We start from the raw sequence: 57,671 nt of genomic DNA, 5'->3' as shown, positions 1-57,671 counted from the left end.
CTGACAGGCACCGATCACGTCGATGGTCAGGAGACTACTGAGCAATGACGGATATTTCACCCCACCTGATCGTCGCCCCTATCATCCTGCCGCTTATCGCGGCGGCGCTTGTCACCATGATCGAGCAACGCCCGCTGCGCGTTGCCATCAGCATCTTCACCATGGCGGCCTTGCTGCTGATCTCGGTGACCCTGCTGATGTCTGTGGCCTCGCCCTTGTCCGCCGACACCATCGTCTATCGGGTCGGCAACTGGGCCGCGCCCTTTGGCATTGTGCTGGTGCTCGATCACCTGTCGGCCATGATGGTCGCTCTGACCAGCATACTGGCGCTGGCGACCCTTATCTTCTCGCTAGCCCGCTGGGATCGCGCCGGCCCGCGTTTTCACGCCCTGTTCCTGCTGCTGCTCATGGGCCTGAACGGCGCCTTCCTGACCGGCGACCTGTTCAACCTGTTTGTCTTTTTCGAAGTGATGCTGGCCGCTTCCTATGGCCTGGTTCTGCACGGATCAGGCACGGCGCGCGTCAAGGCAGGCCTGCACTATATCGCCATCAACCTCGGGGCATCGATCCTGTTCCTGATCGGCGTCAGCGTGATCTACGGCATTACCGGCACACTCAACATGGCCGACCTGTCCGAGCGCATCCAGAACGTCTCTCAGGAACAGCGCGTCCTGTTCGACGCCGGCTTCGCCGTTCTGGGGATCGCCTTCCTGATCAAGGCCGGTGTCTGGCCGCTCGGCTTCTGGCTGCCGCCAACCTATTCGGCCACAAGCGCCCCCGCCGCCGCCATGTTCACCATCATGACCAAGGTCGGGGTCTATGCCACCTTGCGCCTTATGTCTCTGGTGTTCGGCATAGATGACAATACCGTCATGGGCATAGCCAGCCCGCTCCTTTTGATTGGCGGCTCGCTGACCATCCTGATGAGCATGGCCGGTATGCTGGCGGCGCGAACCTTTTCCCGTATTGCCGGTTTCTCGATCCTGACCTCCTCCGGCACCGTGCTGGCCGTGGTGGGCATCGGCGGTGAACGCGCCCTGTCCGGTGCGCTCTATTACATGATCAGCTCGACCTTTGCCGTCGCCGCCTTCTTCCTGCTCATTGAACTTATGAACCGCGCGCGCGGCACAACTTCCGAAGCCCTCGGCGCGCCGATGTTTGATGACGAGTACCGCGACCCCTATGATGATGGCCCCCCCACCGATGAGGTCGGGCGGATTACCCCCGTCACCGTTGCCCTGATCCATGGTGGGTTTGTCTTCTGTGCGCTCCTGCTGACGGGCCTGCCGCCCTTGTCTGGCTTTATCGGTAAGTTTGCCATCATGTCCGGTCTGGCCGACTATGCCCACCTCTCGGGCTGGGTGCTGATTGCGCTCCTGATCGTCTCAAGCTTTGCCGCCATTATCGCCTTCCTGCGCATCGGCGTCGAAACGATCTGGGGATCTGCCGAAACAATCGTGCCTCAGGTAAAAAGCGTTGAATTCGCCGCCATTGCCGGCCTTCTGGCCATGTGCGTGATTACCACCACCCATGGCGCGGCGGTGCTTGACTATACCGACCGGACGGTTGCCGCCCTGCAACGCCCCGGGGACTATGTCTCGAACGTCCTGTTGCCAAATCCGCCCCCTTTACCGACCCTTGAGATCCCACCTCAGGAGGTGGCCCCATGACCGCTATCACGAACCGGGTACTGAAACTTGTCCTGCCCTATCCGGGCCTGACGCTGGCGCTTATTCTGTTCTGGGTGCTGCTGCATAATTCCGTGTCCCCTCTGACCCTGACCGGTGCCGTGATCATAGGCTTGCTGGCCCCGTGGACGCTGGTGCCCCTTAAGGTGCCCCGTATACGCATCAAAAGCTTTACCGCCTGCGTAAAACTGACCGGCATAGTAATCTACGACATTATTCGTTCCAACTTTGCCGTAGCCGCCATAATCCTGAGCGGCAAACGCCGTGAGCGCAGTTCCGGTTTCGTCACTATCCCGCTCGACCTGACCCATTCCCACGCGCTGGCGGTGCTGGCCATTATCATCACCAGCACCCCCGGCACCTTGTGGGCGCAGCACGATGTCGACACGCGCCGCCTGCTTCTGCATGTCTTCGATCTGGTCGATAAGACCGAGTGGATCGATCTGGTCAAGCGACGCTACGAACCTATTCTGAAGGAGATATTCGAATGAGCGTGCTTATACTCGGCTGCGCGCTGATTGCCGCGCAGGTGATGCTCAGCGTGGCCATCGTCCTCGCTGCCTGGCGCGTTGTGCACGGCCCGCGCGCTCAGGATCGCGTGCTGGGCCTCGATACGCTCTATGTGACCGCCCTTCTGCTGATCGTAACTTTCGGTATACGTACCGGCAGCAATTTCTATTTCGAAGCGGCACTGGTCATTGCGCTTCTGGGCTTTACCGCCACGGTCGCCATGGCCAAGTTCCTGATGCGTGGTGAGGTAATCGAATGATACAGGCCCCCGAACTGCCGCTCTGGGCAGCCATAGTCGTCAGCCTGCTAATCCTCAGCGGCGCTTCGCTCACCCTGATCGGGGTGATCGGCCTGACGCGCCTTAAAACCTTTTATGAACGCGTCCATGCCCCAACGCTTGGAGCCACTCTGGGTGGTGTCCTGATCTGTGCGGGGTCCATGCTGTGCTTTGCCGTGCTGCAAACCCGTGTCATTGCGCACGAAATCCTGCTGGTAGGCTTCGTGCTGATCACAACACCGGTGACGCTCATTCTCCTCGTGCGGGCCGCGCTCTACCGCGACCGCGCCGAAGACAACCCTCATGTGCCGCCGATGGAATAAACAGCCCCTTTATAGCTTCGCCAGCCGCCCGCCATCCACAACCATGCCCGTTCCGCTGACAAAGGCCGCGTCGTCACTGAGCAGAAAGGCCACCGCTGCGGCAATATCCTCAGGGCGTCCTATATCCGCAGGCTCAAGCACCTCAGCGCCTGATTTTATATTAGGGCTTTCACGCAGAAGCGGCGTATCCACAGCACCGGGCAGGACACAGTTGGCACGTATGCCCTTGGGCTTGCCCTCAATTGAGGCCGTACGCGCCAGAGACGAAAGCGCCGCTTTCGCCGCCGCATAAGGCCCCACCAGCGGTGACGTCTGCTGCGTATGAATACTGCTGACATAGACCAGCGCCCCACCCCGCGTCATGCTGGCAAACGCCTTTTGCGTCAGGTTGGCGGCAGCATAGAAATTTATGCTCATCAGCCGATGCCAGTCGTCACCACTTAAGGCCTCAAGCGCCTTATAGATCATGATACCCGCCACATTGACCAGCCCGTCAACATAGCCAAACCGCGTCAATGCCCGATCATAGGCCGCCTTCAGCGCCGCCTCGTCAGACACATCACACGGCAGGGCCAGCGCCCCCAACCGCTCAGCCACGGCCTCAAGCGCCACGGCATTATGATCAACAAGCGCCAGTTGCGCGCCCTCAGCCGCCAATCGCTCGGATACCGCCAGACCGATACCGCTGGCGGCACCGGTGATCAGGATCGTTTTGCCACCAAACCGCATTACCACTCCCTCACATAGCCGTCCGGCCCGCGCCACACCGGATTGCGCCAGGGCGGGCAGTCACGGCTGAGACGGCGGACTTTTTCCTCATCGACATCGATCCCCAGTCCCGCACCGGTCGGGGCATCCACCATGCCGTCCTTCACATCAAAGACTTCGGGGTTGGTGATGTAACTCAGAAGGTCATGCCCGCCGGTATTGTAATGAATCCCCAGCGACATTTCCTGAATGACGAAATTCGGCGTCGAGACACCTACCTGCAAACAGGCCGCCAGCGCCACCGGCCCCAGCGGGCAGTGCGGGGCAATGGCGACATCATAGGCTTCGGCCATCGAGGCTATGCGTCGCACCTCTGAAATGCCCCCGGCGTGGCTAAGGTCAGGTTGCAGAATATCCACCGACGCCGACTGCAGGAACGGCTTCACATCCCAGCGGCTATAGAGACGTTCGCCGAGCGCAATCGGGATGGTGGTCAGCTTCGATAACTGCTCTATGCCCTCAGGGTGCTCGCTCAGCAGCGGCTCCTCAATGAACAGCGGCCGGAGCGGCTCCAGCGCGCGGGCCAGTTGCTTGGCCATAGGCTTATGGACACGCCCGTGGAAATCAAGCCCCGCATCCATGCCCTCGGCCTTGACCGCCTCAAGACGCCTTAAGGTGTCCTCAAGCGCTCTGGGCGAATCAAGCCAGCCCATATCTTCGGTGCCGTTCATCTTGACGCAGGAGAACCCCTGCGCTTTACGCACACGGGCGGCCTCGACGACATCCGAAGGCCGGTCGCCGCCAATCCACGCATAGACCGGCAAACGGTTGCGCACCTGCCCGCCCAGCAATTGCCAGACCGGTACATTCAATACCCGCCCCTTCAGGTCCCATAAGGCCTGATCAAGCCCCGACAGGGCTGACATCAGCACCGGCCCACCACGATAAAACCCGAGCCGGTAAGCGGTCTGCCAGATGTTTTCAATATGATCCGGATCAGCGCCGATAAAGCGGTCACGCAATGACGCAAACGCCCCCTCTACCGCTTCGGTGTGCCCCTCAAGCGACGCCTCGCCCCAGCCAACCTGCCCGGTTTCGGTTTCGACCCGCACAAAAAGCCAGCGCGGCGGCACGGGGAAGGTTTCAATCTTGGTAATGGGGGACAACAATGACATCGGACCGCCTGCAATGAGGAAGAAGTGAGTGTGATCTGCTAATGACCTGTGTCAGGCCAATTGTCACATAAATATATCAGGACGGCGCAGGTAACTGGCTTTTCACCAGATCAAGCGCCCCCTCCAGCAGGCTGAACATAACCCGCCGTGCGACGTCCGGCTGACCGGACACTATGGCCTGCGCCACCGCCTCATGATCGGCGGCACTGGCCCGCTTCACGCCCTTGACCTGATTGGTGTAGCGAATACTGATCGTCAGGGCCGTAGCGATCATGACCCGCGTCTGCCTGAGAAAGCGGTTGCCGCTGGCTTCAATAACCGCCAGATGAAAAGCAATATCCGCCGCCAGATCATCGTCCGCGCCACGTTCTGCCGCATACATACGCGCCACCGCCTCACTGATGGCGGCCTTGTGCGCCTCAGTCGCCTGCGCCGCCGCCAAAGCCGCCGCCGCCGGTTCGACCGCCAGCCGCATTTCCGTAAATTCCACGAGCAGATGCGGCGAAAAGCGCCGCTCCATCAGCCAGCCCAGAACGTCCGGATCAAACAGATTCCACGCATCATCCGGCGCCACTCGAATACCCTGACGCGGGCGCGAGGTAATCAACCCCTTGGCGGACAGCATCTTGACCGCTTCGCGCACGATGGTACGGGCGGCGGAAAACTGTTCCGCCAGCTCCTTTTCCGTCGGAAAGGCCCGCCCGTCATAGTGTCCGGTCACAATAGCAGCCCCCAGAACCTGAACAATGGTTCGGGTGGCATTGCCGCCAATGGCCTGAGGGGTACGCAGATAAGGGTTCATCTCTCTCTATCTTAGGGTCAGATCATATTCCGGCACCAGCCTGAGATCCTTGATCCGTGCCACCTGCCCGTCTTCGAACTGCGGCTTGACCGAAGGATCGAGATAGACGGTGGAATCTTCACGCAAAGGCATGATGGTCACGGTCAGAGGCTGATCAAGTTTATCGGCATAACGCTTAAGCCCGATCCGCCAGGTGCGGCCAATGAAATATTCATCATCCAGCATTTCCGGCCCGGAAAACAGACGCGCCACATCGCCTTCATAGGCCACGTCCATATAGACGTCCGACACCCCTTTAAGCGCATCCTGCGGCACCTTGATCTTCCAGGCCCCTGCGGCCGCAAAGCTTTCAGGCACCGGCGCGACCGGCGTATTGCGCGGCCCGTGCAGCTTAAGCGGCGGAGCCTTGCCCACCGGACGCAAGACCGACACCTCCGGCTCAAGACTGACCTCTGCCGCCCGCGCACTATAGGTCGCAAAGACACCCTGTGCCTTGCCACGCTTGAGCGCCAGACTTGAGGTCACCTGCGCCCCCAGCGCCGGATAGGCCGCGAACGCAAAATCAGGGCTGGTCTGACGCAGGCTCAGGCCGCCCTCGGGGCTGCCAAAGGCATGGGCGTCACTGAGGATCAGACGTGTCTGACTCTGATTATTCGGGCCCTCCATCTCGATCACCGCCAGACGATCCGCCTGCGCCGCCTCAAGATAAAGGAAGCGGCTGCGCTTGCCCGAGGCATCACTCAGGGTGACAATCTCCCCCGAACGTGGCGTGACAATCTTTTGCCCGTCCACCGTCTTTTGCGTACCCCCACGCACCGTGATCGCGCGGTCAAAGACAAACTCCGGCGCAATCTTCGCCGTGCCGCTGAAGACAAACAGCTCCCCTTCGCTGTCACGTATCTGCGTCACGGGCTGCGCGGTCGCCCACTTGAGATCAATCCCCGCCAGATCAAAATGCACCGGCCAGATAAAGGCATCGCCCTTTTCCACCGTCACACCCTTTGACGGCAGGGTCAGGGTCTTGCCAGCCAGCACCACATTAAACCGGGTATCGGCATGGGCCGGCGTCTCATATTCACGCACGTGGTTATTGACGAAGACAAAGCCCGACTGCCCATCGCCACGGAAGGCCCAGCGCAGGGTCTCAAGGTCAGCCGTATCTTTCGGCAACTGATCCGGCGCATAGACCGTCATCGGGGCCAGACGATCGCCAAAGGCTTGCAGGAAATAGTGCACCGGACGAATGCGGTTCAACACCGGATGGGCATGGCCATATTGCGCCAGAGGGGCCTGAAAATCATAGCCGAAATAGGGCACATCATTCGGGCTGCCGGTGGCTATGCTTTCATGACGATAGGGCGTTCCGGCCGGATTCTGCCCGCCCTGAAACATGTAATAGCCCATCAGATTTACACCCGAACCGACCTTGGTGACCAGCATGTCGGCAATATCATCCGGCGCAATCAGCGGACGGCGGCGATACATCTGCGGCACACCCCCACCATATTCAGCCCCGAAAAACGGCGTGATATCGGCGTCACGCGCCCCGTCATCCTGCGTCGAGGTACGCCCCTGCGCCCCCAGCCCCTGCTCATTCCGCACCCCGAACTGGAACACGAAACTCGATTTCGGCGGCATCATTACCCCTGAAGCCGACCACGGCTCATCGACATAGGAACCAAATACCGGAATCACTTCACCGCGCGGAAACACGGCGTTGTCCCAACCGGTCACCGTATAGAGCGGCAGGTCAAAACCATGTGCGATCATCATGTCTTTCAGCCGACCGATATGCTCACGCCCCTGAAGCGGGCCGGTGCGGTTATATTCGTTCTCGATCTGGATACCGATGATAGGGCCGCCGTCTTTCCACAAAAGCCCTTCGGCCTGTTTGAAGACCTCGCCAAAATAGCGATCGACATAGCTGAGATAGGTCGGGTCATTGCCACGCGTCGGCACCGCATGCACCACCCAGTCAGGCACACCGCCAAAGCGCACCTCGGCATGGGCCCACGGCCCCGGCCGCAAATAGACATAAAGGTCATGTTTCTGCGCCAGTTGAATAAAGCGCCTCAGGTCACGATTGCCGCTCCAGTTAAAGCTGTCCGGCTGCTCCTGATGGTGCTGCCAGATGACATAGGTGGCGATGACATTGACACCCGCCGCCTTCATCTTAAGGAGTTGTTCTTCCCAATAGGCCTCAGGGAAACGCGTATAGTGAAACTCACCCATGACCGGCAAAACCGGCTGATTGTTGAGCATCAGATAACGGTTATTGACACTCAGCACCCGCCCGTCCGGCGCGGTATTTGACCCCAAATTCAGCAGGCCTTCACGCGGCGCTTCGGGTGGTGTCGCCGCATCAACACGATAGGTTTCCGCCAGTGACGGTGACGCCATCAACAACAGAGCGGCCATGGAAACGGCATAGCGGTTAGGTTTGAACAGGCTCATTAAATCTGCCTTTCGGTTTCAGCGCAGGTTAAGCTGGGTTTCAATTTCCTCGAGCGACTTCCCCTTGGTTTCCGGCACATATTTGCGGATCAGGATAAAGCCAATGAAACAGAACGCGCCATAGCACCAGAAGGTGCCTGCGGCCCCGAGCGCCTTGTTCATCAGAGGGAAGGTAAAGGTGACGATAAAGCAGGCAATCCACAAAGCCGAGACCGATATGGACATGGCCGCCCCGCGCACCCGTGTCGGAAAGATTTCCGACAAAAGCACCCAGGTGACCGGCGCCAGCGACATGGCGTAGAGCGCAATCACCGCCAGAGTGAGCCCCAGTACCGCCACACCGGTAACCCCCATAAAGAAGGCCGCCCCCAGACACAGGTGAATAAGCGCCATACCCCCGGCGCCCCACAGCATCAGGGCACGCCTGCCAACACGGTCAACAAACAAGGTCGCCACCAGCGTAAACACCAGATTGATCGCGCCGGTAATGACAATATTGAACATCACCCCGCTCAGGTCATAGCCCGCCCCGCGATAGATTTCTTCGGCATAGTTGAAGATGACATTGGTGCCGCTCCATTGCTGCAACACCGCCAGCCCCATGCCCATCAGCAGCACCATAAACATCGCCGGTCGCAACAGATCACGCCAGGCCCCTTTGGTACTGGCTTCGCTGTGCAGCCCCTTGGCAACATCCGAAATCTGGGCGTCGGCATAGTCTGAGCCGCCGATGCGTGACAAAATGGTTCTGGCTTTTTCCGTGGCCCCGGCCTTGATGAGCCAGCGCGGGCTTTCCGGCACAAAGAACGCACAGATCAGAAACACAATCGAAGGCGCGGCCACAGCGGTAAACATCCAGCGCCAGCCATATTGCCCGACCCATGTTTCCCGCAAGGCCTCCATCGAGGTCGCGTCTGTCCCCGAACCGGTATTGGCAATCATCCAGTTGACGATCTGCGCCCCCAGAATCCCGATGACCAGCGTCAGCTGATTGAGCACCACCAGACGCCCGCGCCACTTCGGCGGGCTGATCTCGGCAATATAGGTCGGCGACACATTCGACGCGATGCCGATCGCCACGCCGCCCAAGATGCGCCAGACGATAAACATATCGAAAGACGTGGCCCAACCCGTCAGGAACGCCGTTGAGGCAAACAGAAACGCCGCGAGAATCAGCAGCTTTTTCCGGCCGATCCGGTCAGAGACAAAACCGGCGAACACAGAACCGGCCAGACACCCCAAAAGTGCGCAACTGTTGGCCCAGCCCACAAGCGCTTCGGACGTCAGGCCGAAATAGGCCTCGTAAAACGGCTTGGCCCCGCCAACCACCACCCAGTCATAACCAAACAGCAAGCCCCCAAGGGCCGCCACAAAGGAGATGATGACAATATAACCGAGATTGAATTTGTGATCTGGCGCACCCGCGCTCCCTCCGGTGCCTGCCGGAGCCGTAAGCGTAACCATACCTGCCTCTTTTTATTGTTACCCGCCATTGGGAACGGCGGCAGGTATTTATCAGGACATGTCCGCGACAGGTCAAGCCATTTATAATATATATATTATCTAATGCATCACAGATAGGTCATTTCATCAGGAAAAACGCGGCAGGCACGGTGATTTCAATCTGCTGACCGGTAATATCAGCAGGCGATCTGGGCAGAGGCTGTGCCGCCCCCGCGCATAATGCCACACAGATGCGAAAAGCGATTGCCCAGAATATCGGAACCGCTAATATCACCCGATCACAGTATTATGCGGCGCTCATGCTTGTCCCGACACCCAATGCAGCCTCTTTCGAAACCTTTGTTTTGAAAACCACAGAGGCCCGCTCATCCGAAGCCCTGTTTGACCTGCTCACCGGCAGCATGCAGAGCTTCGGCTATGACCGGCTGATTTTCTCGGTGGCGCGTGATTCGGACCTCCCCGAAGACCTGAACCGCATTGGCCTGCTCCATCATTACCCCGAAGACTGGCAAAGATATTATGTCGAAAAGGGCTTCGACAGAATTGACCCTGTCCTGAAAGCCGCCGCCACCCACGACCTGCCCTTTTACTGGTCAGATGTGGAACGCACGGCGCGCATATCGGGTCAGCAGACCAAATTCATGCGCATGGGTGAGGATGCCGGTTTAAATCACGGCGTCGGCATTCCCCTGCACGGCCCGAAATCCCAGATAGCCGGCATCGCTCTGGCCACCTCCCACAGATCCGACGAATGCTGTAAGAATCTCGACCTTCTGTTTGCCTACTGCAACCAGTTTTACATGGCCTATAAGCGTCTGAACGCCAAAGCCAATGGCCGTCTCAACGTGACCCTGACGGTGAAAGAAATCGAGATTCTGACCCGCGTCGCGACCGGTGCGACGGACGATGATATTGCCGACCAGCTCCTGATCAGCCGCAATACGGTCAACACCCATATGCGGCATATCTTCGAGAAGCTGGAAGTCAATAACCGCGTCACCGCCTCAATCAAAGGCATTATGCTGGGCCTGATCCGACCTTAATTAAGCTGCTGACGCTTTTCAACAAAGCCTTCCAGCTTGCGCTCCAGCTCACTGCGCTTTTCTTCGACATATTCATCAAGACAGGCCGCAAGCGCGACATGGATATGTCTCGCCATATGATCAAGTCCCGACTGTTCACACTGCTTCTTTAGAAATTCCAGCGCATCCAGAACGCGTGTTGCGCCTTCACCAAACGAAATTTTTTCCACCGACATAAGCCCCGGCCTCCCACATTAAACGCGCCCCTCCTGTACGGACAGGGCCTCGTGATAATGTCAGGCACGCGCATTCATACCATCATGAAGATGAGTGATGCCGGTGATTTTTTTGACCGGTTTGACCAGATTTCGGAGAATTAAACGGCGCTATCCTGCGCCGGATCGTCCGCCAGCGTGCGAATAAGGCTGAGAATCCCGCGACGCTTGCGCCCGTTACGAATGGCGGTAAAGGTCCGCGCCAGCTCAATGCCTTCGGAGGTATAGAGAAAATTGATAACATTCTCTTCCGAAGACGATACCGAAAAGTTCTCGGTCTGCTCTTCGGGAAATTCAAAGAAATCCTGAATCGAGGTTTGCAGCACCCTGGATATTTCAAACAACTTCGAGGCACTGATGCGGTTCACACCGCTTTCATATTTCTGCACCTGCTGAAAGGTAACCCCCACCGCTTCAGCCAGTTCGGTCTGAGACAGGCCCATTTCCTTGCGACGCCCGCGCACGCGTGCGCCGACGATGACATCAACCTTATGGGGCACCTTGTCACGTAACATGAACTCTACTCTCAAATGGATAATACAATAATCTGCCTACACGCCTAGCATGAACCCACAGATATTAGCAAGCTAGGCGCGTACCAATATGCGCGATTCAGGCGGCTCTTTGTCTGCCTTTTTCAAAATAGTCAATAAAGCACTCCTCATAGCGGGTCAGTGCCGACAGGCCGGTTTTACCGCGCGCCTGCGCCAGCTGGTGCGCACTTACCGGTATAGCGGCGGCCTGTATTTTTGCATGGGCGCCTATGGCCTGTGACGGGCCTAACCTCTCAAGACTTATGCCCGAACGTTCAAATACCGACCGCAGGATCAGTGTGGGCATAAGACCGATGATTTTGGATATATTATTCGTCAATCCGAACTCGAGATAGGCGAGACTTATCTGACGGCAGATGGTCTGCCGTTGCGTGGCGGGCAGATGCCGGTTGATGCAAAACCGTGTCCCCTCCCAGATATCTGACGCCCCCAAAAGCGAATGATCGACCACCAGTTCCGGCCAGTGATCGGCCAGCATACAGCCCTTGTCCGTAGGTGTCAGACGGCTGCACCCTAGCGCTTCCTTACCGTCCTCAGAATAGACCAGATAGACCGAAGCCAGGGTATCATATTCGTCGAACTCCATACCATGTAAGGTTTTTACATTGTAATTCTGGCGTTCGATAAACTCCTGATGCCTCAGCCTGAATTGCGAGAGATAAAGCTCGGCGTGGCGGGTGATATTCTGATGGGAAATGACGGTGATCATGAATGGCCTCCTGTGCAGGCCCGATCAGAGCGTGTAATGCCGCCGTCCAACATCACGCGAATGCGTGAGCGCCTATATTTTTATCAGCCCCATAATAATGGCCTTCACAACCGCCGATACGCGGTTATTGACCTCCAGCTTCTGATAGACATGCCGCAGATGCGTATCCACCGTGTGCACACTGATCCCTAGAATTTGCCCGATATCATCGTCACTGCGGCCCGCCGCCACCCATTGCAGCACTTCGGTTTCCTTTTTCGACAAGGATACCAGCGCGTCTGTTGCCACCGGCTCCGCTCCCTTAAGACGCTTGAAGCTCATGAAGAACTGGTTGCAATAGGCGCTGATGAGATCAAGATCAGACCGCACCGCATCGACCCGCTCACCTGAGGCCATGGCAATTCCGGCAATCTGCGCCTTATCGCCTGACATCGGAATGCCAATGCCGTGCCGTAATCCGGCCTCCTCGCCTAAGCGAAAAAAACGGATCTGACGTTCCGACAACTTGTGCGAGCGCTCAAGCGTCCGCCAGCGGAAGGCATGACTATAGGTGCCCGCCGCCTTAAGCACCGGATCAAGCCGCTCGAACCCTTTCTCGTTATAGTATTTCTGCCAGTCTTCGGGGTAGTTATGCATCAGGCCGATACGGTTATCCGCCTCCGGCAAGGCCTCGTCACGCGGCACCGAAAATATGATGCGCGTATAGCCAAACTGTCCCATTACGCCGGTAAACTCTTCAAACAACGCCCCTGGCGTCGTCAGCTTACTGGTCTTTTCAACAAAATCTTCAAACCGGTATCCTTCAGATTTGAACAGCATTTTTTACCTCATGGCTGAATAGTCACAAAAGGCCCAACCCGCCCCATCAGCGCGCCGCGGCCACGCCCAGCTTAAGGTTAATTTTCTCCTTTAAGGAGAGTAAAAGGATCACGTATACGCGTGATGTTTGTATTTTTTGCGGCCTTTACGATCGGGTTTATCTGACAATCCTCAGGGGAACCCGTATGGACTATCATCGCGACCAGACCATCAACGGTCTGCTAAAACCCGCCGACCTCAAACGCCTGAGCCGCCGCATCCCTGTCACCTGGCTCAAAGACGCCGCCCTTGACTGGGGCGTGATTGCCCTCACCTTCGGACTATTGGGCTGGGCCCAAAGCCTGTGGCTCATACTTCCGGCCATACTGGTGATTGGCAACCGTCAGCACGCGCTGGCCCTGCTCGGCCATGACGGCACACACTTCACCATCACCTACAATAAACGCCTGAATGATCTTCTGAATGATCTGCTGGCGTGGATGCCCCTCGGCCTGACCGGTGACGGCTACCGCAACCTGCATATACTGCATCACCGCGACCTTGGCACGATGCATGATCCGGAAATTGTCTATAAGGGCCTGCGCGCTGATCAGTGGGACCTGCCGGCAAAACTCAAGGATGTCCTCACCCTTGCCGCCCGTGACCTGATCGGCGGCGGCGTCATTGATTACAAGATCATCTTTGACTATTCACGCCCGACCCGTAACCGCACCTACGCGGCGCTGGCCCTGTGGCATCTGACGTTCAATGCCGTGCTTCTGACCTTTGGTCTGTGGTGGGTGTCGGTCATCTGGTATGTCTCGCTACTCACAAGCTTTATTATGTTCTTCCGCCTGAGAATGTGGATCGAACATCAGGGCACCGACACGACCCAGCGCCTGCATCTGAACGGGTGGCAAGGCCCCCTGCTCGCCCCGCACCTGTCATGGCACCATTGGGAGCACCATTTCTGGCCCTCCATTCCCTATGCGCGTCTGCCGCACCTCAGGGCGCTGATACCGTCTGTGCCGGTCAAAACGCTGGGCCAGCTGATCCGGCAATTTGAAACCATGCCTGAAGTAAAATCAGGCACGGCGCTAAAACAACCAAACACCCCCGCCACGCCCGACATAGCCGACGCCGCCTGACCACTTTTCACTCCTCCCCATTTCAATGGGGAGGGGGACCGCCGCGATTTATCGCGGGGGTGGTGGGGTATCTTGCTTACCTGAGACAAAACGCAACCGCGTCACGTCCCTTATTCAATGACATAATGAATAGGCTTAAAGGCATAGTTATTCGACTGCAGCGCCGAACAGGCCGTCAGCGCCACAATCAGATCCATATCCGCCTCAAACAGAATATGGTCACCAGCACGGCTTTTGGGTGGATCGACCCTAAGTTCGCCGGTCTCCCCATTGACCTGCACATTCATGAAGATATTGAACGCCACCGGAATCTGGTCAGGCGCGATACCATAGGGCTTCAGCGCCTGCGCCAGATTGCCGAAGCAGCCATGATGCGGATGTTCGTCGCCATAGATGATGCGGAACGTATCTGCCGAACAGGGCGTCAGCAGAAAATCATGCCGCCCGACCGTATCTTCGATAATCCGCAACATGATCCGGCTGCGGTTGGAATAGAGCGGATCACCCGTACTGAGAAACAGCTTTGACGCATAATCAAGCGTCCGGCCGGAGGAAATCACCTCCTGAACATCGTCGGCATTGAAGGCCAGCATGTCCGATACCTGCTCGCCCTGCGGGTCGATGACCCTGAGGCGCTGCCCCTTCTTAAGGCGAAACGCAGCGCCGGTGCGCGGTGAAATTTCCTGTACCATGTGCCCTCAGTGGTAATATGTGCGTCGCCTGACCTTAGAAGTACAGCCATAGTCAAAGAATATAAAACCCCGCGCATTTAATAATAAATCCGCAAATAAGCCATAGGGCGACATTTTCGTTTATTATACGTTTGTAAACAAGCACGTGCCTTCACCACCATTACTTAGAATCAATTGGCTAATATCTGCCCCCTGTAAAGGAGGTCACATGTCAGCCCTTCCCGACTTTGCGTCCCATAAGACACTTGATCATTATGATCCGGTTTTAGACCGAACCGAAGACTTCAAAGACAAACTGATTGCCCATATCCGACATAAGGCTTTCCCCTGCGTCGGCGCAAAATCAGCCCTCGCCCGTGATCGGATCACCTTCCTGAACGCCGGTGACCTGCGCTGTCCGCGCCATGACCCTGAAATTCACGCGGGCCTCGAAGCCTTTGTCACCACCTATCGTCAGGCACCCGGCCCCTTCCAGAGCTTTGCCGTTATATTTGATGGTCCCGATACCCTTGATGAACCCACATTTGAAAAAGCCATGTGGTCACGTCTTCAGGCCCTCGAAGATACCGATGCCGCCAAGGGTTACGCCTATGATCCGCGCGTCAGCCCCAACGCGGATCACCCCGAATTTTCCCTAAGCTTTGCCGAAGAAGCCTTTTTCATTGTCGCCCTGCATCCGAACGCCAGTCGCCCCGCACGGCGCTTTGACGTGCCTGTGCTGATTTTCAATACCCACGACCAGTTCGAGCACCTCCGGCACGAAGGCCGGTATGAGGCCCTGAGAGCCAGCATCATAGACCGTGACATTGCCTTTTCCGGCAGCGCCAATCCCATGCTGGCCCGTCACGGCGAACGCTCCGAAGCGAGCCAGTACAGTGGCCGCAGTGTCGGCAATGACTGGCAATGCCCCCTGCGACCCGCGCATTTCAACACGCACTAATCAGCGAACGGTGACCGTGGTCCCCAGCGCAAACGCTCCAAGCGTGTCATCCCATTTCTGCCCCTTGCCCGCATCATCGGCATTGGCCAGACGAATGGCAAAGCGCGCGTCACCTTTCAGGCGCTCACCGGCATCGGGTAAGGCCAGCCACACCTCATAGGCCTTGGCCCCAAGATCAGCCGGCAACCTGACCGAAAGCGTCTGCACCGTGTCCGCGCCCGGAAGCCAGCCACGCGGATCTGCGCCCGTCGTCACCAGCCGCTGCACAGCCCCGTTGGATGGATCGCGCAGAATAATTTCGACAGGACGGGGGTTATAGAGTCGCGCCCAGCCCGAATTGCGCACCGTCAAATTCAGGGTGAAGTTCTCGCCGCGCGTGGCACTGACCTGATGGCTGGTACTGACAAGCCCGAAGCGATAGCCCATGCGCCGCCGCACCTCGGCCATACAGCCATTGGTCGTCCAGTTGTTGTGAAACAGCGGTCGATAATAGCTGTCATTGAGATAGGTCAGATTATAGCCCGCCCCTTCCGCCAGAATGGCCTCACAACTCGTGCGCGGTGTCGGATTGACCGCATCCGCCGGATTACATGTTTCCCCGCCAAACGGTGCCAGATCACCCAAGCGGTCATTATAGGCCTGTTCCCGCGCCCTTATGGTCGCATCCTCGCTATAGGTGCCGACATCGGTCTGACTGGCCAGAAAACAGTCGTTATGGAACCCGATGCGGAAACTGCCGTTCAGAGCCGCCGTCATATCCGGCAGGGTCGGAGCCCAGTCCATAATATAGGGCGGATAACGGAACTGAACAAAGCGCGTGGCAGGCACGGCCTCCAGCAGGGCATTCTTGACCGCCGTGCGGTTTTCCACCGACGTCAGATTGTTCGATGAAGTATGCCATTCGCCCCAGGCCCCGATAAATCCGGCCTGAACCACCGAAATCACATCGGCATTTTCATGCAACAAAGGCTTAAGCTGCCCGAGATGGCTCCTGACCCGCGGCAAGGACGCATCCTGCGCATTATGATAATCCGTCTCGCCCCTCGGATAATTATAGGTCGCCCGCACGATCAGCTTGACGCCACCTTTGCGGGCCGTTTCAAACGCCGTTTCCAACCGGCCCAGAAATTCCGGCGAAATATCCGTGTCGCGGAAAGGCTCCAGATTAATCCGCGCATAGATCAGCCGGAACCCGCTGGCATAGGCATCGGCCACCACACTGGCGCTTAACTTATCCAGATCAGAGGTCGCCCGATAAAACCCGCGCTCAGGATTGGCGAACTCGGCATTTGTCGCACTGAAATCAGCGCGAACACTTTTGACTGGCGCAGGTGCAGACGGCGTGGTGCTGGCGGCCCCCGACCCCCCGCCACAGGCCGCCAGACTGACAAAAAACACCCCCGAAAGCGCCGATAGAGGCGCACGCCGTACCTTCACAATAGTCACCCGATATATCTCCTGCTGTTCAGGCAATATCACGCCCATCCCTGACCCGAAGCTCAGGGATAAACGCGACATCAGCCATTTTTATATTTTAGAATCTGTAGCTCAGGCCCAGCTTGAGCGACGCGCCATAACGATAATAGCCCTGCGGCAACAGCGGATTGCCGTTAATGCTGTAGGTCTGCGCCTCATCCAGAAGGTTCTGGCCCTCAAGGCTGATATCCAGCTTCTCGGTAAGGCGATAAGACGCATGCGCTGTCACCCAGGTGATCGGATCGGCCTCTTCATTAAAGCCCGCCCCCAGCACACTGGTCGCCGTCGCAAACCCGTCCGTATGGTCGCCGGTCACACTTACCGACACCGGCCCGCGCTCATAGAAGACACCGAGCGAATAGACCGACGGCGCTATGCCCTCCAGCGGACGCTCCTCGTCCTCAACATAGCTCTTCGACCAGTTGCGCGTATATTGCGCCCGCACGCCAAAGCCGTTGTCCATAAAGTGTTGCAGACCGATTTCTACGCCCTTGACCTTGGCATAATCACCATTGATCGGGCGGCTGACATTGAACATATAGCCCGGCACGCCGATGTCCTGATTAGGCTCCCAGCTGCTGGTGATCTGGTCTTCGATATGCTTGTAAAAGGCCGCAATATTAAAGATCGAATTACGCCCGAAATACCACTCAAGCGACACATCGAACTGATCCGCCGAATAGGGTTTCAGCTCGGCATTCCCGCTGTATATCTGCGTAAATTCACCCCACGAGACACTTTCCGTCGTATTGGTCGGTGCCAGCATTTCGACCGAAGGCCGCGCCATGGTTCTGGCCGCCCCAAGGCGCAGCCTCAGGTCTTCGGTGATCCGGTAATTCAGGTTTGCCGAAGGCAACAGATAGGTATAGTCGCTCTCCTGATTTACTGTCGTAGGCGCCGCATAGACCGCCGTATAGTTAAACGCGCCATTCTCGATGATCTCGATGATCTGCGCATCCCAGGCCTGCGCCGAGGTCCTGGTCTGGACCAGCCGCATACCGACATTACCCGTCCAGCGTTCGCCCGCCAGATTAGCCTGCACATAACCCGCCCAGGTTTCTTCCTCTACGCGATAGCTTTGCAGCGGATTCCACACTGGCGCAGCAGCGGCATAGTCATAAACCCCGCCCCCCGGACGCGCCGTACCATCATAGGCCGCCAGAGCGCGCTGATAACCGGCAATATCAAACGACAGGAAGTTGCGTGGGAATTCAGCACTCACCTCGTCCATGAAATTGGGCAGGCTGAAACTCTGCGAGATGACATTGCCCCCCAGATCACCGACATTGATAGCATAGTCACCGGAATAGTAATCCGCCCCGCCCGTCAGGGCATTATTGACCAGATCGCGGGATTTTTTGCGGTCAGTCCGCGTGACGCCAAACTGCACACTCTGAAGCCATTTGTCCTCGACAACCCAGTTCCCGGCAAACGAAGCGCCGGTAATTTCATCATCAATATTGTCGCCGCTAAGCGAGAAATAGTGCGTGTTGAAATCCGAATCCGAAAACGCCCCGCTCGCCAGCCCGCCCCCCAGATCACGCCCATCATCGAAATTAACCGTGACATTCGGCACCCGATCCCCCGACAGTTCAATACGCGCCGTATTGGGCTGGTTCATGCGCAAAACGACATAGCTGTCCTGCCCGCCCGAATGACGCGACGAGGTCGAGCGATAAAGATCACCGGTCAGGGTCAGGCTGTCCGACACCTGCCATTCAGCATTGACGCCAAACAGTTTCGTGTCCACTACCCGATGTGACGTCTGATTAAGCAGTTCCGGATTGAGCCGCATTTCCGGATCGGCATTATCCATGTCAAAGCCTGTGACAATGCCGTTCTCGATCACCATGTTCGACCAGCGATCAGCGGCATAAAGCGGATAAAAGGACTGCTGATAACCGACCTGCGGCGAATCCAGTTTGGTCGCCAATCCGTCAACCACCAGACGGAAATTATCGCTCGGACGCCACTCAAGCTTGGCCGAATAGGCGGTGCGCTTTTTCTTTTCCAGAATGGAGCCGACGCGGAACTGACCCGGCCCGATCAGGCCATATTCATCTTCATCCAGTTCGCCATTGCCATTCGGATCGATACTGCCGCCCCAGGCATTGCCCCACAGCCAGCTTTCGTCGTTCGGGTCGGCATTACGTGTCCAGCCCCCGTCATTACCGGCCACGTCCGTCCGGTCATCGCGCTCCTCAAGCACAACCCCGAACATCACCCCCATGGTGTCATTGGCAAAGGTGTTGCTATAGACGCCCGAAAGCTTGCGGCCGTTAAGCTCCGACATCAGGTTACGATCACCTTCGATGCGCACAATGCCGTTCTGGCCGCGTTTGTCGAACGGACTGGCCGAGCGCAGATTGATCAGCCCCCCGATGCCGCCTTCGGTCAATGACGCCTCGGCCCCCTTAACGACATCGGCCCCGCTGATGACATCGGACGGCAGCACATCATAGGCAAAATCACGCCCCGCACCATCGGTCGCCAGTATCCGGCCATTGAAGGTCGAAAGCGTATATTCAGGCCCCAGACCGCGCACACTGACCCGCTGGCCTTCGCCGCCCGCCGTGCGCGAAATCGACACGCCGGTGATGTGACTGAGTGAGTCCGCCACATTGTCATCAGGGAACATGCCCAGTTCAAGAGCGCTGATCGAATCCTGAACCGTAGAGGCATCGCGCTTGAGCTTGACCGCGCGCGCCACTGAGCCGCGCACCCCGACCACAACCACCTCGGTCACCTCGCCCGTCGTGGCATCCACCGCTTCCTGAGCTTGTGCCGGTGTCAGGGCGGCAGCCGTAAACAGCGAGGTCGCCATCACAAGGGCGTATCGCGAAATGGTATAACGCGCATGTGTCTTCATAACTGGTTGTCCCCTTCAAAGAGTGTGGTCAGGCCAGCGACCGTGTTCGGCCACTTGCGGTTATCAACGCTTAAACCCTGACGCAGAACGCGTGGTTTCTGCGCCCTGTGCTGACGGTATCCATGAAGGGGGAAAGCAGAGTGAAATGACCCGTCAGACCCAAACCTGTATCGTCAACACATTACTTATGTTGCGATTTACGTACAGTTTTGCGATCCTGTCTATGGGAATCTTTCGTTTTGTATTTTTAACGAAAGAAAAAGCGGCATTATTGACACATAAAAAACGCACAGCGCCTCACCTCACACCTGAAACAATCAGTGCGAAGCAAAACGCGTCCTTTTGAAGGATAACGAAACTTTTGTTTTCAGGTGTCGCGCCGCAAACCGGCCAGGCCCGCCCTATTTATCGCGACCATAGGCCTCCGCAAGGATCGCGCTGACCTGTTCCATGCTAACCGGCTTGGTGATGTGATGGTCAAACCCCACCTCATAAGCCGTTTCGCGGTCACGTTCCTGTCCCCAACCGGTCTGCGCCACAATCAGGGTGTCGCGCATTTCCGGCGTCTGGCGCAACCGGCGACAGACCTCATAGCCATCAAGATCAGGCATGCCGATATCAAGCATGATCACATCCGGCGGTGAGGCCAGCGCCATCTCGATCCCCTTAAGCCCGCTATTGGCGACGCGTGTATTATGCCCGATCAGCTCCAGCATCCAGCTGGTTGTCTGCGCCGATTCCCGATTGTCATCGACCACCAGCACATCCAGCGGCGTCTGAGTACGCGTCACAGACACCGCCTCGCTGACCTCAGGAGTCACACCACTCAGCGGCAAACGGATAAAGAAGCTTGATCCCTGATCCCGTCCGGCACTTTCGGCATGAATCTGCCCGCCATGCATATGCACAAGCTTCTGCGCCAGCGCCAGACCGATCCCCAGCCCGCCCTGCGACCAGTTCATATTGCGATCCACCTGAGCAAACAACTCAAACACCTTGGGCAGCATGTCCGCGTCGATCCCCAGCCCCGTATCGGTGACACAGATAACGGCCTCTTCGCCGTCACGCGTCAGGCTCAGGCGAATCTGCCCACCGTTAGGGGTATATTTGGCGGCATTGTTCAAAAGATTACCGACCACCTGCGCCAGACGCGTCAGGTCACCCTCCACCACCAGAGGCGTCTCGGGTATATCGCTGTCAAACTGATGCTGCGACGCCTGAATGAGCGGCCCGCTGACTTCAATAGCGGCCTCCAGCACCGACTGGAGGCTTATATAGTCGCGCTTCAGGTCGATCTTGCCCTGACTGACACGCGACGCATCCATGAGATCATCAATCAGACGCACCATATGCGTCATCTGGCGATCCATCATATCCCTGACCGTCTCGGCCATTTCCGGCTTGGGCGACATTTTGAGGATATGTAATCCATTGCGAATAGGCGCCAGCGGATTACGCAGCTCATGCGCCAGCGTCGCCAGAAACTCATCCTTGCGCTGATCCGCCTCTTTCAGGGCTGCGGCATAGGCACGGCTTTCCTCAAGCAGGCGCAAATTCTCCTCAAACGCACTTCTCAGGGCATCACGCTGCGCCGAGACATAGAGCTTCTGACGATGCAATTCATAAAACACGTCAATTTTCGAGCGCAGAATATCCGGCTCGATCGGCTTTTCGAGGAAATCCACCGCCCCTGCCTCATAGCCCCTGAAGCGACGCGTACGATCCGAAGACCCGGCGGTCAGAAAGATAATCGGCACCTGACGCGTACGCTCATAGCCGCGCATGGTTTCGGCCAGTTCAAAGCCGTCCATTTCCGGCATCTGCACGTCCAGAAGCGCCAGAGCCACTTCTTGCTGCAGCAATATCTCCAGCGCCTCGACCCCTGAGCGCGCCTTGAGCAGCACCAGCCCGTCACGGCGCAGCAAGGCTTCGAGCGACAGGAGGTTTTCCTCCAGATCGTCCACCAGCAGAATATGCACGGGCGTTTTCAGGCGTTCAGGCATGAGTCTCCGGCTTCCTTCAGTTCAGCAAGCAATTCAGACGGCGACAGGCTCAGTGCCGAAGGACAGGCCTTAAGCGCCGCTTCAGGCATAGCTTGCGCCATGGCGGTCTCCGGTGTCTGCACCAGCGCCCGCCCGCCCTCAAACACTATACGCCTGAGGCCCGCGGCGCCATCCTCATTTGCCCCACTTAAGATTATCCCGATCAGTCCGGCCTCATAGGCATCGGCGGCACTCTCGAACAAAAGATCAATCGAGGGCCGCGAATAAAGCACTTCCTCGTCCGCCGACAAGGACAGACAGCCCTCCTTTTCGACCAGCAGATGATAGTCAGGGGCCGCAAAATAGATATGCCCGCCCTCAATCATCTCCTTGTCCTCGGCCTCGGACACGACCATCGCACACTTGTCGTCAAACAGCGACGCGATCAGGCTGGGCTTGTCCGGCGGAATATGGACAACGACCATGATGGGCAAGGGATAATCCGCCGGAAGATGCGGCAAAATCTCCGACAGGGCCTTAAGCCCGCCTGCCGAAGCACCGATCACAACCGCTGTGGGGGCAAAGGGTCCCGTCATCCCTCCCCCCGTTTCTGATAAAGCCGGTCACCATAGGAAAACTCGGTAAACTCATCGGCATATGAGGTAAACCGCAAGGTCTCGCGCGACCCCAGCCCCAGAAAACCGTTACGCGACAAAGACTCATGAAACAGGCCGATGGCACGGGTTTGCAGGGGCCGGTTAAAATAGATCAGCACATTACGGCACGAGACAAACTGCGTTTCGGCAAACACGGCATCGGTCGCCAGACTATGATCGGAAAAGACCGTCCGCGCCCTGAGCGACTTGTCAAAGGTCGCCCAGCCATAGGCCGCCGTATAATAGTCCGACAACGAGGACTTGCCGCCTGACTGACGATGGTTTTCCGTAAAGGTCTGAATGCGGTCGATGCTGTAGACACCGGCCTGCGCCTGCTTGAGCGCCTCAGGGTTGATGTCCGTCGCATAGAACATCGTCCGTTCCTCAAGCCCCTCTTCACGGAACAATATGGCCATGGAATAAAGCTCTTCGCCGGTCGAACAGCCCGCCACCCAGACCTTCAGCGACGGATAGGTCTTCAGATGCGGTACGACCTTTTCACGAATGGCGCGGAAATAGCTGGGGTCACGAAACAGCTCCGACACCTGCACCGTCAGATAGGCCAGAAGCTCGGCCATCAGGGCCGGATCGCGCAAAATCAGCCCCTGAAGATCGGAAAAGGTGGCACATTCGTATTTCTGACACGCCTGAAGCAGCCGGCGCTTGATCGACGCCAGCGCATAGCCCCTGAAATCATAGTGATACTTCAGAAAAACCGCCTCAAGAAACAGCCGCAGCTCGATATCCTCGATCTGGGGCGGCTTCTGATTTTGAGTCAGATTCGGAAGCGTAACAGGGGGCAGCAACTGAGGCATCAGCGTGGCATCCAGACCCGAACAAGCGACACCAGCTTATCGACATCCAGCGGCTTGGCCAGATAGTCGTTGGCCCCTGCCGCCAGACAGCGCTCCTGATCGTCCTTCATGGCCTTGGCCGTTAGCATGATCACCGGCAGCTTGCGCCATTGCTGACGCTTGCGGATTTCCCGCGTCGCCGTAAGTCCGTCCATCTCCGGCATCATGACATCCATCAGCACCAGATCGACCGCCGTCTCAGGACTCCCCTGCGCCGCCTCAAGCCGCTCCAGCGCCTCGCGCCCGTTGCGCGCAATACTGATCACCGCGCCCAAAGGCTCGAAAATATTGGTCAGGGCATAGACATTACGCACATCGTCCTCGACCACCAGAATGCGCCGGCCCTCAAGCATGGCATCACGGTGACGGGCCTTATTGATCATCTTCTGCTGCTCAGGCGACAATTCAGACACCACCTTGTGCAGGAACAGAGTCACCTCATCCAGCAACCGCTCCGGCGACTTCGCCCCCTTGATGATGATCGAGCGCGAATAACGCCGCAGCTTCTGCTCGTCTTCCGAAGATATGTCGCGACCGGTATAGACAATCACCGGCGGGAAGGCATAGGCGTCTTCCTGACTGAGCGTCTCAAGCAAGGAATAACCGGACTGATCGGGCAGACTCAGATCAAGCACCATACAGTCGAACACGCCTTCGCGCAGCTTCTCAAGACATTCCGCCGCCGTGCCGACGCCCACGGTTTCGACATCCGGTGCCTGCAATAAATGCCCAAGGCTTTCGCGCTGCACATCATCGTCCTCGACAATAAGGATACGCCGCATCCGTTCACTCAGATGGTTCTCAAGCTGATTGAAGGCTTCGATCAGCTCATCGCGCTTGACCGGCTTGAGCATATAGCCAACCGCCCCGAGCGACAGCGCCTCATGGGTGTAGTCATTGGCTGACACCACATGCACCGGAATGTGGCGCGTCCGCGGATCGCGCTTGAGCCGGTCAAGCACCGACAGACCCGAATGATCCGGCAAACCGACATCAAGTATGACCGCCTGCGGCATATACTGGCGCGCCACCTCAAAGGCCCCTTCGGCCGTATGGGCAATCAGACACATGAACCCCATCTCATGCGCCAGATCGCGCAGAATATCCGAGAAGGAGGTATCATCCTCGACCACCAGTATTGACCGGCTGTCCGGCCTCAAGGCATAGCGATCATCCTCCGCCTCCGCAGGCGTCTCGGCATAGGTTTCGGTTGCGCTCGCAACGGCCTTGGGTGCCACCGCTTCTGCCACAGGCTGGAAGGCTGCCTCACGGGTTTTAACCCGCTCCGGCTCATAGGTGACCGGTACACTCAAGGTAAAGGTCGACCCCTCACCCTGCACACTCTCAAGCGTCAGCGCCCCGCCTAGCAGGCGCGTCAGTTCCCGTGAAATCGACAGCCCCAGCCCCGTCCCGCCATATTTGCGGTTGATCGTACTGTCCGCCTGACGGAAGGCGTCAAACACGGTCTTTTTCTGCGCCTCGGAAATGCCGATACCTGTGTCCGACACCGCAAAAGCCAGCCGCCCGTCCGCCGAGGTACTGACCTTAACTCGCACCTCGCCGCGCGAGGTAAACTTGAACGCATTCGACAAGAGATTCTTCAGAACCTGCTCAAGCCGCAGCCGGTCGCTGGTGATATAGTCCGGCACCCCCTCTTCACGCTCGATAGAGAACCCCAGCCCCTTTTCGTTGGCCACCGGTGAGAACAGCCGCGTCATATCGTCCACCAGACGCTTCAGCGAAATGGATTCGACCTCGATCTCCATCTGTCCGGCTTCGATCTTCGACAGATCGAGAATATCATTGATCAGCAACAAAAGATCATTGCCAGAAGACTGAATGGTCTGGGCAAACTTGATCTGCTCCTCCGTCAGATTACCTTCAGAATTATCCGCCAGAAGCTTGGCAAGGATCAGCGATGAATTGAGCGGTGTGCGCAATTCATGCGACATATTGGCCAGGAAATCGGACTTATAGCGGCTCGCCTGCTCCAGTTCCTGCGCCTTGAGATTGGTTTCCGCCTGTGACCGCGCCAGATCATCGCGCTGCAACTCCAGAAGCCGCGTCTGATCCGACAACTGATTATTGGTCTGCTCAAGCTCTGCCTGCTGTTGCTCAAGACGTTGAAACGCCTCCTTCAGGGCGCGGCTCTGTTCCTCCAGTTCCTCGTTATTAACGCGCAATTCCTCGGACTGGCTCTGCAACTCCTCGGACTGTCGCTGGGTCTCCTCCAGAAGCTCCTGTAAGGCCGCCCGATAATTGGCCGCACGGATTGCCATGGCAATCCCTTCCGCCGCCTGCTCAATCAGGCGCGGCACCACCGGATGGGTCTTGGTCAGGTAACCCAGTTCAAAAACCGCCTCGACCTTGTTCTCGGCCTTTGCCGCCGCAAGTATCAGATGGCTCGGTCGCCACTGCCCAAGGGCCGTCGCCACCGTCAGATAGTCCTCAGCCAGATATTCCTCAGGGGCCCTTTCAATAAGCCGTACCTTGCCCTCAAGGGCGGCCTGCCCAAGCAGGGTCTGCCCCGGCAAAAACCTTTCGGGCAAGGTGTTTTCAACCGGCAACCCCATATGCGCAATCTGCTTATAACCGCCGCCATCACGCACAAAAATGGCGCCCGCCTGTGCCCCGGTATAGGCCGACAGATAACTTAGTATGCTATGACCGATCTGCTCAAGGCGCTGCTCATCCTGCATAACCGCATTAAGTCCGACCAGCCCCGTCTGCACCCAGTCATCCGCCTGTCGGCGCACAGTCGACGTACGAATGATCGTCGCGATAATCAGAGTCAGAACCATCCCCAAAAGGGCCGCAACCAGCACACTGATAATGGCCACGCTTAAGGCCTGCTCCATCTCAGCCGTAAGTTGGGAGCGCTTTTGCTGCTCGGTCGATTGCATGGCCGCGATCTGGGCGCGAATACTGTCCATATCCGCCTGACCGCGATCGGTCGCCACCAGTGCCAGGGCCGCCGCCAGCCCTTCGGAGCGCCTGAGCGCAATCGTCTGATCTATTTCCTGAAGCTTCTGCGATACCCTCAGTTTCAAAGGCCCGAAGCGCACCCGGTGCGCCGGATTGTCCGCCGTCAGTTCTTCCAGTTCACGCAACTGGTTTTCCGCGCGCGTGCGCGCCTCATTGTAAGGCGAAAGATATTTCGCGTCTCCGGTCAGGAGATAGCCCCTCTGACCGGTTTCGGCATCTTTCATTGTCCCGAGAAAATCCGTCAGGTTCACCAGCACGTCATGGGTACGCATGACCTGAAGGCTGTTATTATAGACCGTACGAATATTGAGATAGGACACAAAGCCGGAAATAACGAAGAATATACCGACAAAGATCAGCGCCAGAAGCACCGATATATCCTTGCGATCAAGACGACCGGGTTTCAGAGCGGCAGTGGAACGGTTCATGGATTAACAATATCCGGCTGGAAAAAAGGAAACACAGTCAGTGAGGTCTGAGTGGCCGCGACGGCCGTCACAAAGACGCCTCAATATCCGAAAGCAGGGTTTGCAGACTTTCGATATTGGCTGGTTTCAGGATACTGTGATGGAACCCCGATGCCTCCACACGATCGCGATGCTCGGCATCTGACCGACCGCTCTGGGCTATAAAAACCGTTTCGGCAAGGGCCGGTTCTGCACGCAGATGCTGGCACAGCTCATAGCCATCCATGCCCGGCAATCCGATATCCATGATCACCACCTGCGGCCGCCAGTCTCTGGCCTGCTCAAGGGCGGATTTACCATCATATTGCAGACAATAGTCATGCCCGAAGCTTTCGACCACCCAGCCCGTCGTCTGAGCCAAAGCCTCGTTATCTTCGACAATCATAATTTTCATTGCGGCCCCGGATATCTGTTATTTTATGCTTATCTTCGCCCATCGCCTTTTGCGGGACACTATAAGCTTGGGGCATAGCGACCTGTACCGCAATAAAAAATCCATACAGGATGTTATGAGAAAGCGATAAATTCAGAATTATTCACATAATACTGTCCACGAATTGTCGGGTTGTATGACCTCTGCGGTATCCATGCACCAGATACCGATTCAGCGCAAAAAAAGAGGCAGAATGTCCTGTGACATACCGCCTCTTTTGTTTCATTACCTGCCGTTAACGGGCATCCGAAATCCGGTCAATTTCTGCCTTATGCGCCTTAAGCGTCGGCAAGGTCTTGGTGGCAAAGTCCTTCAATGCGCCGGCCGGACCATCATTGATATAGTCTTCGAACAGATCAATGGTCTTGTCGTGCGCGTCTTTCTGCGTACTGACATACTGGTTGTCAAAATCACCGGCAGACGCGGCCTTCAGATCCTCCAGCTTCTTGCGGTGATCTTCATCCAGTGTCTCAGGCGGCACATTCCCGCCTTCAGCCTGAATAGCCGCCACCAGTTCGCCATGCGCGGCGGTATGATCATCGATCATGCGCTGGGCAAAGGTTTTCAGCGTGGCATCCTTGGTGCGCTCAACCGCCAGACGGCTGGTCTCAACCTCAAACATCCCGCCAATGGTCGCCTTGCTGGCAAATTCCGCGACGCGTTCAGGTGAGGCCACGTCAGCTGTCGGGCTGCTCATCAGGGCCGTATCGGACATGGCGGTCGCCTCGGTGGCCACCATCTGATCACGATTATTGTCACAGGCCGCGACCAGTAAAAGGGCGCCTAAACTTCCGCCCGCTAACCATTTTTGTACGCTCATGCTTATGCCTCCTCAAATTTGACAGTGCCCGGATGCACACATGCCAATGAAATGAAGCCCAGACCCTAGGTACCCTCAGGTAAAAAGACACAGCGCAGTCTCTTTCATTGCGAAAAATATTGATAAGTTTTTCAAATCACCGGTTTTATGCGTTTCCTATATTGTCATCCACATATTACCTGCGCCTTCAAACCCCATTGCAACCTTATCAGGCCTTTCCGATCCTGCGATCATTACACAAAGTCGGGAGAGCCTCCAATGACGAGACAAAATGACAACCGCCCCAAAAACGTGGCGCGCACCGGTGAGAAGGCCCTGAAAAAGGACAATGTCGAAACCTTCCCCGAAGAAGGCACAGACGAGGACATGCTGAGGCCGGAATCGGCTCCGGATCGCCCCCTGTCCGAAGCCGAAACGCTTAAGGCGACGCGTAAAGCGTTAGAGCAAAAAAACGACAATTAAGCCGTGACGCGTCCTAAACGGGCGCGTCCTGATTTTCTTCATCTTCGTTGATAGAATCAACATCTGAACGGCCTTGTTCTTTGTCATCCACATCGTCAAAAGGCACGTCAGAAAAATCTTCCGCTTCAGGCAGATTTTCTGCCGCTTCATCTATGGAAATGAGATCGTCAACCGCATCTCTTTCCGGTACCGGCGTCATGGTTTCCGTATCATTTTCACGCGGTTTTTGGTCAGGCCTGCGGGTGGGATCAGGTTCATAGTTCATAACATGTCTCCAGTGCTGAAAAGGGCGACAAAGGGCGACTCTGGGTGACTCTGGGCGACAACACGCAGAGCCTTATCCACCCTAAACCTGACGCCATAAGGATGATGCGTGAACCCTGAGGCGGATAAATCAGGAAATGCATTCCCGCGCCTTCAGGCCCACGCCGCCCCCCAAAAATGCGCCCATACCCTCCTTGCCCGATACTTATCATCTGCCCCGTACCGAAAGAGGACTTTTTACAGCTAAACGGCGCAAAATGACCGTTTTTAACCGATGCCCCAAGGGAGACTCCCATGCCTGATTTTGACCCGTCCGACTCTGATCATCAGCGCCTCAGCGACCTGACAGACCAGATCATCGACACCACCAACAACACCTTGCGCAAAGCCTTGTTTGAACAGCTGAAAACGGAATTCGCCCGCCATGATCAGAGGGTCGAACACAGCCCGTTTACAGGCACCCAAAGGGCAGACCACGCCCATATCAAAGGCCTGATCGAGGCGATAGACGACACCTCCCTCAGCAGCGATATGTGGATAGAAAAAATCGGTGAACTGAGAAACGCCCTCTACATGCACCGGATGGGGCGCACTCAGGCCTGACAGCCCCCTGATGCCCTATGTTTGCGTAAGCGGTGCCTCCGGCGATGCACCGCTTGCAGGGGCCACAGGCAACAGTTCCATCTTCTGAGGCACCGTCCCGATTTCAATATTATTGGCATGAAACCGCTGCAACAGATCAAGTAGCACAGCACTGCGCGCACCATAGGCATTGCGGGGATGCGCCACATGGCCAAAACTGTTGAACATAACCCGACCATCGGCAATACGGTCAATGAATACAACCGGTTCCGGTGTTTCCAGAACCTGCGCCTCATCGGCAAATACCGATAATACAATGTCCCGAACCTCGGCCACATTGACACCGATAGGCACGGAAAACTCAATCTGAATCCGTCCCAACGGATTTAAATGCGTCTTGTTCAGAACCGACTTTGTGATCAGTTCCGAATTAGGCACAATCAATGTTGAATGATCCCCCAGAACAATCTCCGTCGAACGCACATTGATGCGCCGCACATCGCCTTCGTCATTACCGATACGCACAAGATCACCAATCTTCACCGGCCGCTCTGCCAGAAGGATCAGACCAGAGACAAAGTTCTGCGTTATGGCCTGCAAACCGAAACCGATACCGACAGACAAGGCTGACAATAACAGGGCGATACGCTCAACCCCTATCCCCAGTGACGCCATGGCCCATAGCCCGACAATCAGGAAACCGGCATAGCGCGTAATCAGGCTGATAGAGTTGCGTGCACCGGTATCAAGCTCGGTCTTCGGCAGGTAGCGCTGGTCCAGCCAGGACTGGAACATACGCACCGCTACAATGCCCGCCGTCAGCACAATCAGTGCCCGCGCCAGCGCACCGGGCGACAGGGTCATCTCCCCGATGGTGATGCCTCTGGCCAGCCGCGCCAGCTGATCGAATATAGATGATATCCCCGTGCCAAACGGAAACAGAAGGGCTGCCACCGCCAGTAATAACAGCGACAGCCGCACGACGCCGGACAAAACTACCCCCACCTGATCGATAAGGGTTGGCCGAACCCCAAACAGGGACACCATCCCCTGTCCGGTACGGCTGGTAGCGCAAAATACGGTGGTCAATATATCATCCGCCACGACCCACAAAAGATAGAGCGTCGAAACGACAATAATCGCCCAGAGCAACAACCGCATCAGGATCAGACTAAAGCCGACATAGCCCAGAAGAATAGCCAGAAAGCCCGCGACAACAATCAGCCAGGCACCGATAGACACCGCCCCTATCCCCGGTGAACGCTTGTCCGTCGTAGGCGCGCTGGCCGCCCTGATCCGCGTCAGAGACAAAAGCACAGCGGCAAACAGACTCATCAGCGCCGCCACCATAAGCACGTCCATCAGCGTCCGCAGCGGCAAACTGGCCGACATGGCCGTAAGCACAGCCTGCAACAGCGTCATGACGAAAATCAGACCCCCTAGGGCCCATGTCCACCGCCGCAGCGCCGACGCCAGTTCATCCGACACAGGCAATAAACGCCATGAAGCCTGATTGCGCATCAGAAGCGCGCCACTGAGGCTGATAATGAAGCTGCTGATTAACACGCCGGCTATCAGGGCCAGCATAATCGGCTCCCAGCGCACATGGATCATACCCGACAGGCGCATCACATGCACAATAACGCCGATGGAAATTAACGGCAGAACGGTCTCCACACAGACGCGCCACACCGCATAGAGTGACCGTCTTATGCGTGTTGGCGGCGCAACCCTTATCAACACTTTTTGCCCGGCGCTTTTAAGCCCCTTGCGCACCGGCCAGGCCAGCGCGATGGTCAGCAAAAGACAGCCAGAAAGCCAGCCCGCACCCTGCCGCCAATTGCCCTTGAAGGCCTCACCCCCAACCTCTGCCAGACGTGATATCCGCCGCATATCCCCGTTTATTTGCCCCGAAAAGGCCCTCCAGAATTGCGGCGACACCAGCGAAGTAACGCGTTCAGACGCCTGGCTGGATATCTGCTCGGCACGACTGGCGCGTAAGCGGTCAGACAGCTGCTCCGCCTCAACCACCACCAGCCGTCCCCGCTTGATGGCACTGTCCAGAAGCGCGCGATCACGCGCCAGCGCCCGTCTCTGAGCCAAAATGTCCGGTGCCTCGGCTTCACCCTCGGTCGGCGTCCCCAGTTGCGCCTCACGCTCAACCAGCAGGTCCAGTTCCTTCTGCATGGCCGCGACCGCATCCTGCGCCGAACTGCGGGCCGTATTCAGCCTTTGCCTGAGTTGCGTACGTTCCTCTTCGGACAAGTCAGGCGTATGGGCGGCCTCTACCGCTCTCAGATCATTCACCGCCGTCTGAATAAGAGCCAGATAGCGCGCCTCCGAGGCCTCCTGCGCCTGAAGCGGCGCACTGCTTAATCCGATGCAAAACAGACCCAGCACAACAATCCTGATAAGGGTTCCTGTCCATTTAAGACTGGCAAATGACACCGGCACACTCCGCTTTGACCTACAGGCTTCGCACCTGAGCAATGACGAAATAAAAAAACAAGTGGTAGGCATGCGGCGCACAAAATAAAGGGTCTTGTGACTAGTGTCACAAGACCCTTAGGAGACAGACAAAACTGACGCTTTAAGGCGCTGCCGGTGGCGGCGTGGTCTGCATTGGCTCAGTTGCCGCAGGCACCTCATTGGTAACCAGAGGTTCATTCGTGCGTGTTGAGCCAATCACGAACCACGCAATAAGAATAAGGGCGACCAGACCGACAACCGGCCATACCCAGTTACGATTTGTCGTTCTGACAGGCACCGTATTGTGGTGACGGTCATGATGCAAAGAGGGATCGTTATGTACAGTAGGCATAGCCATACTCCTTTAAGATTTGAGATTATGGGCGATGTGACTTAAGAAAGCGAACGCCTGTTCAAAGACAAATAAAGCCTTAGAGAACAGTAGAATTTAACCCTATAGGGCTTGGGATAAATTATATGCGGGTCACTTTCTCATTGTTATAAGAATTCAGACAGTTTAAAACCTAGGCATTAGCCCTTATGGCTTCGCGATTTACGTCAGAAATCGCCAGACCATTCAACTTTTCGTCTGTTTGCTTTTCTTCGGCCAAGGTTTCTTTTAGAAGCTTGACCGCTTCCTTGTACCCAAGCTGATCCGCCAGCGTAATCAGGCTGCCATAGGTCGCAATTTCATAGTGTTCTGCCTTTTGCGCCCCGACAATGAGCATGACATCACGGACGGGGCCTTTTTCGATTTCGTCGATAATATCTGCACCTTCGGCCACCAGACCTTCCATGGCCAGACATTTGATGCGCTTAAGCTTAAGGCCGTGCGCTTCAACCAACTGATCAAGGCGCTCAATCTGCCCCTGCGTTTCCTCAAGGTGCATGGTAAAGGCCTCGGACAGCTTGGCATTTGTTGCCGCGCGCGCCAGTTTAGGTAAGGCCTTCGTCAGTTGTTTTTCTGCGCTGTAAACATCCGAAAGCTCGTGAATAAAAGCTTCTTCCAGTGTCGTGATCTTGGACATGTCTTATTCCGTTTTCTAATGTGGAGGGAAGAAAAATAGTACGGACACAAAGTCTATAAGCTGCGATAACAGGATTAAATATCTTCGCGTTGCCACCTTCTCAGAAAGACATCAACACAGGTCTTTACGCCATTTTTCCAAGGCTCACGAACCGGGGCGCGGCGGATCGGACTTACCCGTATCATGGTCGCCAAGCTGTTCACCGGCTTCGGGATATTGTTCAGGTCGCTTCTTCCACTCAGGCTTGAGTTTCTGCGTTTCCTTGGCATTGTGGCCGCTCTCCTTACCCGAAGGCTCAGTCACGGAACGCTTGTCTTTGTCTGTCATGGCTTCATCCTCTGTGCTGAATGAGGGGTTCTGCCCTCAGGGTCACAATGTTTGTGCGCGCCGAACGCGTCAGGACATAGGCAATTGTATCCGCCAGCTCTTCGGCATAAAGCATTTCCTTTGCAGCTATTTTTTCCCTCTGTTCCTCAGGACTCATCTCCTGCATGTCAGCACCGACCGAACCCGGCACAATGGTCGTGACCTTGATGTTGTCTTCCATCACTTCCTTGCGCAGCGTCTCGGCAAAGGCTTCTATGCCCGCCTTGGTCGCCGAATAGACACTCGATTCCGGCGACTTGAATTCGGCACTGATCGAGCCAATAAACACCACATGACCGCCGCCCTGTTTTGACATGCGCTGCACCGCTTTCTGGGCACAGGCGAGATAGGCGGTAAAGTTTGTCTCCACGACATAACGCCATTCTTCGGGCGACATATCCTTGATGGCATCAGCGCTCAATCCGGCATTATTAATCAGAATATCAAGCCCGCCCAGTTGCTGATCGACCGCCTCAAACACCGCCTCAAGCCCTTCGGGTGTGGCGACATCCGCCGTCAGTCCCAGCACACCGCACGCCCCGCCCGAGGCATTATCAAGCGAATCTTTCAATTCCGCTTCATGCCGCCCAAAGGTCAGCACACGCGCACCATGCGTCTTTGCCAGCAAGGCGACAGTCGCGCGTCCAATGCCGGTCGTGCCGCCGGTTACCAGTATGCGTTTACCCAGTAGCGAAGTTTCCTTGAGCTTCTCAGTCATCATTTACGTCCTTTGGGGTGAGGTTCAGGCGTGCCGGGTCTGCGATCGCGAACATCATCATCGTCGTCATAAACCTCGAGCATGCCCTCATCCGGCATGGCGTCAGAGGCAATGTCTATGCCCGCACCTGGCGGCCGGTTCTGAGGCGGAGTCCGGTCTTCAGGGAACTGGTACTCATCAAGACTCACCTGGCCGTGAAGCGGATGCAATAAGGTCGATGAATCCTTATGCTCAGGCATTTTATTGGCTGGGGGTGGGGGCTGTGGTTGTCTGGCCATCGGGATAAACTCCTTTGCTTATCCACAGGCTGCGCCAGATTATCTAAGTTTTCAGCCCCCATCGCAGGGCAGCAAATAAACGCACAATCTGTTATGCCTCTGCGCTCCTCGCATGCTCATTGACACCGCACACTGCCCCCTGATGAAACCAGACGCTTCTCGCCATGTAAATTTACACCCCGTACGTTAGGCTCGGATTACCGCAAAACAGTAGCGACAGGATAAGTGTCATGACCGACACCACACCCCACAGCCATAGCACCTATGACTTTGATCACCTCATCCTGACGCCGGACGATATTGATCTGTCACGATCCCCTCTGGCCGGAAAACTGTCGGCCGAAACCTATGTGCTGGGGGCGTTCAATCCCGGCATGACGCGTCTGCCCAATGGCAACCTCATGCTTTATGTGCGGATTGCCGAAGCGCTTAAAACCCCCATTTTCGGTGGCCATGTCCACGCCATCCGCTGGGATGAAGCCCATGGGTATGGGCTCGATGCCTGGCCGCTCGATCTCGCCAATACCGCTGACCCGCGCAAATTTTTGCTGCATGGCGGCGGGTGGAAAATCATGGCCCTGACCTCCCTGTCATGGATATTGCCCGTCGAACTGACCCCCGACGGCCGCGAACGGGTCGCCCTCCATTACGATAAGGCCATAGCCCCGCAAAACAGTCTTCAGGCCTATGGCATCGAAGATGCCCGCGTCTCAAAAGTCGGCGACCGCTGGCTAATGACGACCTGCTCTGTTTCGCCCGAACGCCATTCCACGACACTCTACACATCGGAAAATGGTCTCGACTGGACCTTCGCCGATATCATTCTTGACCATCAGAATAAGGACATGGTGATCTTCGAAGGCCTGATCAACGGAGAATACTGGGCCCAGACCCGCCCGTTAGGTGACCTCTATTTTGCCTATCCGCCGGGCAGTGAGTGGCGTGCCGGCCCATCGATCAATCTGGCCACGTCAAAAGACAGCCTGTACTGGAAACCCTACCACAAGCCCGGCATACGTCCGGCCTCTGGCACCGTAGCCACCGCGCGCATCGGTGGAGGAACGCCCCCCATACTGACCGACGAGGGCTGGCTCAGTCTCTGGCATGGCGTCGAGCCTAAGGAAATCGTCGGCATTTACCGGACCTATTTCTCCATTCTTGATCGCGATGACCCCAGCCGGATTTTGCACACACAATCCCTGCCTGTACTGGAACCCAATCCCGCCCTGACCGCCCCGATTGAGCATCAGATATATCTGCGGGATGTTGTCTTCACTACAGGGCTGGTGGATGGCGGCGATCACTATATTGTCGCCTCAGGCGAAGCCGATCTGGCGTGTCGCATTACCCACATCCCTAAAACGCGCCTGAAACGCGGATAGACATAAACCGGCGTTCTGAAACCCCACTGATATCAAACTGACATCTAAAGCCAATAAGGAAGGCCGCATCACGCCTTCAGGGGCCGCTTTCAGTTTGGGGACAGAAAATGAAAAAGCATATTCTTTGCACAACCGCGCTGGTCGTCGTGGCGACCGCCTTACCTGTGTTTGCCAATGCGCAGACGGCCACGGAGGCTGATGCCGCTGATGAGGTTCAGACCATCGTCGTCACCGGCAGCTATCGTCGCAGCCTTGAGAAGGCTGTTGATATCAAGCGCAAAACCATTGGCTTTTCTGACTCCATCGTCGCCACCGATGTGGTGGATTTTCCCGAACAAAACCTTGCCGAGGCGCTTCAGCGTATTCCGGGCGTAACCATTGAACGCAGCAAGGGCTTAGGCAACCGCGTCATGGTGCGCGGCCTGCCGAGCGAATTTACCCATGTGTCGATCAATGATCTGGCCACAGCCTCCGGCAGCGGCGGGCGCGACGTTGAATTTGACATGTTTGCTTCAGAAATCATTCAGCAGGTGACGGTACAGAAATCACCCACCGCCGCCGATGAAGAAGGCGGCATCGCCGGTTCCGTAGACATCACGACCGCCCGTCCGTTCGACTATTCCGGCCGTAAGCTGGTGGCCACGGTCGAAGGTGCGCACAATTCCATTTCCGAAGAGATTGATCCGCGCTTTTCGTTTCTGGCCAGCAACACCTGGGGTGACTGGGGCGCGCTTGTCTCTTTCTCGAAAACCCAGCGCACCAACCGCACAGATTCCAATTCCGGCATCAATTTCCGCCCGTCCTTCCGCTTCCTTGAGGCTTCCGGCGTTCGCGGCACACAGGCCGCAGAGGTTCTTGAACGCGACGCCGGTGTGACGGTCACCAACCTCAGGGATCGTGAACAGACAGGCCGCATCATCTTTCAGGACAAGGTCGGCGACCGCGCCTATCTGAACGATCAGGACAAATGGGGCGCCACGCTTTCCCTGCAATATCGCCCGTCTTCGCGTTTTAATCTGGCCTTTGACGCCATGGTCGGCGGCTATGACGCCACAGAAGACGAATATGACGCCGCCGCCTATTCCGCCTCAAGCCGCAGCACCTTTGAAACCATTCATGAATATGACGATGTGACCCTCGCCGATTACGGCATGGTCATCCTGCGCGACGTTTCCTATACGGCGACCCAACATGAATTTCTGAGCAAGGAACGTATCAATAAAACCGACTATGCTCAGTTTGGCACCGAGCTGAACTGGCGCGGCGAGGACTGGAAGCTAAGGGCATTGGCCGGTTTCTCAGGCGCTGAAAAAACCGTGGATTACGCTAACCTGAAGCATGTGGCCTATGCCCCGTCACGCACCCGCTGGACAAGCCGTGGCGGAGAGACCATCAAGAGCGATAATCCCGCCTCAATCGACATGTATAATGCACCGGCAAGCTACCTGTTCGAAGCCTATGAAACCACGCTTGAAAAGGTCACGGATGACAAATTCGCCGCTCAGGCCGACTATACACGCTATTTCAGCTTCAGCGCCTTTCCGGCCCTGCAATCGGTACAGTTAGGTGCTCGCTTCACTGACAAGACCAAGGAACGTCAGTATGGCACCCTGAATATTCAGGGCCCCGGCGCAGGTAACGCGTCATGGGTTAATACGCGCACCCTGGCCGATAGCGAACTGACCTCACTCAGCGATCTGGTACCGGGCGGTGCCTACAGCGCCCGCAATCTCGACTGGCAGCAGGTATCCAATGACTATGCCCGCCGCACCTTCCGCTATGCCGGTTTCCGCACCCCCTTTGATGACGGCCAGTATTACGAAGTCTCCGAAGAGGTCTTAAGCCTCTATGCCATGGCTGATTTAGGCTTCACTCTTGCCCATATACCGGTAAACGTGAATGCCGGTGCGCGCTATATCGATACGACCGTCACCTCATCGGGTTTCCACCAGATTCAGAACGTCGACGGCACAACCGGCTATACCGACGCGCCGGTGTCGATGGAGGGCCAGTATGACAAGCTTCTGCCGAGCCTGAACTTTACGGCAGAACTGATGCCGGATCTGATCTTACGTGGCGCCGCTTCCGAAACCCTGATGCGTCCGGCCCTGACAGACCTCGCCTATAAGCGCACCGCAAGCTGGAGCTCGTTCCGCTTTACGGATGGCAACCCGAACCTGAAACCGACCCTTGCCACCCAGTGGGAACTCGGTATCGAAAAATACCTGCTCGAAGGCGGTTTGCTGGCCGCTTCCTATTTCTGGAAAGAAATCGAAGGCGTGGTGCGTAACGCCCTGACCGGTACGGTGCCTGACGCGACAAAATATAATGCCAACGGCACCATTGACGGCGTCTATGACTTTGACGTCTACCAGCCGGTCAATGCCGATGGTGCCTATGAAGTCAGCGGGATCGAGCTGGTAGCAGTGGTGCCCTTCAGCCTTCTCAGCGAACGCCTCAGGGGCTTCGGTATCAATGCCAACTATACCAAACTCGACAGCTCGCTGACCGGTGAATCCGATCTAGGCATCCCGACGCCACCGATCGGGCTGGCTGACAATACCTATAACGTCACCCTTTATTACGAAGACGCGCGCTTTGATGCCCGAGTCTCCTATAATTATAAGGACAAATATGTCGAAAACATCGGGTATGAAATGTATCCGATCTGGCGTGACGGCTATGGCCAGCTAGATGTATCGCTGTCCTATCGCTTCACACCGAAGATTCAGGTCAGCCTGAAAGGCATCAACATCACCGACGAAGCCACAACCGGCTACACCATGGATCCGGCTTTCCCGACCATGTATGAGCTGTCGGGCCGTCGCATCAGCCTGGGCCTTCGCGCCGAATTCTAAACACAGTCTGTGAGGGGGCGGCGTCACCCTCCCCTCACAAACCTGTTTAGGCACAGATGTGATGCAGAATCCGTACCAATAAATGGAACTTAGTCCCTATATAAGGGTTGCGCATTTCAATAGCCTTTAATATATTCCCTGCACCTTGACTGAATTTTCATCTGCATTTCTTTACTCTCCGTGGGAAAATGCACGATTCACCCCTTCTTGAAAAAGGAGGGGTATTTTTTTCCTTAGTAAAAGAGATTGTTACAGGTGAGCGGATTAGGACTTGCCCCGCACATATCGTCTCTATAATTTATTGGCATTAAATAAATATAAGACAGAGGAAAATGCCAACCATGTCCCGCCATAGATGCGCCACCGCTATAATCTGGGCCCTTTTGCTGACACCGATATCTTTGTCAGTTTCGGCCCAAACCGTACCCGCCAATAACCAGAGCACAACAAAGCCTTCGGCGACACGCGGCCTTTATCCCAATCTCGAAGGACAGCTCTCTACCCCTCTGCGCTATCAGGCGGACGGTGAGGATTTTGTCATTCGTAATGGTGCCGAATATTTCAATCGGGCGCTTTATGGCGGTAATACAGGCTTTCGCGTCGATGCCGGTGATAAGCCTGAATTTTCCCTCTATCTGCCCGGACGTGGCGGCAATCTGAGATTGGGCCTAAAGACCGCTAAGGGCGTGAAGTGGCTGAACCATGCCGACAACATCACCGCCCGTTATCGTCCGGGCGAAATGCTTTATACGGTTCAGGACCCTTTGATCGGGGCAGGCGGACGCATCGAACTTGAGGTTCTGGCGTTGCACGACACCGAAGGCCTCATGCTGCGCGCCACAGGGCATGGCCTGCCTGCGGGAGCGGAACTTATTGTCGCTTACGGCGGCGGTAACGGCGTGCGCGGGGCGCGTGACGGCGATATCGGCACTGAAAAAGTACCGATCAGCGAATATTTTCAGTTCAAACCCGAATTTGCAACGGACACCACCTATACTCTGACGCAGACCGGTTTCGTCGCCGACGGCAAGGCGGCAGGCCTGACCGGTCAGGCATCAAACGATGTGAAATGGCAGTTGGCCGATGCCCGTTTTTGGGACAATGCCGCAGACCTTCTGGCCTCATCAGGCGATGCTCCCATTAAGGTCGTCACAGGCACCCTGAAGCTCAGCTCCAGCCCCGTCTATATTGGCATCGAAGTCACCCGCAGGGGCGCCTTGCGCGAATTGGGCGACTATAGCGATGTTCGCGCCTCCGGTACGGCCCTAACCGAATCTGACGCCAATAATGCGGGGCCGTCAACACCCGCCCCCGCCGCCATGTCCGCACGCTTTGACGCCACTCGCAAACATTTCACCGCACTGCGCCAACGGGTACGGGTAGAAACGCCCGACGTCTATCTCAATGCCGCCGTAGGCGCGCTGAATGTCGCCGCCGATGGCGTGTGGGATGAAAACAGTCAGGGCGCAGGCATTACGCACGGGGCCATTGCCTGGCGTACACGGCTGGTCGGCTGGCGCGGGCCTTACGCGCTTGATGCGCTTGGCTGGCATGATCGGGCACGGCGCAACTTTAATCTCTGGACGGTGAAGCAGAATACGCAACCCATACCCGACACCCTGCCGCCGCCCGCCGAAGCCACCCATCTGGCGCGCAATCCGGATGCCCTGCATTCCAACGGCGACCTGACCAATGCCCACTATGATATGAATGTCGGCTTCTTTGATGCCATGTTCCGTCACATATTGTGGACCGGCGATCTCGACTATGTGCGCGAAGTCTGGCCAGTCATTGAGCGCCACATGGCGTGGGAAAAACGCCTGTTCCGCCGCGAATACGGCGCCGAAAAACTGCCCCTGTACGAAGGTTACGCAGCCATCTGGGCCAGCGACGAAATTCAGTATAACGGCGGGGGCGCAGCCTATACCTCGGCCTATAACCTCTATCATAACCGCATGGTCGCGCGTCTGGCGAAACTGATCGGCAAGGACCCGACCCCTTACGAACAGGAAGCCGACCTGATCGCCAAGGGTATGCGTGCCAACCTGTGGATGCCTGAGCGCGGGGCCTTTGGTGAATTCCGCGACCTTATGGGCAATCAGCTTCTGCACCCGAGCTATGGCCTGTGGAGCTTCTACCATACGGTCGATTCCGGCGTGCCTGATGCGTTCGAAGCCGCCCGCATGGCCGCCGATATAGACAACAGCTTCCGCAAGGTGCCGATCACCGGCGAAGGCGTACCGGACGACCGCCCCTATCATATGTTGCCGACAACGGACTGGATGCCCTATCACTGGTCAACCAATAATATGGTCATGGGTGAAAACCTGCACACGGCTCTGGCTCTGTGGCAGGCCGGACGCCCCGATACCGCCTATGACATTACACGCGGCAGCATATTGGGCAGCTTCTTCATGGGCATCGCGCCGGGTAACGTCGGCAGCCTGAACTATCTGGATGTCTATCGCCGTGAGTCCCAGCGCGACTTTGCCGACGGTATCGGCGTCATGTCGCGCACCATTGTCGAGGGCCTGTTCGGCATTCAACCCGACGCGCTCAACCGCACCCTGACGATTTCACCGGGCTTTCCGTCTGAGTGGGATCACGCTCGCCTGACCCATCCCAATCTGAGCCTGAGCTATGAAAGCAAAGGCCAGACCGACCACTGGCGCATCAGTCAAACCGGCAAGGCGTTCGATCAGCTCGTGCTGGACATTCCCGCCCGCACCGACAAGGTCAGCGCTGTGCGCGTTAATGGCCGCTCCGTTAAATGGACAGCCCTTCAGTCCGTCGGCACCCCCAAGCTGCGGATCGAAAGCCCACTGCCCGCTTCGGCCAATATCGAAGTCACGTGGGCCGGCCAAACCATCACCGAGGCCCGCAGCCAGACCAAACCGGCGACCCAACCGCAATTCAGCGAAAACCGACAAGGGGATTTTTCGTGGTTCACCCTGAATCACACGACGAACCCGCCTCAGGCCTGCCCGATGAGAACGCCCGACTGGGCACGCGCAGGCAACATCATATCGGCTGAGACCGTCGACATCAGCGCCGCCTTTAATGATAAGGTGACGACACTTTACGAGATGGGCAAGTACCGCTCACCACGCTCGCCCTTCGTATCCATGGCCCTGCCCGCGCAAGGTATTGGTGGCTGGGCCGGTAATGTGAACGATATGTTCCACGTCAAGGATGACGCTCTGCGCGCCGCCGGTGGCGAAGTCACTACTCTCAACGGTCTGAAATTCCGCACCCCTGCGGGCGATCAGCCGAACGTCATGTTCACCTCACAGTGGGACAATTACCCGAGCGCCGCTGAAGTGCCATTAACCGGTAAGGCCAGTCGCGCCTACCTGATGATGGCAGGCTCGACCAACCAAATGCAAAGCCGCCTGATTAATGGCGAAGTCATCGTCACCTATACGGACGGCACGACCTCAAAGCTTGAGCTGCGCAACCCCGATAACTGGTGGCCGGTTGAGCGTGACTTCTTCATCGACGACTATCAGTTCCGCCTGTGTGGTGAAGTTCCCGTACGCTTCGACATGCAAACCGGTAAGATATTTGTCCCGCAAACCAAGGGCTATGCCGATCGTGAAAAGCTGGAAGGGGGTTCTGCCAACCTGCTTTATCTTGATCTTGACCCCTCCAGAACTCTGAAATCGCTTTCAGTGCACTCTGTGGCCAATGATGTGGTCATCGGTCTTATGGGCGTAAGTCTTGTAAGATAGGCTCTGTATAATCCCAAAGAAAAAAGCCGCCTGATCATCGGATCAGGCGGCTTTTTTCTGTGCTGGCACCCTGCTTTAAAACAGTGGCTTGATGCCTTCGGCACGCACTTTCCAGCCCGACTTCGGGAAGCCCGGCGCGTGACCCGAACTGCCGTCCCAGCCCCCCGCCATCAAACCAACCGCAAGCAACAGGCCACCGTTAGACGGGAAGTAGGTCTCTGCCGCCCGCTGATAACCCGGCCCATCCGGCCCTGCATCCGAAGACGCGCCGGGCCCTGCACCGGTCGCTGCCGGCACAAAAGCCGCCGCATGGGCATCAAGGTGTACACGCGGCGTCATGCCGCTCAGACCGAACTGGTTGTTTTTCGCCGGGAAGAACAGCCAGTCAATCGCCTCATCCCCCGCCTCCAGACGCGCCGCCGTCATGGCAATCATCGGATAATCCCAGCCCCATGTCTGACGCAGATCCCAGTCACGCTTCATGCGATCAAGCGTATTGCGCATGACGGCCTTGTCGATATCGCGTCCCGGCAACCAGCCAAGCGCCATCAGGAAAGACGGGTGGTCACGGTTCTGACAGCCTTCGGCCGCATGGGTGCGGCATACGTCACCTGCCGCCTTATCCCAGAAATCGGTCTGGGATTCGGTCGGCAGATAAAGCCCGTCCTTCTGCGCGGGCTTCGGCCACTTGGCCAGCAAGGCATCCCAATCCGCCCGCCGACCATGGCCCTGACGCTCACGCCAGCTTTGCGCCGTCTCAATGCCCCAGCGATAATATGAAGCTTCAAACAGCGGGTTATAGGTTGCAAACGGATCGAAGTTTTCCTGGACCGGAATGACAGGTGGCCCGAGGCGTAGCTGGCCCGACGCCGCATCCTTCTGCATAAAGGACGCCAGTAAGGCGGCACTTTCGGCCACCAGTTCCCCGTAGATATTGATCAGGCGCGCCCGCTCAGACACCGTGTCAGCCGCACGGTACAACAGTTCCGACATATAGATCGGGTGCGGCTGTTGCCACATGATGAAGGGTGACACCTTGCTGGGGCTATCGACGCCGTCCGGCCCGATCATCTTCGGCCACCAGGCCCCCTTAAGGCCCTGTTCTTCGGCACGCGCCTTCGCCTTGGGCAGGAAACCAACATACCAGCCGAGACTGCGCTCCAGCAGTTGCGGCCGCCCCCACAGGGCAAAATGCGCCGCGTGCCAGGGGTGCATCTCAAGGTGCGACTTGCCATTCCAGCTATTGGAAAACAGGCCCTCTTCCTGAGGCGGGAATACGCCCGAAGCATTGATGGCCATCAGATATTGCGACAGGATGACCCTTCGTTCCAGCTCAATAGCACGCGGGTCGGTTGAGCCAGAAAAATCAACCATGCCACCGTTTAACCAGTAATCAGCCCAGTGCTTTGCAACACTGGCCCGCGCCACCGCTGCTGAAGGCAAGGCCGCACCGGCTTCAGATGAGAATTGCGTCATTACCGTTAGACGCTTCTGGCCCTTATGGCCCACATGGTAGGTGTGCGGCGCCGTATTTTCAATCGTGGCCTGACCGGCTCCAATCGCCGCATAATAAACCGTATCATCTATCTGACGCTTCAGGCGCACCTCGCCCGAACGGCGCGATACTTCGGCCGTGCTGTGCGCGTCAGGATTACTCCAGTCTGCCGGATCGGGATTAACCGATTTCGCTACGCCCGGAAAACGGACAACAACCCCCAACCGACCTTGAGCGACCAGAGCCGATACGACTTCAGCCATGATCGTATCCTGATCAGGCAGAACCCGCGTCACAACCGTTACCGCCTCACCGTCATAGACAAACCGGCTGGTCAGGGTGCCGCTCCACAGATCAAGCGTCTGGGCGGTATCTTTGATATCTTCAAACCGCACGGGCTTTCCGGCCCGATCCCTCAGATCAAGCGATACACGCCCCAACGAAAAGCGGTGCGGATTTTCCCGGATATAGGCAATGGCCGGATTGGTAGCGGCTTCATCCCAGCTCTTTATATAGCCATAGCGCCGCATCACACCATTGACCTCAATCGGCACCTGCGTATCGCGAACACCAAAACCCTGCGGATTAGGGAAGCTGTGCCAGGCCCATTGCGCTTCGGTCAAAAGCGGCGACATGGCGCTATAGGGATCGGTAAAGGTCTGAAGGCCGGTAATATCCGTCGTAAACCCGATATTGCCATTACCAAGCATAAGCGGGCTTGAGGGATCGACCGCACGCAATGACGGATTATGACGCTGCACAAGGGCTTTGCGATCAATAGAGGTTGCCGCGCGTGCTGACGGCAAACCAGCGGAAAAAGCAATGCCCGCCGCTGTGGCGCTAAACATAAGGTGACGTCGGGATATAAAGCGCGCGCGCATAAAAACCTTCCTGTGATTTTTCCTGTAGCAGAACGGTTTTATGACAGGGCTGTCATAAACAACGTCCCCATAATTGATACGATATTTTGCCATGAAAGGCACGACGTGACGTCGGCAGAGCAAAATTACGGGCATTTATTGTTGCCATATGTCTAGTTTCAAGCCGGAACCGATGCAACGCCAAAGGTCGTAAAAATGATTCCAATCCCGCATAAGTCAGCAAAAATAATCATTCTCATCTCAAAATCGCGGCAAAAATTTCACTGAGAATAACCGCATTTTCTGCATTTTACTTGTGAAAACTATTTTAAAAATTACGTCGGAAATGAGCATTTTCGTTTACAGCCCGTCACACTTAAAGTATCCATTTTGAAACAAGAATATAAATAACGGGACGGAAATGCTGGTATTATATAAGGCGGGACTTGCGTCCCTGACCGCGCTTATGATGGCGTCTTCTGCCATGTCAGCGGTCATTGGTGTCAACGAGCCTGCCCCCGAAGTCAGCTTTGAACGCTTAAACCTTCTGCCCGCCTCTGAGCGCGCGGCATGGGAAGTTTACCTGCGTCGCTCACAACAACAGGAGCAATTTGATCGCGCCACGCTGGCCGCTGAATTGCCCGCCGGTCAGGCCGCGCCACCGCCGCCCGTGGCCGGCAGCCCGAAAATGCCGCTCAATCGGGAAAGCGCATGGTATGCCACGCCTGAGGCCCGCGCCATTGCCGACACCATCGTGAGCTTTCAGACCCCAACCGGTGGCTGGAGCAAAAACCAGGATCGTACCGGCCCGGCGCGTCTGCCCGGTCAGCGCTATGCCAATAATGCCGAGACCATGGAGGTCGGCAAGGGCAGCTTTGATGAGCCGCGCGACCGCTACTGGACCTTTGTCGGCTCCATGGACAACGGCGCAACCACAACCGAAATGCGCTTCCTTGGGCGTGTTCAGGCGCATTTGCCGGGCCCTCAGGGTGACAAATATCGCCAAAGCATCGCCAAAGGTGTCGATTATCTCCTGCTGGCGCAATATCCCAATGGGGGCTGGCCGCAAAACTATCCGCTTGAGGGCGGCTTTCATGACGGCGTAACCTTCAATGACAATGTCGTCGCCGAAGCGGCCATGATCCTCAGCGACGTTGCCGAAGGCCATCCCGATTTTGCCTTCATTGCCGATGACGTACGTCAAAAAGCCCGTCAGGCCAGCGAACGTGCGGTTACGGTTATCCTGAAGTCTCAGGTGATCGTTGACGGCAAAAAGACCGTCTGGCCGCAACAGGTTGACGCCCTGACCCTGCAACCGATTTCAGCGCGTAACTATGAGATGCGCTCACTGGCCAGCGCCGAAAGCACCGATGTGCTTTTATACCTGATGCGCTTTCCTGATCCGTCACCTGAGATCAGGGCGGCGGTTCATGCCGGTGTGGCATGGCTGAAATCCAAGGCCATTTATGACGTTGCCTTCACCAAGGTCAGTGACGAGGAAGGCCGCAAGCTGATCTCTCAGCCGGGCGCAGGCCCCCTGTGGTCGCGCAATTACGACCTTAAGACCGGCCTGCCGATCTTTGGCGACTGGAGCAAGAACATCCACGACGATGTCAATGAGATCTCGAAGGGCCGTCGCAACGGCTATTCCTGGTACAACACCCATCCGCAAAAGGCCCTCGACGCCTATGAACGCTGGGTGATCCAAAACCCCGGACAGCACCCCGGGGATTAATCGGGAGCGAAGTAAGCATATTGGCCTGATTTAAAAAACAGGCCGTGAAAGTTCCGGCGGGTATGGAGACAAATGGGCCCGCCGACGGAGCAACTAAAGAACACCGCCATTACGGCGGTAAAAAAGAGGGATGAAACAACCATGAAAAAAGCCTTGGGCAACACAATGAGATTAAAGCTGGGGGCGTCACTGATTGCGCTTACGGCTGCCACCGGTGTCATGACCATCGGCGGCACCGCTTCGGCCCAGACACAGGATGCCGCCGCAAGCGACGTTCAGGAAGTCGTCGTCGTCGGCGCCCGCCGCGCCGAACAGTCGGCCATCCAGCGCAAAAAACGCGCCGCCACCCATTCAGACTCCATCGTCGCCGATGACGTCGGCCAGTTCCCCGATAAGAACGCGGGTGAGGCCATCGCCCGTATCGCAGGTGTAGCGCTGGATATCAGTGATGCCGGCGATCAGGGCGGGTTTACCATCCGTGGTCAGTCCGCTGACCTCATCCGCGTCGAAGTCGATGGCATGACCATGCTGCCAACCGACAGTCAGGGCGGGCGCTCTGCCACCGGTCTTGGGGATATGTCCTCTGACCTGATCAAGAGCGTCGATGTCATCAAAGGCCAGACCGCCGATATGACGCCGGGCGGCGTCGGAGGTACGGTTCGCATTGAACAACGTAGCGGCCTTGATTTTGCCAAACCGCTCTACAAATTCAACTTGCAGTACCAAAAGAATACGCTTGATGGCAACTGGTCGCCACGCGTTAACCTGATTGCAACGCGTAAAATTTTCGATGATCGCGTAGGTCTGTTGTTTAACATGACCTATGATGACCAGCGCACCACGACAGACTTTAACAGTGTGTCCGATAAACAGGCCGGTTATCTGCCGATTGGCGATCTTGATAATTCTCCGGAAAAAAGTTTCACAACACCTTATGACCCGATTGCGGCTGCCATCACTAACAAGGCCGACTGCGCCACTCTTTCAACAAGTGGCATTAACAGTCGCCTGAATTGTTATGCACAATGGGAAGACTTTGTGCCGTCCCTGCCACGCATCCGCCGCGAAGCGCGTCAGGATAAACGCATTTCATTTCAGGCCCGTGCCGACTGGCGCATCAATGAAAACATTACAGCCTTCATTTCTTACAACCCCAATATTCGTGAGCAGGACCTGAAAGCCTTTAACCTGTCGTTCGCGCGTCCTACGGGTGAAACCAATGCGGCAGGTCAACTCACTAAGTCCAACATCCAGAATGTCAAAGTAACTGACAATCACTACGTGACTGAATACGAAATGGTGCAGCGGGCTGGTGGCCCATTGGGCTATATAAGCTCACTTAATTTCGACACACAGACACGCCGCATCATTCGCCGCACGGAACAGCACTACACACAAACCGGTGCAGATTTCAAATACGGCCAATGGCTTGCCAAGGCCCGCATTCAGTATGGCTACGCCAGCAGTGAACGTGAAGATAACGCCTTCAAATTTCTGGCTCCGATCCCCTCAGCCATATTCAGAGTCATTCCCGAAAGTGGTCTTTGGACGTTTGAACTCCCCTCCGGGACGGACGTGTCCAGTGCTGCCGCCTATTTCCCCGTGGCCGACACCAATGCCGCCAATCTCGGTCGCAGCGTAAGATCAGACGTATTTGAATTTACGCCCTACGCCGAAGAAAACAGCGAATGGAACTATCAGCTTGACGTCACCCGTCATTTTGACAATTTCGGTCCGCTCAAAAGTATCAAATTCGGTGCGCAACGCCGTGACCGCGATAATCAGACCTGGCGTCAGGATGGTTTTGAGATTTTACCCGGCGTGACACTCGCCAATGCACAGAAACAGGATCGGCTTTACTGGTGCGACCCCTCCACTGCACCAGATTCCAATCCCTGTACATTTGGCACCAGTCCGACAGGTGAAACAGACCTTCGTCGCACCCTGTGGAACAAGCACGTTATCACTAAGTCGCAGTACGAAGAGCTTATCAACAACAGTATGATTGACCTGCCCGGCGCTTCCTATTTTAACGGAATGCCGGATCGGGGTGATCTGCTGTCTTCATGGAAAACAATCGATTTTGATCGTTTTTACGACACCCTCAGCCAGTATGCTGATCTGAGCGATCATAATATCGACTGTCTGTATAAATGCGTGGCTTCAGACGGCAAGGTATATACACGTCCCACCTATTCGACCAATGAAGTCACTGATTCTGCCTATTTCATGGCCGATTTAGAAACAAGACTGTTTGGCATGCCTGTCATGGCCAACCTTGGGGTACGCTATCAGAAAATCCAGGTTAATGCAGCACCTTCGATTATTTTCAATGACCGCACCTTTGACCCCACCAACCCCGACAGGGGTAAGGTCGTAGACTCGGCCTTTGTTTCTCGTCGCGTAACCCAGATAGAACGTACATCGGAAGACATATTGCCTAGCTTCAACCTCGCCGTATGGCCCATTGAAGACACACTGGCTGTACGTTATTCCATTGCCAAGCAGCGTGCACGCCCGAGCATGACCCAGCTTACCGGTAACAGCGCGGTAAACTGCTATTACGCTGATCCCTCCGTAAGACAGCAAATCGCAGACTGGGAAGCGGCTAACCCTGACCCCGATCCTGATAACGACAACGATATGGCTGACCGCTTCACAAACAGTTGCTCAGGTAACATCGGCAACCCGGAACTTAAAGGCTATGGCGCAACCACTCAGAATTTGTCTGTCGAATGGTACCCTAACCGCGACACGCAACTCAGCATTGCCACCTATTCTATCGACGTCAAATCAGGTACACCTGACACCGACAGTGACCCTACCTACCTCATTGAAGGCAGAGAATATTCTGTCAGAACCTACATTAATGGCCCCAGCGGCCTGAAACAAACCGGGTTAGAAATTGCGGGTCGTACAGCCTTTACCTTCCTGCCAAGCTACCTGAAATATACCGGTGCCGGTTTCAACTATTCGACAACCGAATCCAACGAACAAAATACCGACTTCGATCCATTCACTGGCAAGGCACTGCCTCCGAAAAAGCAGTCCAGCTACTACTATAACATCAACTTCTGGTATGACGATGGTCGTGTAAATGCCCGTGTCGCCTATCAGGAACGTGATTTCTACTACGACCGTTCTGATTTCTCGGCCAGCATTAACCGCGTCCCGAAAACCGCCACCCCGAATGGGGCTGCAGACGCCTACTTCAAGGTCGGCACACCGGTTTATAAGAACGGTTCGAAATCCCTTGACGCCCGTGTGTCATACAAGGTCAATCAAAACCTTCAATTGTTCGGGGAAGGTAAAAATCTTCTCGATGATACGGTGACCCGTTACGCACCTGACGATCTGCGTAACATCGGTGAAGGCATTCCCTATGTCTTTGACACCTTCTACCAAGGACGTCGTTACTACTTCGGGATCATTGCCTCCTTCTGATCCTGAACTGTTTGTGTAAACCTTAAGTCCGGCCTTACCTGCGTAAGGCCGGACATTTATCTCAATCCCCACGCCTCCCGTAACACGGCTATCTGTGTTCAGGAGCCAGCCTAAGGAAAACATCCCCTCATGCCCCTGACCATCAAGACTTTTCGACAAGCCCTGATCTCATTTGCCTCTGCGGGTGTTCTCTTAAGCGCGGCTCCGGCGATTGCCGCTGATGCCCCGCAAACCACGCCGATTGCCGGTATCGAAGCCGTCTGGCTTCAGACACCAACCCGTCCGGCCATTAATTTTTCGCCGACCAAACGCCCCTCTCAGGCCGAAGTCCTGCCGGTGCTTGAATATGTCACCGCGTCTCAGATTGCCGACATGAGCCGCCGCCCGATTCAGCTTTCGACCGGCAGCAATCTGTCGGAAATCTCGTCTAACTGGGTCGCCGCGACCTTCTACATTGGTGCCGCCCGTCTGGCGCGCGTCAGCGACAATAAAGAAACCCTGCGCTTCCTGACCGCTACCGCTGAGCATTACAACTATGCCTTCCGTGGGGCACGTGCCGAGCGCCTGCTACTCAATGCCGACGATCTGGCCATAGGTGACCTCTATCAGGAGCTTTACGCCCGGCGTGGGCAGCAAGGCGTGCTGATGCCCCTGCAACAGCGCCTTGATTTCATGATTCCGCACCTCAACCGCCCACAGGATACCGACACCCTGATATGGTGGTGGTGTGATGCGCTCTATATGGCGCCGCCGGTTCTGGCGCGTCAGTCGGCCCTGACCGGTGACCTGAAATATATCCGCGCCATGGACAAGGAATGGCGCCGCACCGCCGAACGCCTGTGGGTGCCCGAAGAGCGCCTGTTCCTGCGTGATGAGCGCTTCAAAACGGGTCACAGAGGCCCGAACGGTGAACCCATCTACTGGGCGCGGGGCAATGGCTGGGTCATGGGCGGTCTGGCCCGCGTACTGGAATCCATGCCGGCTGATTTCGAAGGCCGCGACTATTACACCACGCAGTTCACACAGATGGCGTCACGCGTTCTTGAACTGCAACAGGCAGATGGCCTGTGGCGCGCCGATCTCAATGCGCCAGAGCATTACCCCGAAGCCGAAACCTCAGGCTCGGCCTTCTTTGTCTATGCACTCGCCTGGGGCATCAATCACGGCCTGCTGGATCGCGCCACCTATGAACCGGCGGTCCTCAAAGGCTGGGCGGCACTCAACCGCCATGTTCTGCCAAACGGCCTGATCGGCGCGGCGCAAAAAACCGGCGACCAGCCGGTCAATACGCGCCCCGATGAGGTCGGCCCCTATGCCACCGGTGCCTATCTGGTGGCGGGCCTCGAAGTCATTGACCTGAATAAGCCCACACAGACCCTGCCCGAAGCCCTGCCTGCGCGTGACAGTGAGGCGACTATCTTCGCCACTACGCCACAGCCCATCGCGCCGGTTACGGTCATCAGCGAAGAAGAAAAGGCCCGCCGCGCCAAGGAAATGCAGGCCACCCGTGCGCTGGCCTATGACCCGGCCACCCTCAACCGTCCTTCGGCCGTTGAGCAACTGACACCGCCAGCGACAGCCGATCAGAAACCCCGTGCCGTAGCCCGCTTTGCGCCCGACCGTCTCGATGACCTGTTGTGGGAAAACGACCGCATCGCCCACCGCATCTATGGCCCTGCCCTAGAGGCGCGCGAAGCCCCCTCAGGTTCCGGCATCGACGTCTGGGCCAAGCGCGTGCGCTGGCCATTCATGGATCGTCAGCTCAAATTCCCCAACTATCACGTCGATCGTGGCGAAGGCCTTGATTATTACGATGTCGGTCGCGGTCGCGGCACCGGCGGCTTAGGTATCTGGTATGAAAACAAGTTGTGGACCTCACGCAACTATTCGACCTACGAAATCCTGAAAACCGGCGGCGACGAAGCCCGCTTCAAGGTCGATTACCGCCCCTGGCCGGTGGATGTGGTGCGCAAGGTCTGGGAAACCCGCACCTTCTCCCTGCCGCTCGGCACCAATTTTACGCGCATGGAATCGCACCTTCAGTCCGATACCTCTGAGCCGCTGATCGTGGCCGTTGGTATTTCCAAACGCCGTAACGCCAATGGTGCAGGCTTTGTGACCCGCGACGCCAGGGCAGGCACCTTAAGCTTCTGGGAACCGGCGCATGAGGCCTATGGCAGCCACGGCATAACCATCGCCGCAGATCCCGCTATGGTCGAAGGCTTTGCCGAGGATGCCGATAACTATCTGATCCTGTTGCGCGTCACGCCGGGCAAGCCCTTTGTCTATTATATGGGCGCAGGCTGGGACGGTGGCCTTGATTTCAAATCGCGTGCCGACTGGGACGCCTATGTCGCTCGCCAGACCTTTAACTTCACCCCTCAGTAAGGAGTAGCACCATGACAACCGGAACACGCCGTTCGGCACTCAAAGGACTTGGAGGGGGAATTTTCGGGGCCGCTTCGATTTTAGGGTTATCAGGCACCTCGCAGGCCCAGACCGTGGCGCCTGCGGCAACCCCGCTCTCAGGCGTTATTCCAAAGGACTGGATAGACCCCAAAACCGGTCACCGCATTATCCGCATTACCGAAGAAGCCGGTTCGCTCGGCATGTACTTCTATCGCAATGTCTACACGCCCGAAGGCGATGTAATGGTCATTCGCTCCTCGACCGGCATTCAGTCGGTACGCCTCAGCGACTGGAAGGTGACGCGACTGGTGGAACAGGCCGGTGCCGATCTGATGTTCACCGCCCGTAAATCACGTGAGGCCTTTTATTCGGTTACCGACGCCGGCGAAGGTGAACCGGCGGATCGTCCGAAAACTATCTATGCCGTCAATATCGATACCAAAAAAACCCGTCAGGTCGCCCGTATCCCTGCCGGTAATATCAGCGCCTTAAACGCCGATGACACGCTTCTGCTCGGCACGGTCGCCTATGGTGCCAAGGCCATACAACAACGCAGTAATGACCCGACCCAGTTCGGCAGCGACAACTATGCGGCGGTCGGGCCGGACGGCAAGCCGCTCAATTTCGCTAAGGCCAAGGGCGTGCGCATGTTGGAACGCTGGGCAGCACGTGTGCCTGCGGAACTGTTCACCATCGATATCAAAACCGGCGAGCGCAAGGTTATTTACTCGACCGAGGACTGGATCGGTCACGCCCAGTTTTCGCCTACTGATCCACATCAGATCCGCTTCTGCATGGAAGGCCCTTGGCACCGCGTCGATCGTATCAAGCTGATCCGTGCCGACGGCTCGGATCTGAAAAGCGTGCACACCCGCACCCAGAATATGGAAATCTGGGGCCACGAATTTTTCAGTCATGACGGCAAATGGCTGTGGTTCGATCTGCAAACTCCGCGCGGGCAGGTCTTCTGGGTCGCCGGTCTCGAACTGGCCACCGGCAAGCGTGTCTGGAAACGCGTCGAACAGAACGACTGGGGTGTGCATTTCAACGTCGCCCATGATGGCGCGACCTTCGCCAGTGACGGCGGCGATTTTGACATGGTGGCCCATGCGCCGGACGGTAAATGGATTTCACTCCTTCATGCCGAAACCATCGTTGATGCCGACCTTGAATCCTACGACGACAGCCTGATCACAGTTGAAAAATTCAAGGCGACCCGTCTGGTTGATCTGTCTGCCCATGATTATCGTCTTGAGCCAAACCTCAGGTTCACACCGGACGATAAGTGGATTGTCTTTTCGTCGAACATGCATGGCGTCAACCACGTCTATGCTGTCGAAGTTGCCCCTAGCCGCAAAGTCTGATCCGGTTCCCATGTTCTCACGCACCTTCTACGCGACCCATCCCGACGAGATGGCGCTGGCTGACACTCAGGCCCTGCGCGACCGTTACCTGATCCGCGACCTGTTTGTTGCGGAAACGGCTCAGCTTAACTACCTGCATCAGGAAAGGCTGGTCATCGGAGGCGCGGCACCGGTCACGTCGGCTGTGCACCTGCCGGCACATACCGAACCGGCCTCAATGGTGGGCCAGCCGTTTCTGGCCGCGCGTGAAATGGGCATCGTCAATGTCGGGGAAGGTGCGGGTGAAATCGAAGCTGACGGCGTCACCTATAATATCGATCCACTTGATGCGCTTTATCTGGGTCGCGGCACCTCAGAGGTCATCTTCCGCTCGAAAGACGCGGCCACACCGGCACGCTTTTATCTTGCCTCCACACCTGCCCATTGCGCCTATCCAAACAAGCACATCCTCCTGTCAGGCAGCAATCCGCTGCACAGAGGCGACCAGCTAACCGCCAATCAGCGCACCGTGCATCAGCTTGTTGTGCCACAGGTCTGTGCCTCGGCCCAATTGCTACTCGGCCTTACCATCCTGAAACCGGGCAATGTCTGGAACACCATGCCGCCGCATCTGCATGACCGCCGTTCCGAAGCCTATTACTATTTCCGTCTTGGCCCGTCAGATCGCGTGTTCCACTTCATGGGTCAGCCGCAAAACACCCGCCAGATCGTGGTCGCCAACGAAGAAGCGGTCATCTGCCCGCCCTGGTCGATCCACAGTGGTGTCGGCACCTCAAACTATGCCTTCATCTGGGCCATGGGCGGCGAAAATCTGGATTATGGCGACTTCAACGAACTGGATATCTGCCAGTTGTCCTGATCGGATATGCCTCAGTCGTGGGATGCTTCCCCGTCCGCCCCGATCAGGGTCGGGACTGTGTCCGCCGACGCATCATTCGCAAAGATAAATTTCACCCTGAGCTGACAACCGCTCAGGCCGCGGTCTGACGCCCTGATCTCTGACTGGCGCAGCATGTTTTCGGCGGCCTGCGCAAACTGCGGCAGCGGATGCCCCCATTGGCTACGCACCTTAAGCTCACCCCAGGGGGCGATATCATACACCAGATAGGCCAGGCCTTCGATGCGGTGACGACGCGCGCCACTCGGGTAATCTTCGGGCTTGTAAACAAAGGTCACAACCTGACGTAACGCTTCGGGCGGGCAGGTATCCGATGCCGATGAGTCCGGTATATTGGACGGCACTTCAGGCGCAGATATTATCGGCGCATCGGGTCTGGGCGCAAGGGCTCTGGCCTTATGCAGCTGCCTGAGCTCGTTCCAGCTTTCGGCATCATCGACCGGTAACATACCGGCCTGAATCACATAGCTGATCAGGCATTCTTCGGCGGCGTCACCGGGATAGTAGTTATGCTGCGCCACAGCCTGCGTCACAAGCGCCCTGTTTTCAGGCGTCGCCTGCCCGCCAACGGTTGCGGTTACGTCGACCTTGCCGTGGGCATCTATATTGAAACGCTCAATGATCCACTGCAATTGACCGTCTTTGCGTTGCAACCTGCTTTTGTCCGGATAGACGCGGGTTTTAAGACGCTGACCTGCCGCACGACAGGCATCCGTAGGCAGAGACGGGCGCTTCAGGTTCGACGCATGGGTCCGCAAATGCAAGGCTTCACGACTTAAGACCGCCGCCATTTCCGGCGCGTAATCTGAGCGTATTTTCCAGCGCATCCGGCACCCTTTAAGGGTCTCATTCCGGGGATCTAACGACCATGCCGCCGCCCAGAGCGGAAGATACTGGAAATTGGTCGCCGGATAGGCGCTCGCACCGACCTGAATATTGGTCAGGCGTCCGTTCTTCAGCACATCAAACTGTAAGGCCACCCTGTCGTGTACGGAAACCGGCCGGTTCTGTGGCACGGGCAATAAACCTGCCGGAAACACAAGCTCGGCGGGCCACGACCGCGTACCGTTTTCACAGACTACGCCCTGAGCTTCCGGTTCGAGCGTATAAACCGTCACCTTAACCGGTGAGTTCAGCGGTAGCGGATCTTTGCTGGCATAAACAGGTGCTGAAATCACCGTCAGACTTACACCAATCGCCAGCCCTTTGAATATAGGCCGCATATCCCCCCCTTTGGTAACTACCCCTGGTAACCCAACTCCTGACTGATGGCGTGCGTGACCTCACGCACATAGTCCTTCAGCGTTTCGATACGTTCATCATCCATATATTGCGCCGCACTTGAGATGGAAACCGCTGCAACAATCTTACCGGACAGGTCACGGATCGGTGCCGCCACGCAGCGGACACGGTCCTCGTTTTCGTCCATGTCCATCGCATAGCCCTTGGCGCGATAGGCCTTCATAACCTCAAGCCAGCCCTTGAGATCATAGCGATAGTTAGGAAATTCGCGGGCCTCGCGGTGATAGACTTCGCGCAGTTTGTCCTCGTTTTCATCAAACAACAAAGCCTTGCCCAGTCCCGTCGGACGCAGGAACTGACGCTCGCCAATCACGCAGCGGACTTCAATGCGGCGCGTGCCGGGGATTTTATCAATATAGTGCACCTGATGACCATCAAGCACCCCGAGATTGATCGTATCGCCCGTATCCGCCGCCAGCCGCACCAGATAATCATGCGACACCCGCGTTAAGGTAATCTGCTGCTGGGCGGCATGGCCCAGTTCAAGCAACCGCGTCCCCAGCACATAGCCCTCGCGCTGTGAAAACGACAGGAATCCGCTATCGACCAGCGTCGAAGCCAGACGGTGCACGGTTGATTTATTCAGGCCGAGTGATTTGGAAATTTTCGGCAGGCTGTTATCGCCCTTGGCCACCCGGCCAAGCACCTCAAGGCCGCGCATTAGCGTCAGAGCCGCCGCGCCACCTTTTTCTTTCTCGGCGCTGGCATCCCCCAAATCTTCCTCGTCCTGCAAAATCTTATTATCTTGTGCTTTTCGGGCCAAAGTCAGGCGTCTCCGATACCAGATCCAAGTCCCGCAATCTAAAGCGCAACGGCATATATGGGAAGTCGTTTTGCTCAATTTGTTAGACAAATATAGCCGTACATAGCCTTTTACTTAGAAACCGCTGAGGCACTTTCTTACCTGAGCATTGTTTTGTACATGAAAAACCCCGAAAGCCTCTGCTTTCGGGGTTTTTGCGTGTGACAAGGGCGCACCACTTCCCTTTTCACACAAGACAACCAAAGGCCATTGCCTCTGTTTGTCGTTAAGCGCCGTAACCCGAGGGGGATAAGGTCTCAGGCCACCACGCTTAAATTCTGCTGGCCATTGCTCGTAAGGGCCTGATCCAAAATATCACTACGCATCCAGTCGTCTATGTTCACCGCCTCGGCAATCGCATGCCGGGCCTTGAGCCAGATATTCAGCCGCCTCAGATGCTCCAGACGATAATCCTCAAGTCCCAATGACGCGCCTTGCGCCAGCAGGCTGCCGTAACCGGCTTCGGCATCCGGCACCTCGACCTTACCTTCATGGGCCACATGGTTCAGCGCTTCTTTCGGAAAACTCTGGGCCCAGCCGGAGGCTTCGGTCAAAAGACCCACAAGCCGGGCGACCACGCTTTGATTGGCCTCTAAAAACGGGTAATCGACCGTCAGTGTGCGCAACTCGATCAACCCCTCCAGCGCCGGATCCGAGCGAATATCCTCAGGCGTAAACGCATGAACGATTTTCAGGTTCGCCGCGCGCGCCAGCTCAAGCCCCTTGGCCCCGAACAGCAACCCAGCCTCCGCCTGACCACTTAACACCGCCTCAACTTCACGCCGGGCAATATCCCCAAAAGGCGTCGATGGGTGATCGGCGATAATATTATAAAACTCAATGTCTTTTGCGGCAATGCCTGCCACACCAAGAATGGTTTCCCACGCCCTCAAAGCCCGTACGCGCGCTGGAGAAAAGCTGCCAGCTTCACGCGGCAAGGCAAGGGTTCGCCCCTTCAGATCGCTCAGGCGCGTAATATGGCTGCGGCCCGATGTAACCACCAGCACCGTATGCCAGGTATGGCCAACCGCCAGCAGACGCGACCGCTCATTAAGCCCATGAGACCAAAGTGCCGTGGCGGCATCGCCTTCGCGCACAAGGTTCGGCAGACTGTGATCGATATAGCCCTGTTTCACACTGGGC

At 56.6% G+C, this 57,671-nt stretch carries 47 protein-coding genes (2 of these 47 only partly in view); 18 read left to right on the top strand and 29 right to left on the bottom strand.

Features of this window, described 5'->3' with window-relative positions; all coding sequences use genetic code 11:
- The 5 genes in view from E5201_RS12200 to mnhG are tightly spaced (each overlapping or abutting the next) and all read left to right on the top strand, a layout consistent with a single transcriptional unit that may run on beyond the window.
- Positions 1-48 carry the final stretch of a Na+/H+ antiporter subunit C gene (locus E5201_RS12200; RefSeq protein WP_140986375.1) on the top strand. 297 nt of this gene lie to the left of the window's left edge, so the window shows 48 of its 345 coding nt (coding positions 298-345); its start codon lies off the left edge, out of view; the stop codon is at positions 46-48.
- Entirely contained in the window at positions 45-1,670 is a 1,626-nt protein-coding gene (locus E5201_RS12195) for a monovalent cation/H+ antiporter subunit D (RefSeq protein WP_140986374.1), read from the top strand. Before E5201_RS12200 ends, E5201_RS12195 begins: the two co-directional genes overlap by 4 nt.
- Positions 1,667-2,179: a Na+/H+ antiporter subunit E gene (locus E5201_RS12190; RefSeq protein ID WP_219993625.1), complete on the top strand. Its 513-nt coding sequence runs from the start codon at positions 1,667-1,669 to the stop codon at positions 2,177-2,179. The genes E5201_RS12195 and E5201_RS12190 overlap by 4 nt, the downstream gene beginning before the upstream one ends.
- Positions 2,176-2,457 carry a K+/H+ antiporter subunit F gene (locus E5201_RS12185; protein ID WP_140986372.1) on the top strand — a complete coding sequence of 94 codons (282 nt, stop codon included), beginning with the start codon at positions 2,176-2,178 and terminating at the stop codon, positions 2,455-2,457. The genes E5201_RS12190 and E5201_RS12185 overlap by 4 nt, the downstream gene beginning before the upstream one ends.
- Positions 2,454-2,798 carry a monovalent cation/H(+) antiporter subunit G gene (gene mnhG, locus E5201_RS12180; protein ID WP_140986370.1) on the top strand — a complete coding sequence of 115 codons (345 nt, stop codon included), beginning with the start codon at positions 2,454-2,456 and terminating at the stop codon, positions 2,796-2,798. The genes E5201_RS12185 and mnhG overlap by 4 nt, the downstream gene beginning before the upstream one ends.
- Before the next feature lie 9 nt (positions 2,799-2,807).
- On the opposite strand, the gene E5201_RS12175 is transcribed toward mnhG, so the two are convergent.
- From E5201_RS12175 to E5201_RS12155, 5 genes are all read right to left on the bottom strand, one after another.
- Positions 2,808-3,527, bottom strand: a complete 720-nt coding sequence (locus E5201_RS12175) for an SDR family NAD(P)-dependent oxidoreductase (protein WP_140986368.1) — start codon at positions 3,525-3,527, stop codon at positions 2,808-2,810.
- Complete coding sequence (dgoD, locus tag E5201_RS12170; protein WP_140986366.1) at positions 3,527-4,681, bottom strand: galactonate dehydratase; 1,155 nt, start codon at positions 4,679-4,681, stop codon at positions 3,527-3,529. Before dgoD ends, E5201_RS12175 begins: the two co-directional genes overlap by 1 nt.
- A 76-nt stretch (positions 4,682-4,757) precedes the next feature.
- Entirely contained in the window at positions 4,758-5,483 is a 726-nt protein-coding gene (locus E5201_RS12165) for a FadR/GntR family transcriptional regulator (protein WP_140986365.1), read from the bottom strand.
- A 6-nt stretch (positions 5,484-5,489) separates the two neighbouring features.
- The gene (locus tag E5201_RS12160) at positions 5,490-7,937 is read right to left on the bottom strand and encodes a beta-galactosidase (RefSeq protein WP_140986364.1); all 2,448 of its coding nucleotides are present in this window, start codon (positions 7,935-7,937) and stop codon (positions 5,490-5,492) included.
- 18 nt (positions 7,938-7,955) lie between these two features.
- Positions 7,956-9,401 (bottom strand): sugar porter family MFS transporter, encoded by a 1,446-nt coding sequence (locus E5201_RS12155; RefSeq protein ID WP_140986363.1) that lies wholly within the window; start codon positions 9,399-9,401, stop codon positions 7,956-7,958.
- A 230-nt stretch (positions 9,402-9,631) separates the two neighbouring features.
- Between E5201_RS12155 and E5201_RS12150 the strand changes: the two genes are divergently transcribed.
- Positions 9,632-10,444 (top strand): helix-turn-helix transcriptional regulator, encoded by an 813-nt coding sequence (locus E5201_RS12150; protein WP_140986362.1) that lies wholly within the window; start codon positions 9,632-9,634, stop codon positions 10,442-10,444.
- Here E5201_RS12150 and E5201_RS12145 read toward each other — a convergent pair.
- From E5201_RS12145 to E5201_RS12130, 4 genes are all read right to left on the bottom strand, one after another.
- The gene (locus E5201_RS12145) at positions 10,441-10,659 is read right to left on the bottom strand and encodes a hypothetical protein (RefSeq protein WP_140986361.1); all 219 of its coding nucleotides are present in this window, start codon (positions 10,657-10,659) and stop codon (positions 10,441-10,443) included. The two genes, E5201_RS12150 and E5201_RS12145, sit on opposite strands and share 4 nt — an antisense overlap.
- A 140-nt stretch (positions 10,660-10,799) precedes the next feature.
- Entirely contained in the window at positions 10,800-11,213 is a 414-nt protein-coding gene (locus tag E5201_RS12140; RefSeq protein ID WP_140986360.1) for a helix-turn-helix domain-containing protein, read from the bottom strand.
- Positions 11,214-11,310: 97 nt separating this feature from the next.
- Positions 11,311-11,961 carry an acyl-homoserine-lactone synthase gene (locus E5201_RS12135; protein WP_140986359.1) on the bottom strand — a complete coding sequence of 217 codons (651 nt, stop codon included), beginning with the start codon at positions 11,959-11,961 and terminating at the stop codon, positions 11,311-11,313.
- 72 nt (positions 11,962-12,033) lie between these two features.
- Positions 12,034-12,780, bottom strand: coding sequence for a helix-turn-helix transcriptional regulator (locus tag E5201_RS12130; protein WP_140986358.1), 747 nt, complete (start codon positions 12,778-12,780; stop codon positions 12,034-12,036).
- A 185-nt stretch (positions 12,781-12,965) separates the two neighbouring features.
- Here E5201_RS12130 and E5201_RS12125 point away from each other — a divergent pair, with 185 nt between their 5' ends.
- A complete protein-coding gene (locus tag E5201_RS12125; RefSeq protein WP_140986357.1) occupies positions 12,966-13,907 on the top strand; it encodes a fatty acid desaturase family protein in 942 nt (313 codons plus the stop codon).
- A gap of 110 nt (positions 13,908-14,017) precedes the next feature.
- Here the strand turns inward: E5201_RS12125 and E5201_RS12120 are convergent, their stop codons facing one another.
- Entirely contained in the window at positions 14,018-14,599 is a 582-nt protein-coding gene (locus E5201_RS12120) for a DUF1989 domain-containing protein (protein WP_140986356.1), read from the bottom strand.
- Positions 14,600-14,807: 208 nt separating this feature from the next.
- Between E5201_RS12120 and gntA the strand changes: the two genes are divergently transcribed.
- Positions 14,808-15,539, top strand: a complete 732-nt coding sequence (gene gntA / locus E5201_RS12115) for a guanitoxin biosynthesis heme-dependent pre-guanitoxin N-hydroxylase GntA (RefSeq protein ID WP_140986355.1) — start codon at positions 14,808-14,810, stop codon at positions 15,537-15,539.
- Here the strand turns inward: gntA and E5201_RS12110 are convergent, their stop codons facing one another.
- The 8 genes from E5201_RS12110 to E5201_RS12075 form a co-directional block, all read right to left on the bottom strand.
- The gene (locus E5201_RS12110) at positions 15,540-17,057 is read right to left on the bottom strand and encodes a DUF4832 domain-containing protein (protein WP_246050672.1); all 1,518 of its coding nucleotides are present in this window, start codon (positions 17,055-17,057) and stop codon (positions 15,540-15,542) included.
- A gap of 16 nt (positions 17,058-17,073) precedes the next feature.
- Positions 17,074-19,884: a TonB-dependent receptor gene (locus tag E5201_RS12105; protein WP_140986354.1), complete on the bottom strand. Its 2,811-nt coding sequence runs from the start codon at positions 19,882-19,884 to the stop codon at positions 17,074-17,076.
- 401 nt (positions 19,885-20,285) lie between these two features.
- Complete coding sequence (locus tag E5201_RS12100; RefSeq protein WP_140986353.1) at positions 20,286-21,887, bottom strand: response regulator; 1,602 nt, start codon at positions 21,885-21,887, stop codon at positions 20,286-20,288.
- On the bottom strand, positions 21,872-22,462 hold the full coding sequence (locus E5201_RS12095) for a chemotaxis protein CheB (RefSeq protein WP_140986352.1): 591 nt from the start codon (positions 22,460-22,462) through the stop codon (positions 21,872-21,874). The genes E5201_RS12100 and E5201_RS12095 overlap by 16 nt, the downstream gene beginning before the upstream one ends.
- Positions 22,459-23,337 carry a CheR family methyltransferase gene (locus E5201_RS12090; RefSeq protein ID WP_140986351.1) on the bottom strand — a complete coding sequence of 293 codons (879 nt, stop codon included), beginning with the start codon at positions 23,335-23,337 and terminating at the stop codon, positions 22,459-22,461. Before E5201_RS12090 ends, E5201_RS12095 begins: the two co-directional genes overlap by 4 nt.
- Positions 23,337-26,789, bottom strand: coding sequence for a response regulator (locus E5201_RS12085; protein WP_140986350.1), 3,453 nt, complete (start codon positions 26,787-26,789; stop codon positions 23,337-23,339). The genes E5201_RS12090 and E5201_RS12085 overlap by 1 nt, the downstream gene beginning before the upstream one ends.
- Before the next feature lie 67 nt (positions 26,790-26,856).
- Positions 26,857-27,222: a response regulator gene (locus E5201_RS12080; RefSeq protein ID WP_140986349.1), complete on the bottom strand. Its 366-nt coding sequence runs from the start codon at positions 27,220-27,222 to the stop codon at positions 26,857-26,859.
- 274 nt (positions 27,223-27,496) lie between these two features.
- Positions 27,497-28,081: a DUF4142 domain-containing protein gene (locus tag E5201_RS12075; RefSeq protein WP_140986348.1), complete on the bottom strand. Its 585-nt coding sequence runs from the start codon at positions 28,079-28,081 to the stop codon at positions 27,497-27,499.
- A gap of 258 nt (positions 28,082-28,339) precedes the next feature.
- Between E5201_RS12075 and E5201_RS12070 the strand changes: the two genes are divergently transcribed.
- On the top strand, positions 28,340-28,543 hold the full coding sequence (locus E5201_RS12070) for a hypothetical protein (protein ID WP_140986347.1): 204 nt from the start codon (positions 28,340-28,342) through the stop codon (positions 28,541-28,543).
- 13 nt (positions 28,544-28,556) lie between these two features.
- On the opposite strand, the gene E5201_RS12065 is transcribed toward E5201_RS12070, so the two are convergent.
- Positions 28,557-28,808: a hypothetical protein gene (locus E5201_RS12065; RefSeq protein WP_140986346.1), complete on the bottom strand. Its 252-nt coding sequence runs from the start codon at positions 28,806-28,808 to the stop codon at positions 28,557-28,559.
- A gap of 293 nt (positions 28,809-29,101) precedes the next feature.
- Here E5201_RS12065 and E5201_RS12060 point away from each other — a divergent pair, with 293 nt between their 5' ends.
- A complete protein-coding gene (locus E5201_RS12060) occupies positions 29,102-29,410 on the top strand; it encodes a hypothetical protein (RefSeq protein WP_140986345.1) in 309 nt (102 codons plus the stop codon).
- Positions 29,411-29,425: 15 nt separating this feature from the next.
- On the opposite strand, the gene E5201_RS12055 is transcribed toward E5201_RS12060, so the two are convergent.
- The 6 genes from E5201_RS12055 to E5201_RS12030 form a co-directional block, all read right to left on the bottom strand.
- Complete coding sequence (locus E5201_RS12055; protein ID WP_181404624.1) at positions 29,426-31,789, bottom strand: DUF3772 domain-containing protein; 2,364 nt, start codon at positions 31,787-31,789, stop codon at positions 29,426-29,428.
- Positions 31,790-31,979: 190 nt separating this feature from the next.
- Positions 31,980-32,210, bottom strand: a complete 231-nt coding sequence (locus E5201_RS12050; protein WP_140986343.1) for a hypothetical protein — start codon at positions 32,208-32,210, stop codon at positions 31,980-31,982.
- Positions 32,211-32,382: 172 nt separating this feature from the next.
- The gene (locus tag E5201_RS12045; RefSeq protein WP_140986342.1) at positions 32,383-32,886 is read right to left on the bottom strand and encodes a YciE/YciF ferroxidase family protein; all 504 of its coding nucleotides are present in this window, start codon (positions 32,884-32,886) and stop codon (positions 32,383-32,385) included.
- 144 nt (positions 32,887-33,030) lie between these two features.
- A complete protein-coding gene (locus E5201_RS12040) occupies positions 33,031-33,213 on the bottom strand; it encodes a hypothetical protein (protein ID WP_140986341.1) in 183 nt (60 codons plus the stop codon).
- 4 nt (positions 33,214-33,217) lie between these two features.
- On the bottom strand, positions 33,218-33,970 hold the full coding sequence (locus E5201_RS12035; protein ID WP_140986340.1) for an SDR family oxidoreductase: 753 nt from the start codon (positions 33,968-33,970) through the stop codon (positions 33,218-33,220).
- Positions 33,970-34,248: a hypothetical protein gene (locus tag E5201_RS12030; protein ID WP_140986339.1), complete on the bottom strand. Its 279-nt coding sequence runs from the start codon at positions 34,246-34,248 to the stop codon at positions 33,970-33,972. Before E5201_RS12030 ends, E5201_RS12035 begins: the two co-directional genes overlap by 1 nt.
- Before the next feature lie 230 nt (positions 34,249-34,478).
- Between E5201_RS12030 and E5201_RS12025 the strand changes: the two genes are divergently transcribed.
- From E5201_RS12025 to E5201_RS12015, 3 genes are all read left to right on the top strand, one after another.
- Positions 34,479-35,630, top strand: coding sequence for a glycoside hydrolase family 130 protein (locus E5201_RS12025; protein WP_140986338.1), 1,152 nt, complete (start codon positions 34,479-34,481; stop codon positions 35,628-35,630).
- Positions 35,631-35,737: 107 nt separating this feature from the next.
- The gene (locus tag E5201_RS12020; RefSeq protein WP_140986337.1) at positions 35,738-38,488 is read left to right on the top strand and encodes a TonB-dependent receptor; all 2,751 of its coding nucleotides are present in this window, start codon (positions 35,738-35,740) and stop codon (positions 38,486-38,488) included.
- 341 nt (positions 38,489-38,829) lie between these two features.
- Complete coding sequence (locus E5201_RS12015) at positions 38,830-42,219, top strand: DUF4450 domain-containing protein (protein ID WP_140986336.1); 3,390 nt, start codon at positions 38,830-38,832, stop codon at positions 42,217-42,219.
- Between the two features lie 75 nt (positions 42,220-42,294).
- On the opposite strand, the gene E5201_RS12010 is transcribed toward E5201_RS12015, so the two are convergent.
- Entirely contained in the window at positions 42,295-44,595 is a 2,301-nt protein-coding gene (locus E5201_RS12010; protein WP_246050670.1) for a hypothetical protein, read from the bottom strand.
- Between the two features lie 400 nt (positions 44,596-44,995).
- On the opposite strand from E5201_RS12010, the gene pelA reads away from it, so the two are divergent.
- The 5 genes from pelA to kduI all read left to right on the top strand — a co-directional run bounded on the left by pelA (position 44,996) and on the right by kduI (position 54,385).
- Positions 44,996-46,309 carry a pectate lyase gene (pelA, locus tag E5201_RS12005; RefSeq protein WP_140986335.1) on the top strand — a complete coding sequence of 438 codons (1,314 nt, stop codon included), beginning with the start codon at positions 44,996-44,998 and terminating at the stop codon, positions 46,307-46,309.
- 141 nt (positions 46,310-46,450) lie between these two features.
- Entirely contained in the window at positions 46,451-49,753 is a 3,303-nt protein-coding gene (locus E5201_RS12000; protein WP_246050668.1) for a TonB-dependent receptor, read from the top strand.
- A gap of 129 nt (positions 49,754-49,882) precedes the next feature.
- Positions 49,883-52,141: a glycoside hydrolase family 88 protein gene (locus E5201_RS11995; protein WP_140986334.1), complete on the top strand. Its 2,259-nt coding sequence runs from the start codon at positions 49,883-49,885 to the stop codon at positions 52,139-52,141.
- A gap of 11 nt (positions 52,142-52,152) precedes the next feature.
- On the top strand, positions 52,153-53,526 hold the full coding sequence (locus E5201_RS11990; RefSeq protein WP_140986333.1) for an oligogalacturonate lyase family protein: 1,374 nt from the start codon (positions 52,153-52,155) through the stop codon (positions 53,524-53,526).
- 10 nt (positions 53,527-53,536) lie between these two features.
- Positions 53,537-54,385 carry a 5-dehydro-4-deoxy-D-glucuronate isomerase gene (gene kduI, locus E5201_RS11985; RefSeq protein ID WP_140986460.1) on the top strand — a complete coding sequence of 283 codons (849 nt, stop codon included), beginning with the start codon at positions 53,537-53,539 and terminating at the stop codon, positions 54,383-54,385.
- An 11-nt stretch (positions 54,386-54,396) separates the two neighbouring features.
- On the opposite strand, the gene E5201_RS11980 is transcribed toward kduI, so the two are convergent.
- The 3 genes from E5201_RS11980 to E5201_RS11970 form a co-directional block, all read right to left on the bottom strand.
- Positions 54,397-55,647 (bottom strand): hypothetical protein, encoded by a 1,251-nt coding sequence (locus E5201_RS11980; RefSeq protein WP_140986332.1) that lies wholly within the window; start codon positions 55,645-55,647, stop codon positions 54,397-54,399.
- A gap of 17 nt (positions 55,648-55,664) precedes the next feature.
- The gene (locus E5201_RS11975) at positions 55,665-56,441 is read right to left on the bottom strand and encodes an IclR family transcriptional regulator (RefSeq protein ID WP_246050666.1); all 777 of its coding nucleotides are present in this window, start codon (positions 56,439-56,441) and stop codon (positions 55,665-55,667) included.
- A gap of 344 nt (positions 56,442-56,785) precedes the next feature.
- Positions 56,786-57,671 carry the 3' portion of a substrate-binding domain-containing protein gene (locus E5201_RS11970; RefSeq protein ID WP_140986331.1) on the bottom strand. Its footprint extends 173 nt past the window's final position, so only the last 886 of its 1,059 coding nucleotides appear in the window; its start codon lies off the right edge, out of view — the gene reads right to left on this strand; its stop codon occupies positions 56,786-56,788.

It is taken from the genome of Asticcacaulis tiandongensis (assembly GCF_006475605.1).
GTDB lineage: Bacteria > Pseudomonadota > Alphaproteobacteria > Caulobacterales > Caulobacteraceae > Asticcacaulis > Asticcacaulis tiandongensis.
Note: the sequence above shows the minus strand (reverse complement) of the source record. Positions and strands in the feature narration are given on the sequence as shown.

What these genes read in the sequence shown, in the direction of transcription:
- E5201_RS12195 (WP_140986374.1), top strand. Translation starts at nt 45, where the DNA reads ATGACGGATATTTCACCCCACCTGATCGTCGCCCCTATCATCCTGCCG.
- E5201_RS12190 (WP_219993625.1), top strand. Translation starts at nt 1,667, where the DNA reads ATGACCGCTATCACGAACCGGGTACTGAAACTTGTCCTGCCCTATCCG.
- E5201_RS12185 (WP_140986372.1), top strand. Translation starts at nt 2,176, where the DNA reads ATGAGCGTGCTTATACTCGGCTGCGCGCTGATTGCCGCGCAGGTGATG.
- mnhG (WP_140986370.1), top strand. Translation starts at nt 2,454, where the DNA reads ATGATACAGGCCCCCGAACTGCCGCTCTGGGCAGCCATAGTCGTCAGC.
- E5201_RS12175 (WP_140986368.1), bottom strand. Translation starts at nt 3,527, where the DNA reads ATGCGGTTTGGTGGCAAAACGATCCTGATCACCGGTGCCGCCAGCGGT.
- dgoD (WP_140986366.1), bottom strand. Translation starts at nt 4,681, where the DNA reads ATGTCATTGTTGTCCCCCATTACCAAGATTGAAACCTTCCCCGTGCCG.
- E5201_RS12165 (WP_140986365.1), bottom strand. Translation starts at nt 5,483, where the DNA reads ATGAACCCTTATCTGCGTACCCCTCAGGCCATTGGCGGCAATGCCACC.
- E5201_RS12160 (WP_140986364.1), bottom strand. Translation starts at nt 7,937, where the DNA reads ATGAGCCTGTTCAAACCTAACCGCTATGCCGTTTCCATGGCCGCTCTG.
- E5201_RS12155 (WP_140986363.1), bottom strand. Translation starts at nt 9,401, where the DNA reads ATGGTTACGCTTACGGCTCCGGCAGGCACCGGAGGGAGCGCGGGTGCG.
- E5201_RS12150 (WP_140986362.1), top strand. Translation starts at nt 9,632, where the DNA reads ATGCGAAAAGCGATTGCCCAGAATATCGGAACCGCTAATATCACCCGA.
- E5201_RS12145 (WP_140986361.1), bottom strand. Translation starts at nt 10,659, where the DNA reads ATGTCGGTGGAAAAAATTTCGTTTGGTGAAGGCGCAACACGCGTTCTG.
- E5201_RS12140 (WP_140986360.1), bottom strand. Translation starts at nt 11,213, where the DNA reads ATGTTACGTGACAAGGTGCCCCATAAGGTTGATGTCATCGTCGGCGCA.
- E5201_RS12135 (WP_140986359.1), bottom strand. Translation starts at nt 11,961, where the DNA reads ATGATCACCGTCATTTCCCATCAGAATATCACCCGCCACGCCGAGCTT.
- E5201_RS12130 (WP_140986358.1), bottom strand. Translation starts at nt 12,780, where the DNA reads ATGCTGTTCAAATCTGAAGGATACCGGTTTGAAGATTTTGTTGAAAAG.
- E5201_RS12125 (WP_140986357.1), top strand. Translation starts at nt 12,966, where the DNA reads ATGGACTATCATCGCGACCAGACCATCAACGGTCTGCTAAAACCCGCC.
- E5201_RS12120 (WP_140986356.1), bottom strand. Translation starts at nt 14,599, where the DNA reads ATGGTACAGGAAATTTCACCGCGCACCGGCGCTGCGTTTCGCCTTAAG.
- gntA (WP_140986355.1), top strand. Translation starts at nt 14,808, where the DNA reads ATGTCAGCCCTTCCCGACTTTGCGTCCCATAAGACACTTGATCATTAT.
- E5201_RS12110 (WP_246050672.1), bottom strand. Translation starts at nt 17,057, where the DNA reads ATGTCGCGTTTATCCCTGAGCTTCGGGTCAGGGATGGGCGTGATATTG.
- E5201_RS12105 (WP_140986354.1), bottom strand. Translation starts at nt 19,884, where the DNA reads ATGAAGACACATGCGCGTTATACCATTTCGCGATACGCCCTTGTGATG.
- E5201_RS12100 (WP_140986353.1), bottom strand. Translation starts at nt 21,887, where the DNA reads ATGCCTGAACGCCTGAAAACGCCCGTGCATATTCTGCTGGTGGACGAT.
- E5201_RS12095 (WP_140986352.1), bottom strand. Translation starts at nt 22,462, where the DNA reads ATGACGGGACCCTTTGCCCCCACAGCGGTTGTGATCGGTGCTTCGGCA.
- E5201_RS12090 (WP_140986351.1), bottom strand. Translation starts at nt 23,337, where the DNA reads ATGCCTCAGTTGCTGCCCCCTGTTACGCTTCCGAATCTGACTCAAAAT.
- E5201_RS12085 (WP_140986350.1), bottom strand. Translation starts at nt 26,789, where the DNA reads ATGAACCGTTCCACTGCCGCTCTGAAACCCGGTCGTCTTGATCGCAAG.
- E5201_RS12080 (WP_140986349.1), bottom strand. Translation starts at nt 27,222, where the DNA reads ATGAAAATTATGATTGTCGAAGATAACGAGGCTTTGGCTCAGACGACG.
- E5201_RS12075 (WP_140986348.1), bottom strand. Translation starts at nt 28,081, where the DNA reads ATGAGCGTACAAAAATGGTTAGCGGGCGGAAGTTTAGGCGCCCTTTTA.
- E5201_RS12070 (WP_140986347.1), top strand. Translation starts at nt 28,340, where the DNA reads ATGACGAGACAAAATGACAACCGCCCCAAAAACGTGGCGCGCACCGGT.
- E5201_RS12065 (WP_140986346.1), bottom strand. Translation starts at nt 28,808, where the DNA reads ATGAACTATGAACCTGATCCCACCCGCAGGCCTGACCAAAAACCGCGT.
- E5201_RS12060 (WP_140986345.1), top strand. Translation starts at nt 29,102, where the DNA reads ATGCCTGATTTTGACCCGTCCGACTCTGATCATCAGCGCCTCAGCGAC.
- E5201_RS12050 (WP_140986343.1), bottom strand. Translation starts at nt 32,210, where the DNA reads ATGCCTACTGTACATAACGATCCCTCTTTGCATCATGACCGTCACCAC.
- E5201_RS12045 (WP_140986342.1), bottom strand. Translation starts at nt 32,886, where the DNA reads ATGTCCAAGATCACGACACTGGAAGAAGCTTTTATTCACGAGCTTTCG.
- E5201_RS12040 (WP_140986341.1), bottom strand. Translation starts at nt 33,213, where the DNA reads ATGACAGACAAAGACAAGCGTTCCGTGACTGAGCCTTCGGGTAAGGAG.
- E5201_RS12035 (WP_140986340.1), bottom strand. Translation starts at nt 33,970, where the DNA reads ATGACTGAGAAGCTCAAGGAAACTTCGCTACTGGGTAAACGCATACTG.
- E5201_RS12030 (WP_140986339.1), bottom strand. Translation starts at nt 34,248, where the DNA reads ATGGCCAGACAACCACAGCCCCCACCCCCAGCCAATAAAATGCCTGAG.
- E5201_RS12025 (WP_140986338.1), top strand. Translation starts at nt 34,479, where the DNA reads ATGACCGACACCACACCCCACAGCCATAGCACCTATGACTTTGATCAC.
- E5201_RS12020 (WP_140986337.1), top strand. Translation starts at nt 35,738, where the DNA reads ATGAAAAAGCATATTCTTTGCACAACCGCGCTGGTCGTCGTGGCGACC.
- E5201_RS12015 (WP_140986336.1), top strand. Translation starts at nt 38,830, where the DNA reads ATGTCCCGCCATAGATGCGCCACCGCTATAATCTGGGCCCTTTTGCTG.
- E5201_RS12010 (WP_246050670.1), bottom strand. Translation starts at nt 44,595, where the DNA reads ATGCGCGCGCGCTTTATATCCCGACGTCACCTTATGTTTAGCGCCACA.
- pelA (WP_140986335.1), top strand. Translation starts at nt 44,996, where the DNA reads ATGCTGGTATTATATAAGGCGGGACTTGCGTCCCTGACCGCGCTTATG.
- E5201_RS12000 (WP_246050668.1), top strand. Translation starts at nt 46,451, where the DNA reads ATGAAAAAAGCCTTGGGCAACACAATGAGATTAAAGCTGGGGGCGTCA.
- E5201_RS11995 (WP_140986334.1), top strand. Translation starts at nt 49,883, where the DNA reads ATGCCCCTGACCATCAAGACTTTTCGACAAGCCCTGATCTCATTTGCC.
- E5201_RS11990 (WP_140986333.1), top strand. Translation starts at nt 52,153, where the DNA reads ATGACAACCGGAACACGCCGTTCGGCACTCAAAGGACTTGGAGGGGGA.
- kduI (WP_140986460.1), top strand. Translation starts at nt 53,537, where the DNA reads ATGTTCTCACGCACCTTCTACGCGACCCATCCCGACGAGATGGCGCTG.
- E5201_RS11980 (WP_140986332.1), bottom strand. Translation starts at nt 55,647, where the DNA reads ATGCGGCCTATATTCAAAGGGCTGGCGATTGGTGTAAGTCTGACGGTG.